This is a genomic window from Ruminococcus sp. MCC718 (genome assembly GCF_018783905.1).
Taxonomy (GTDB): domain Bacteria; phylum Bacillota; class Clostridia; order Lachnospirales; family Lachnospiraceae; genus Hominisplanchenecus; species Hominisplanchenecus faecis.
In genome coordinates this window covers 84510-130933 of the sequence record NZ_WQNP01000164.1, presented here as the reverse complement: position 1 = coordinate 130933, position 46424 = coordinate 84510, and the positions used below count along the sequence as shown (strand labels likewise).

Sequence of the window (46424 nt, the reverse complement as noted above, 5' to 3'; positions counted from 1 at the left end):
AAGTAGCTGCATAGCCGAAAGGCAAGCAGTATTGGTGTCATGGACGCACCCTGAAAAAAGACGGTATCCCGCCAGATTTCGGATGCTCTGGTAACTCAGTTACCGAGTAGTTCACATTAAGAATGAAGTATGTAAAGTGTCGCAATAACGCCAGAAATGCAATTATAATAAAGGCAAACGAATATCAAACGTTCATCGATGTGATATTAAGACACACGGAGATTGTTTGCTTTACCGTTTGTCCATATCTGGATCATGTAGATGAATTGAGAGAAGATATTCGATACAAACAGATCATGGGTTCTTATATAGATTCGGAATTTACAGAATCTATACATACAGAAAATTGTAAAGAGAGTCTGGTTTATTTTAAAGCGGACTACTATGTCAGAGAATTTCTGAAAGAGAAAAAGGATCTGTTTGATTTTGGGGATGAGAATGCATCTGTTAATCTTGAAGATGTTGTGTTTATTGGGAAAAAGGGCATCATCTGTGATACGATAACGCATGAAAAGTATTGTGCGGTTTCAGATGAGCTGTTGCACGAGATAAAGAAAAATAGAAAATACTGATTTATTTTAGTCTGAGAAAACGTCCATTTCTATGAAAAGTGGTGAGCAGCAAATTTGTACTGGTGGGGGATCTTAGGCAGATTGCAGAAGTGCACACTATATATTACGCAATATATAGTGTGCACCTCGCAGCAAAATGCCGGAGATATCCTTGAATATCAGATTTCTCAGATTTCCCAGCGTCCGGATGCTCCGCAAGGCAGCACCAGTCCATTGCCGGAAACAGGAAGTCCGACTTCCTGGGAATCTACATGTCCGTGAAAAGCGGCAAGTTCAGTTGCCAGCATGTAGGTGAGGACGGCAGGAGCCAGTCCGGTGGTATAGGAATTTACAAGAAAGAAAAGCGGTTTGTCGCTTAAAAGCTTTGCACAGAGCTTGATGAGCGGATGAATCGCTTCTTCTATTTTCCAGATTTCTCCTTTTGGTCCGCGACCGTAAGAAGGCGGGTCCATGATGATGGCGTCGTAATGATTGCCGCGGCGGATTTCACGCTCTACGAATTTTACACAGTCATCGACGATCCAGCGGATCGGTGCATCTCCAAGTCCGGAAGAACGTGCATTTTCTTTTGCCCAGGTAACCATTCCTTTGGAGGCATCTACGTGTGTAACGCTTGCTCCGGCAGCGGCAGCGGCCAGGGTAGCTCCACCGGTGTAGGCAAAGAGGTTCAGAACCTTGATCGGGCGTCCGGCTTTTTTGATCTTTTCAGAGAACCAGTCCCAGTTAGTAGCCTGTTCCGGGAACAGACCGGTATGTTTGAAACTGAAAGGTTTTAACTGAAAGGTCAGCCCCAGTTTCTGATAGTGAATACTCCACTGTTCCGGGAGATCAAAAAATTCCCACTCACCGCCGCCGCGTTTGCTGCGATGATAGTGTGCATTCGGGCGTTTCCAGCCTCTCAGTGTTTTCGGAGTATCCCAGATAACCTGCGGGTCCGGACGAACCAGAGTATAATCTCCCCAGCGTTCCAGTTTTTCTCCTTTGGAAGTGTCAAGCACTTCGTAATCTTTCCAGTTTTCAGCAATCCACATAATAATGTCCTTTCGTGTGTTTGTTTATTTTTTGATTCTTCTTCAGACCTCTTTGGAACGGAACCAGTAAGTATAAAAATCCTCAAATCCAAGGGATGTATACAGATTTTTAGCGGCAGTATTTCCTTTCACAACCTGAAGGTAAGCGTGTGTCGCACCTTTTTTCTGAGCCTCGGTCAGGATCGAACTGCAGATCGCACGTGCGAAATGCTTTCTGCGGCAGCTTGCATCGACATAGATCGCATACAGTCCGATGTGTCCGCGGTCGAGAATACCAAGACCTGAGGCAACCATGCGGCCTTCGATTTCAATACAGGCGACGATCGTCTCTTTCGGGATCGCTTTGAACATCGATGGTACAATGCGGCGAAGCGTCGGTCTGGTCGTGCCATTCAGACGAAACAGCGACTCAATCCACTCGTCCGTGATCCGGTCGCGGAGCTGGACAGCGATATGTCCCGGATAAAAAACAGAAGAAGGTAGATTTGAATTCCTTCCATAATATTCATATTCTACGGATTCTGCCGGATAAGGATGAAAATTTGTCATCGGCATCGTCATAACCTCTGTGGTATGGCGGATCTCATAACCTTTTTCTTCCAGAAGCTTATCAAAAGACGGATCCAGAAGCGGATTGATCTTAAAATTAGAAGGTGTGTGGTAATTGCGGTACTGAGCTTCGCAGTAAGCGATTTTCTCCTCGATCGGGATCAGAGAATCACCAACCTGTTCCACACTGTTGGTACGGTAAGTATAATTATGAGAAAACCGGATCAGCCAGCCGTCATAAAGCTCAATCTTGTGGGACGGCCAGGCGTTCAGTGAGATTTCCTCGATCAGTTTCATATAAGCAGCGTCTTTTTGCATAAAAATTGCTCCTTTGTAAATTAGGTAACGGGTATCGATAAACCCGGCATTCTTAGTATAGCGACTCAAGATGAGAAAATCAAGCAAGTTCTGCTTTAAGTCGAACACAGGTGAGGCTTGACCATGGTACTTTGATTTGCTAAAGTATATATGTGATGTCAGAAACGGAAAAATCTGTCTCTGGCATGATAGCTGAGATTACTTTATCTAACAAAGTAACTTGTACAATTTGGCATTATCAGAAACAGAAGTTCTGGATTTACAGGAGGCGAAAAGCGATGAAACTTGGATTTATCGGCTGCGGAAATATGGCGAAAGCCATGCTTGGCGGCATTTTAAAAAATGAGATCTGTGCAAAAGAAGATGTGATCGCGACGGCAAAGAGTGAGGCGAGCAGAGGAAATGCCAGAAATACTTATGGAATTCAGGTAACAGCAGATAATATAGAAGCAGCGAAAAGTGCGGATGTGCTGGTGCTGGCAGTAAAACCGATTTTTTATGAAGAAGTGATCCGTGAGATTAAAGATGCAGTGGATGAAAAGAAAATTATCATTTCCATTGCACCGGGAAAAACACTGGCATGGCTGGAAGAGCAGTTTGGCAAAAAAGTAAAGCTGGTAAGATGCATGCCGAATACACCGGCCCTGGTCGGGGAAGGCATGACCGGCGTGTGCTGCAACGAAGAAGTGTCAGACGCAGAGATGCAGGATGTGCTGAAAATCCTTGAGAGCTGTGGAAAAGCAGAAATGCTTCCGGAGCGTCTGATCGATGTGGTTGTTTCCGTCAGCGGAAGTTCACCGGCATATGTATTTATGTTTATTGAAGCGATGGCAGATGCGGCCGTTGCGGATGGTATGCCGCGTGCACAGGCATATCGTTTCGCAGCACAGGCAGTCCTTGGCAGTGCAAAGATGGTGCTGGAGACAGGCAAACATCCCGGTGAACTTAAAGACATGGTATGCTCACCGGGCGGCACAACGATTGAGGCAGTGCGTGTTCTGGAAGAAAAGGGCATGCGAAGTGCTGTGATCGAAGCAATGAAAGCCTGCGTCAAAAAAGGACGGGAAATGTAGGAGGTAAAATCAATGAATGAGAAAACAGTCTGGGAATCTTATACGGAAGAAGACAAAAAGAAAGTATATGATTTCTGTGAAGAATACAGAACATTTCTCTCAAAATGCAAGACAGAGAGAGAATGTGTAAAAGAGATTTTAAAAGAAGCAGAAGCAAAAGGTTACAGGAGTCTGAAAGAAGTTCGCAGATCCGGTGAAAAACTGCAGGCCGGCGATAAAGTTTATGTTTCCATCATGGGAAAAACACTGGCACTGTTCCATATCGGAAAAGAAGCTATGGAAAAGGGCATGAATATTTTAGGAGCTCATATTGATTCTCCGAGACTGGACCTGAAGCAGAATCCGCTTTATGAGAGCGATGGTCTGGCGATGCTGGAAACACACTACTACGGCGGAATCAAAAAATATCAGTGGGTTGCGATGCCGCTGGCATTGCACGGTGTTGTGGCAAAAAAAGACGGAACAAGCGTGGAGATTGCACTGGGTGAAGATCCATCCGATCCGGTTATCGGCATTTCCGATCTGCTTCCGCATCTTGGCAAAAAACAGATGGAAAAACGTGGCAATGAAGTGGTAGAAGGCGAAGACCTCAATATCTTAGTCGGCAGTATACCGCTTTCAGGCGAAGAAAAAGAGCCGGTCAAAAAGCAGATTCTTCAGCTGTTAAAAGAGAAATATAATATAGAAGAAACCGATTTTATTTCTGCAGAACTGGAAGCTGTTCCGGCCGGAAATGCAAGAAATTATGGACTGGATGAGAGTATGATCATGGGCTATGGCCAGGATGACAGAGTGTGTGCCTACCCATCTTACCGGGCAATGTTTGAGCTTGACAAACCGCAGTACACCTGCGTATGCCTGCTGGTAGATAAAGAAGAGATCGGCAGCGTCGGTGCGACCGGTATGCATTCCAGATTTTTTGAAAATGCAGTGGCAGAGATTATGGATGCAGCCGGAGATTACAGCGAACTGAAAGTACGCAGAGCACTTCAGAGTTCCAGAATGTTATCTTCCGATGTCAGTGCAGCTTACGATCCAAATTATCCGGCCGTCATGGAAAAGAAAAACAGTGCCTTTTTCGGCAAAGGACTGACCTTCAATAAATTTACCGGTTCCAGAGGAAAATCCGGTTCCAACGATGCAAATGCAGAATACATCGCAAGAATCCGCAAGATCCTTGATGAAAATGAGGCGGCTTTCCAGACAGCCGAGCTTGGAAAAGTTGATGAGGGCGGAGGCGGAACGATCGCTTATATCCTGGCAAACTACGGAATGGAAGTCATTGACTGCGGCGTGGCAGTGCAGAACATGCACGCACCGTTCGAAGTGACAAGCAAAGCAGATATCTATGAAGCATTTAAAGGCTATCTGGCATTTCTGGAAGAAATGGGCGAGCGAGAATTTTAAACCGTAATTTTTTAAAAAAAAGAGCAGCAGAGGAGATAAAAACCTCTGCTGTTTTTGATTAATCTGACTCTATATTCTGATACATAATAAAAATTTACAAGAAAAACGTATAATTTTACATGGAAAATCAAAAGAAAATTGTGTAAAATTTATAATCATAGAGCAAAACGTATAAACGGGCAAAAGGAGGAGCAAAGAATGAAAAAACGTAACAGAAAAATCAGAAGTGCCATGGCAGCGGCACTGGCAGTGAGTATGGTCGCAGCACCGTGTTCTTCTGCATTGGCAGCCAGTACAAGTGATGAGATCACACAGCGGGAGATTGACAATGCGGCACTGGCAAGAGAGGCAGCCGGACAGGGTATGGTTCTGCTGGAAAATGAAAACCATACACTTCCTTTGAAGACAAAAAAACTGGCACTGTTCGGAAGCGGTGCGGTTCGTACCATCAAAGGCGGATTTGGTTCCGGTGACCCGTTCAACGGAGGACTTTCCGGAGGTGGTTCCTGGGATGTAGATCTGAATGAACGTTATAATATCCACATTTATAATACCTTTAAAAAAGCTGGCTATGATATCGTAAACTCTGATATGCTCGATGCATACGCAGATGCTTATGATGCACAGCACAAAATTGAAGGAAACAGTACGATGAACTGCTTCAAATTCCCTGAGATGGAGATCAGTGATGAAGAGCTGGCAGATGCTTCCGCAGATTCCGATACGGCAATCTATGTCATCAGCCGAAATGCCGGTGAAGGTACCGACCGTACACTGGCAGGGACGAAGGGAACTTACAACGGAGAATCTTATGATATTGGTGATTATTATCTGACGGATCTCGAACGTGAAAATCTGAAGCGTGTGGCAGCGTCCTTTAAAAAGACCATCGTTGTTCTGAATGTCGGCGGTATTATGGATACAAAATTCTATAACGAGATTAACGGACTGGATGCAATGCTTCTGATGGGACAGGCAGGTCAGGAAGGCGGCAACGCACTTCTGGATGTTCTGACCGGAGCCGTGACCCCATCCGGAAAACTGGCAGATACCTGGGCAGAAAACTACAGTGACTATCCGGCATCAGATACCTTTGCAAATGCAGACAAAAACATCAAGAAAGAAGTTTATAACGAAGGTATTTATGTCGGCTACCGCTATTTTGATACCTTTAATATCACACCGAAATACGAGTTTGGTTATGGACTTTCCTACACAGATTTCAAAATTGAGACACAGTCTGTGACAGCAGATGCCAATAAAGTTACCGTAAAAGTAAAAGTTACCAATACCGGCAGCACTTACAGCGGAAAAGAAATCGTACAGGTTTATTATTCCGCACCGGATTCTGCAGAGGCAGAGAAAGAATATCAGGAACTTGGCGGATTTGCAAAAACGGATGAACTTGCACCGGGCGAATCGCAGATTCTGACGATTTCTTATGATACAAAAGACATGGCATATTATAATGAAGACCAGGCAGCTTATATTCTGGATAAAGGAAAATACTATGTGCGTGTCGGTGATTCTTCCAGAAATACCAGTGTTGAGGCAACCATTGAAGTGGATGACACCGCACGGACTGAACAGCTTTCCAACCAGATGGAAGTTCCGGACGGCGAAGATCTGGTAGAATGGAGCAAACCGGAAGAGGGCTACAGTTATCCAACAGAGGAAGCAGAAAAAGAAGCAGCTCCGGTTATCAAAGTTGATGCTTCTGAAATCAAGACAGAAGACCATGCATCTGCATATGAAAATGAAGAAGTAACCACTTACACAACAGATGCTGCTTATGAAGCAACACAGCCGTACGAAAAAGTAGAAGTGGTAGAAAAGAAAGATTCTACTTTAAAAGATGTCATTGAAGGAAAAGCTACGATGGGCGAATTTGTCGCACAGATGAGTGTAGAAGAACTGGCGGCTCTGAACTGCGGAAGCGGATGGGGCGTTGCCAATGAAAATTCTCCGATCGTTGGAAGCAACTCTTCTACGGTAAAAGGTGCAGCAGGTGAGACAACCGTTTACGATCAGTATGGCATTCCGGGCATCGTTCTTGCAGACGGTCCTGGCGGTGTACGAGTAGCACAGAAATTTGATGCGACCATTGAAGGAAGCGATGAAAAACAGACACTGTACCAGTATTGTACCGCATGGCCGGTAAGTTATGTACAGGCTCAGACCTGGGATACCGACCTTGTAAAACGTATCGGTGTTGCATTTGGTAAAGAAGTTGATGAAATGAACATCACACTTCTGCTCGGACCTTCTCAGAATATTCACCGTGATCCGCTCTGCGGAAGAAACTTTGAGTACTATTCAGAAGATCCGGTTGTATCCGGTGTTATGGCAGCAGCCTGCACACTGGGCGTTCAGGAAACACCGGGCGTTGGTGCATGCCTGAAACATTTCGCAGCAAATAACCAGGAAAGTAACCGTAATGCAGTTGACACGATCGTAAGCGAACGTACTCTGCGTGAAATTTACCTGAAAGGTTTTGAAATTGCAGTAAAAGAATCTCGTCCGATGTCTATTATGACATCCTACAACCTGATCAACGGCGTACCGACTGCAGATTCTTACGATCTGTGTACCAACATCGCCCGCGGTGAATGGGGATTTGACGGTCTGATCATGACTGACTGGAACGGCGGTTCCTCTACTCCGATGAAGTCTATGCATGCAGGAAATGATATGATCATGCCGGGCGGAGCAGAGAGAGCACAGAATATTGTAAACGGTATGCAGGATGCAGAACCGAATTTCGATGAAAGAGGACAGGTGGCAGTCGATGTTCAGCTGATGTACGGATTTGTTAAAGTATATTCTGCAAAATGGAATGAATTTACACCGTCCGCAGAAGGAACAAAGACCGTAAGCACAAACCTTGGTGAAGGCTATACAGCAACCGTTGCAGATGACGGAAGAATCCTTGTAAACGGTGAAGAAATCTATCTGAACTATCGTCAGGGATGGTTCAATCCTGGAACATTCAGCGTACCGGCAACAACCGATGTTGTAACCGTAAGCAACGATGGCAAGACTCTGACTTACAAAGGTGAATATGTAGACAACAACATCATCTGCCTCGGCGATGTACAGAAGAGTGCGATCAACAACCTGAACATCATCATGAACTCCAACATGATGCAGAGACGTTATGGTGTAGAAGTAAAAGACTACAGCACAGCACTTGGCAACCTGAAAGCATATCAGACCGTAACAAAAGACAGCGTACAGAAAGCTTCTGCAAACGTTGAATCCTTAAACAAAGTGATCGCTATGGTAGAAGAACTGAATGCTTCTGATTATACAAAAGCAAGCTGGGCAGCAGTAGAAGAAGCTCTGAATGCAGCAAAAGCAGTAGCAGCAAAAGCAGATGCAACCGTTATTGAGACAACAAACGCAATGACAGACCTTCTGGCAGCAATGAACAGCCTGGAACAGGGTGTTGAGAAAACACATCTGGAAATCTCCATAAAAGAAGCTGAAAAAGTGCTGGTACGTGCAGACAAATACAGCAGCCTTGGAAATCTGGAAGAAGCAGTAGCAAACGGTAAAGCCGTTCTTGCAAACGAAGATGCAGATCAGGAAACCGTAGATGCAGCAGCAACTGCAATCCTGAACGAGCTGAGCAAAGCAGTGAAAAATGCAGATCTTTCCTCACTGGAAAGCCTGATCAAATCTGCAAAGAAACTTCAGGATGGAAATTACACAAGCAATTCTCTTGCAAAACTGGATGAAGTAATCAAAGCAGCAGAAGCTGTTGTAGCAAACAAAAACAGAACCGCTGAAGAAGTAAACAAAGCTTACAGCGATCTGATCGATGCAGTGATCTCTTTGGAAAAGAAAGGCAACAAAGCGGCCCTGAAAGCAATGCTTGAAAAAGCAGCAGCTGTTCTGGAAGATAGCGATGCTTATGTAGCAGCAACCATCGAAGGACTTGCAGATGTAAAAGCAGATGCACAGGCAGTTTATGATAACGATGATGCAGTTCAGAATGAAGTAAACGCAGCAGTTCGTACACTGACACTGAAACTTGCAGAAGCAAGACTGTTAGGTGACGTAGACAACGATGGTGCAGTGACAACAGCCGACAGTACCGCACTTCTGGCAGCAAGTGCAGAACTGACAGAACTGGATGCAGATGCAGCGGCAGCAGCAGATGTAAACGGTGACGGTGTTGCAGACACAGGCGATGCAGCTCTGATCCTTGAGTATGCAGCAGAGAAAGTTGCAGGATTCTAAAAAATTCTGTATACAAGAAGAATAAAGAATAAAGGCGGCAGAGGAAGTAATTCCTCTGTCGTTTTTTGCTGTCAGGGAGTCCTGAAATATACAAAAAATCAATACAGGATGATTCATCGGAAGCCTGTTTGTGTAAAAAACCAGGCATTTCAGTAGAAAATGTGGATATCATAAAAAAATGCAAGCAAAACGTATAATATTACATGGAAACCCACAAAAAACTTGTATAAAATATATAATTACAAGGGCATGTTAACAGAAAGGCAGATTTGACACTGTCTGAAGCACAGCATAACAGAAGGAAGGAGGATCACGTTATCCTGTGTATGTCAAAAGTCCCCAACTATGATGCCTACGGATTGTTCCGTGCGTTGCACTCCCACAATCCTCCCCAGTATTCGCATATCGTGGGATTATCATCCCACTTTTATGCTCATATCGGGGCGGGTCCCAAGGTCTTTCATCCACCTATGAGCAAGCTCATGTGGATTTAGACCTTTTGACCCTGGCATCATGAAATAAGTGAATATAAAAAGGAGGCACGGCATATATGAAGAGAACTTCAAAACGCGTGATGGCAGTCGCAGTGTCGCTTGCAATGGTACTTACCGGCAGCACAAGTGCACTGGCAGCAACAACGAACCCGGAAATCAGTGACCGAGAGATCGAACATAAAACAGCGGCGAAAAACATTGCAGCACAGGGTATGGTCCTTCTGGAAAACAAGAACAATTCCCTGCCGATCTCCAAAGAAAAAGGAACCAAGATCGCACTTTTTGGTCAGGGCGTATACAATACCATCAAAGGCGGTACCGGTTCCGGTGCAGTAAACCAGCGTGATAACGTTACCGTACAGCAGGGCTTTGAAAATGCAGGCTATGATATCGTTGATATTGACTTTGTAAATCAGATGCATGAAAGATGGACGGCAAATGGCGGCGGAACAAGCCAGGGCTGGAGCTACAAATGGGTAAATGAACCGATTTATGAGCAGACCGAAGGTGCCGTAGATCAGATCAAAGCAGCAGCAGAAAAAACAGACACCGCTATTTACGTGATCGCACGTAACTCCGGTGAAGGTTCTGACCGTTCCGCAGGAAAAGGTGATTACCTCTTATCCGACGATGAAGAGGCGAACTTAAAGCTGCTGGGACAGAACTTTGAAAATGTTGTTGTTGTCCTGAACGTAGGCGGAATCATTGATACAAAGTTTTTTGATAAGATTGATGGTCTGGATTCCATGCTTCTGATGTCTCAGGCCGGTATGACAGGCGGAGATGCGTTGGTAGAAGTATTGAACGGAACCGTAAATCCATCCGGTAAACTGACCGACACCTGGCCGGTGAATTTCGATGACAACCCATCGAGTGAAGGATTTGCAAACCAGGACGGCAACACCGCTCAGGAATTATATAACGATGATATTTTCGTAGGATATCGTTATTATGATACGTTTGGTGTGGATGTCTCTTATCCGTTTGGTTACGGTGGATCTTACACAAGTTTTGCGATGTCAACAAAATCGGTAAAAGCAGACAAAGATAAAGTAACCGTACAGGTTAAGGTAAAAAATACTGGTACCGTATCCGGTAAAGAAGTAGCAGAAGTTTATTTCTCAGCTCCGGACGGTGAACTGGACAAGCCATATCAGGAACTGGCCGGCTACGCCAAGACAGACGAACTGGCACCGGGCGAGTCTCAGATCCTTACGATCAGTTTTGATACGAAAGAAATGGGATCTTACGATACCGACAAAGCAGCTTACGTGATGGAAGATGGCGATTACATTATCCGTGTCGGTAATTCTTCCAGAAATACACACGTAGCAGCGAAACTCAATGTCGCAGAAGACACGATCACCGAGCAGTACAGCAACCTGATGGTTCCGGTAACAGAAAACGACAACATCGAAAACAGTGATAAATATCCGACCCTGGAGCCGATGACAACCGAAGGTGCAACATCGATCACATACGATGGCGAAGCAAATGAGATCGCGGCAGCAAAGACGATTGAAGTGGATTTTACAGGCTACAAAGCACCGGAGATCATCAAAGAGAACGAAGACGTAACGGTTTACACTTCCGATACAACCGAAGAAAAATATCTGTTTGCCAAGAATGAAGACGGAGCAACAGGAACTGTTTCCCGTGTAGAAAAAGCAAACGCAAACAACACCGACTACAGCGTAACTTATCAGGAGCACGTTAAGAAATTTGACGGTGACTACAGCAAGAATACACTGAAAGATGTTTACGACGGTAAGATCAGTCTTGAGCAGTTCGTATCCGGTTTAAGCCTCTATGAGTTGGCAAACCTGGTAAACGGACATTCCAGTGACAAGACCGTACAGGGCGTTGCAGGAGCAACCTGGAAAAACGATGAAAAAGGGTTTGTACCTGTAAACCTGTCTGACGGACCTGCAGGTCTTCGTATTACACAGCACTATAAACAGGATGATACCGACTATTATCAGTATGCAACTGCATGGCCGATGGCGATTATGACCTCCTACAACCAGAATAACGGAAGACCGGCAGCGGATGACTATGATCTTTGTACCGCATTTGCAAGAGACGAATGGGGATTCAAAGGCATGATCATGACAGACTGGGGCGGCGGACAGTCTGTACCGATGTACGAAATGCACGCAGGCAACGACCTTGTTTGCCCGGGCAAAGGCTACTCTCAGATCATGAAAGGCTTTATCAATGAGCCGGCATGGACAAGCGATGGTTATGTAGAACTGGAAGAGAGAAGCATTCAGGATGTTGATGCAAGCGGAAATCCGATCACAGTTTCTAAGATGGTTCCGAACTTTGGCGGATACAAACTGGATCTGAACGGCAATCTGGAAATCTCCACAACCGTAGCAAAAGGCGTAGAACTGAACGAAAAAGTTGCAGAACTGAAAGAACAGGGTTATATCACATCTGTTACAACAAACAGCCGTGGTGTGACAACTGTTACTTATAAAGTGAGCATGGATGACGGCGTAGAATCTACACAGGTTATCTCTCTTGGTGACCTTCAGAAAGCAGCCATCAACATCTGTAACTTTATTATGAATTCCATCGAATTTGCAAACGCAAACGACCTGGAAGCAAAATCACTGAACGAACTGTATGCAGACGCACTGCAGACGATCACTTCCTATGAAAAAGATGACGTTGTTCCGTCCACAACATACTCCACGATCACCGAAGGTTATGACTGGGGTCCGGCAATCTCCAAGGTTGTTGTAAATGTCGGCAAAGCAATGAGCGGAAATATTGACGCATCTGCATTTGAAGTAAACGTAACAAGAAAAGCACTCAGCGGATTCCTTCTTGGACCATCCAGAGGAACACGTAACGTAACCGCAGCTTATGTATCCGATGCAAACGGAAACAAAGCAGCAACGGGCAATTACATTACTCTGGAACTGGAAGTAGGACCGGATCTGTCCATCGGATCTCCGTTCAACTACAACTTCTTCGGAAGCGGCCACAATGAGTATGTAGACACTGCATATGAAGTAACCTTAAATAAAGAACTCAAAGCAGCAGACGGCAGCAGCGTAAATTTTGCAGCAAATAAATTTGCAGCAGACACCACACGGATCTGTGATGACTTTGATCTTGACGGTAAATTCAGCTACAACGATGAAAAATTTGGTCAGATCGCTCTGACATACGCTTCCTATACACCGGAAGCAGCTAAGAATGACGGCAAGAAAAATGCTCTGATCATCTGGCTGCATGGGGCAGGCGAAGGCGGAACAGATCCACGTGTAGCACTGTTAGGAAACAAAGTAGTCAACCTGGCAACCGATACTGTACAGCAGTACTTTGACGGCGGAGCATACGTTCTGGCAGCACAGTGCCCGACGATGTGGATGGATGATGGTTCCGGACAGTATACAAGCGATGGAACCTCCAAATACACAGCAGCTCTGATGGAACTGATCAAAGCTTATGTAAACAGCAACTCTGATATCGATGCAAGCCGCGTATACATCGGCGGATGCTCAAACGGCGGATTTATGACCATGAACATGATCGTACATTATCCGAAATACTTTGCAGCAGCATATCCGGTATGCGAAGCTTACACAAACGATGCACTGACAGACGAAATGGTAGAATCTATCAAAGATATGCCGATCTGGTTCACACATGCAAAGAATGACCCGACCGTAAAAATCGGTACCATTGATGAAGACGGCAATTTCGTATCCAACGGTAACTACTCACCGAAGGCTTACGAGAGACTGACAGAAGCAGGCGGAAGCGATATCCACTTCTCACTGTTTGACGATGTACACGACACCACAGGTCTCTACAAGAGAGCAGACGGCACACCGTATCAGTACAACGGACACTGGTCATGGCTCTACACTCTGAACAACGAGTGTAAAGAAAACATCGACGGCGAAGAAGTAACTATCTGGCAGTGGATCTCCACAAAATCAAAAACAAACAGAGGACTTGAAAAAGTCATCGCAAAAGTAAACGCACTGAACGCAGAAGACTACACAGCAGACAGCTGGGCAGCAGTACAGAGTGCACTGGCAGCAGCCAAAGCAGTAGCAGCAGATCAGAATGCAACACGCACACAGATCAACGCAGCAATGGAAGAGCTGGTAGCAGCATACTCCAAATTAGAGTATGGCGTACAGAAACTTCATCTGGAAGTTGCAGTAGAAGAAGCAGAAAAGATCCTGGCACATCCGGAAAATTATGAAGACATTGCAGCTCTGAAAGCAGCACTGGAAAGCGGAAAAGCAGTTCTGGAAGATAAAGATGCAGATCAGACAGCAGTAGATGCAGCAGCAGAAGCAATCCTTGCAGAACTGAACAAAGTAGCAGACAAAGCAGATGTGAAATCTCTGGTTAATCTGATTGAATCCGCAAAGAAACTTCTGGACGGCAATTACACAAGCGATTCCCTGAAAGACCTCAAAGCAGCGATCAAGAAAGCAGAAGATGTTATAGCAAATCCGAACAGAACAGAAGCAGAGATCGGAACCGCATATGCAGATCTGATCAATGCAATCCTGAATCTGCAGATGAAAGCTAACAAAGCAGCTCTGAAAGCAATCCTTGACAAAGCAAATGAAGTACTTGGAAACGCAGACGCTTATGTAGCAGCAACCATCGACGGACTGGATGCAGCGGCAGCAGAAGCACAGACAGTATACGACAACACAGACGCTCTTCAGGATGATGTAGACGCAGCAGTTCGTGCACTGACACGCAAAGTGGCAGATGCAAGACTTCTGGGCGACGTAGACAACGATGGTGAAGTAACAACAGCCGACAGTGTAGCACTTCTGGCAGCAAGTGCAGAAATTACAAGCCTCGATGCAGATGCAGCAGCAGCCGCAGATGTAAACGGAGACGACGTGGCGGATACAAACGATGCAGTTCTGATCCTTCAGTATGCAGCAGAAAAAGTTGCATCCTTCTAAGCGGATGAAGAACCTGCAAAAATGAATTACAAAAAGAGATGCCACAGATCACAGATTCTGACATTTCGATAAAAACGGAGCGGTGTAGCATTAAGTTACACCGCTCCGATTGCGTTTCATGACTTTGATCAAATGTAAAATAGCTGAAATTTCATCTTCCGTCAGTCCGGAGAAATCAACATTCTGTTTTTGTTCTACGCCAAGCAGATAATCTGTTGAGACGTTAAAAATTTTGGAAATGTGAATCAGAACATCATAAGAAGGCAGACGTAATCCTGTTTCATAAGCACTGATGACGGATTTTGTCAGCCCAAGCTTCTGTGACAGCTGTGCCTGGGTCATGTTTTTCTGCAGACGCAGTGACTTCAAAGTGTTGCCAAAGTCCACCATATCAATCCCCCTTTTGTGTTCATAATACTATAGGCGTAGTATTTAATTGGTGTTAAAAGTATTGGAATAGTTGACAAATTCGACAGGATTTTACATAATAAGACATGGAGATTTACATTGAAAGAAAAACAGACAGAATGGGAGAAAGTTATGAGTATATTTTCACAATTGTTATCCGAATATATGAAACAGAAAAAAATACAGACCTATCGCCTTGCCCAGTATTGCGGCTATGACCGGGGAAATATGTATAAAATCATCAACGGCAAACGCAATCCGCCGGGCAAAGAATTTGTCGAAAAAGTGGCCGGATATATGCATCTGACACCCCTGGAGAAAACAAAACTTTACGAAGCCTATCAGATCAGTATTGTCGGTTACGATATCTACTATCGTCGAAAAGCGGTTCTGGAATTTTTGACAGAAGTCGATGCCGGACGAGAACTCGATTTTGCTCTGCAGCCGATCCGTGCAGAACAGGGATTTGAAATGGAAGACAAAACCTTTATGCTGTTAGAAGGACGTCACGCCGTCCGTTCTGCCCTGATGTATATGACTGCGGATGAGACACACCAGTCTGAAGGACATATCCGCATGCTGCTCCAGCCGGAGACAGACTTCCTGGCGAGTATCCTTGCCATGTGCAGCAACAGCGGCATACAGACACGGGTGGATCATATATTCTGCCTGGATGACACAAACAAAGCCACAGGAAAAGATAAAAATTACAACCTGACCTGCCTGAAAAATATTCTGCCGCTCTATCATTATAATTACGAATACCAGACCTGGTACTATTACGGTTATATACCGGGGCAGAATCAGATGTTTGCACTGTTTCCATATATGGTACTGACCTCCGGGTATGCCTGTATACTGACCGCAGATCTAAAAAAAGGATACCTCACCAAAGAGCCGGAAATGCTGAAGATGCTCTCTGAAATTTTCGAAAACTGCCACAGTCATGCCAGCCGTTTTGCCAGCCTTGCAGATTCTGCCAATCATGCCGCAGAACAGATGGCATTTCTAAGTGCCACCTTCTCCGAACGCTCCACAGGATACAGCCTGCAGATGGAACCATGCTTTATGCCGGTTCTGACAAAAGAAATCCTTCAGAAATACGTCCGCAAGGACCTGCCGGGCAGAGAGATCTTCCTCGTCCAACTCCAGGATTATACAAGACAGCTGGCAAAACAGAAAATGATCTATATATGCAGCATGGAAGGTATCCTCAGATTCCTCCAAAACGGCAGAATCCCGGAAATCCCGGATGGACTCTACGAAATCCCGTCCGCTTCGGACCGTATCCAGATCGTCAAAGCCCTGCTCGCCCCGGAGCGTGCGACCAGACTTCGCATCCTGAAAAACAGCATCGGCAACACCGAAACGCCCGTTTATCTCTACATCACACCAAAAACAGGCACCCTGCGGCTGCCGCTTGCAACCGACCAGATGGTCAACCTCCAGATCCAGGAAACCGGAATGCTGGAGGCATTTTATGACTTCTGCGAGAACCTCGATGAAGAAATGTTCTATAGCTTCGAGGAGGCAGAAAATATCGTGGAAGAAGAGATGAATAATCAGGGGTGGAAAGCAGAATGACGGAAAGAAGAATAAAAGAAAAAATGCCCGGCGAGAGCCGGGTTTTTTATTGCAATATTTAAGAAAAAAGTTGACTACAAAAGTTGACACATATTGAGAGGATATTTGAAAAAACGATAAAATAAAACTCAGAAAGTCAAAATAAAGAAAATAATGGAGGTGATTAGTCTGCTAACAGTTAATACGATTGGCTTTTGTGTGTTAGGAATACCAGCGTATTTTTTCTGTGCCATTATAGGATTTGTCTTGACAACTTGTGTTTATATGACACTTATATTATCTAAAAATTATGATATTACACAGAGCGTAAAAATATTGTTTATTTCTATTTGCGGTATGGCTATAGGGGCAAAATTGTTTGGCTTTATGACTGGCATATATAGAAGCATTGGAATGAATCAAAACATAACATTAAAAAGCATTTTTGATACGGGAATTGTGTTTTATGGAGGATTATGCGGACTGCTTGTTACCTATACCATATGCTTGAAATCCAAATATTGTAATTTGGATATGCAAGCATTAAATATATTAGCAGTTTGTGTTCCATTATTTCATTCCATTGCACGAATGGGTTGTTTTTTGTCAGGATGTTGTTATGGAAGGATTTATAAGGGGATAATGGCTGTCAGATACATCACGACGATTGAAAATAGTAGAGATGTAAATTTACGTTTTCCAGTCCAGATTGTTGAGGCGGCTGTTGAAGTTTTGATATTCATATATTTATTGACTTTATTAAAAAATAATGAATGGAAAAACAAAAAAATATTGTTCAGATATTTAGCTTTATATAGTTTGGCCAGATTTTTTCTTGAATTTTTGAGAGGGGATTTCAGAAGAGGAATTATATGTGGTGTTTCATTTAGCCAAAGTATATCCGTGTTAATTTGGGTAGCTTTAATCATAAAATTATTACTTGAGAAAAAAAGATTTCAAAGGAAAAAGAAGGAGGATTGTAATGACTAAAACGATAATATATACACTAAAAGGAGCAGCAGCAGGAGCAGCAGGAGCAGTATGTTTGTTTGTGATAGGTTTTATAATTGAATTTTTCAATTTTGGATGGGCTATTTTGACTTGCGATTGTGACAAAGAGATGGTTTTTGATTGGTCAGGAACGTTAGGTCTGTTTCTGATTTGTGTTGTCGGTGGAGCAGTGTTAGGTCTGTTTTATGGGATGTATAAAGCAAAGCAAGAGAGAGATATCGAGGCAGCCAGAATTAAAGCAGCCAATTCAGAAGAAGCTCGTATACAGAGAGTAAAATGGGCAGGTGAAATAAAACAAAAAGCTTTGAGTGTGAATAATATCTGCACGAGTAAACGAGCAGCAATTCAACCATTGGTGTCAACAAAGTATCAGTTAGAAAATCAGGCAACAGAGATTATGAATGAATTAACAAAAGTTGCTGAAAAGCAAGGACAAGTCAATATTATAGTAGAAGAGATATCGGAAGAAATGCAGAATGGTGGTGGTTTGGCATGAAAATTGTAAAATGTTCTAAATGTGGAAAATATCTTTGTAAATCAAAGGTGTGTTTTCATTGTGGAAATAGTACAGAATTCAGTGAAATTAAAAAGATAGAGATTCATGAAAATGTTATTCAGGAATATGCGAAAGTGGAAGATCTTATCGAAGATAAAAAGTTTGATGAAGCATTTTCAATTTCAAATATAGTTGTTGAATGGATGCCGAAACAGTCAGGGATTTTTTTTCTTAGACTCCTGGCTAAAAAACATTGTACGTCAGAACTGGAATTAATGAAAAAAGGTTTTGATTGTGAAAATGATCCGGATATGTGTAATGCATTGGCTTTCTCAGAAGGAGCAGAGTATAGTATGTATCTTGATATTCAGAATACGATAATAGCGATGAAGAAACTATTTAAAATGGAAATTTTAAATCATAAAAACAGATGTAAATTAAAAACAGATATTTTGCAGATAAAAGAGACTATGCAAAACCAAATAGAGACAAGAAAAAAGAAATTGTTTTCGATGTATAAAAAACTTGAAGAGGAAGAAGACTCCCTTTATGTTTTAGAAACAGACTGCCGTTTACTTCTGGAAGAGCATAAAAAAACGCTTGAACAGTCTGCATATACATCTGGTTCTATAAAAGAAGAAGTGTACAGGCTTGAGGAATGTACGGAAGAAGATTTTTCTAAGTATCAGATTAAAATAGGAAGTGTTTTATGGCAGGCGGAACAGGCAGAAGTTGCTCTGGCAACTATAAAGAAACAGCATCCGTGGATTAAAGCGTTTCAGAATCTTGTAAATGAGCGTAATGGTCAGATACAGTTAATAAAAGAAGAACTTACTTCATTGAAATACTATGAAGATCAAGTTCAGCAGACAATAGATGAAATTACCGAGATTGAAGAAAGACATGAAAAGGTTATTTGTTCGGTTGAAGAATATGATTTTTCCGATGCTTTTGGTCTTTTGGGAGAAGCGTGTTGTAATAAAATTTTAAAAAAAGTTGGAATAGAAAGAGCTATGAGCGTTCGGGAGTGGAAAGATAGTACAGAATTAGATAATCTGTGAGATATTTATTAACAGGAGGTGTAACAATGGAATATACTTCACAATTATTTGTTAAGTTTTTAAAAGATTTAAATATTTTTGATAATAATAATCGTTCTGCAATGCATGCAACTTCTTGTCTTATTGAGGAACGTGAAGAAAATGAAAAAGTGGAATGGGAGCAGGTTCGTGCTTTAGCAGAAAAACAGGTGAAAAATTATTCGTCAAACACACAGTTTTTGGTGTCAGATTTTCAAAATAGAATAAGCAAAGTACTGGATAACGATGTCAGAGAAAAAGATGGGTTGTTTCGTAGATTACAAGAGTGTAAAGAAGCTTTGGCATTAATTTCCAGTTCTGAAAGAAGTATTGAAAATAAAGAGCTTTATGTAGCTAATCGGGAAAGCTCAAAACAACAGGTGCAGATGAATGTTGATGATATTCTTCAAGGAAAAGTTGATTTTACAGGTATGTTATATAATCTGAATATAACATTGAAAGGATCGAGAAAAAAAGAGATTGCAAATGAGTGTGCTTCTTTTTTTAATACCTGTCGCACAGCAGAATTAATGTTAAGTGAAGAAATCAATGCTTTGCGAGGTCATCTAATTCAAAATAGCGAGGTGTTACATACAAGATATAGAGAGATTACTCAGGATGTTCAAAAAACAAACTATGCAGAATGGACATCTCAGATGGAATTTTTAGACAACTTAGTAAGTAAATATGTAGAACAAAATCAGACAAGTAGTGCAGAAACGGATAAAGAAAAAAAATACAGACTTGATGGAATGAAACAACGTCTCAGAGAGCTTGCCAATGCATTTTTTGAGGAATATCCACCGCAAAAATTTGCAGAAGAATATAATCGTTTGTATTCAATGGAACCTTCATTTGCAAATTATAAATGTTATAAGGAAATGCCTAAAAATATACATATCAGTACTTTAGAGTATGATATTTCTCCGCTTGGATTAAGTGATTATACCAAAGATTTCCTGGACAGATATTATTTCTTTTTGCATCGAGATAATAAACTGTGTATTCCTTATTGCGTTTCTTTTGGACCTGAGTTTAATTATCTATTTAAGTTTGAGGCAGAAAAACGCGAAGATGCTGTAAAAAATGCATGTGATTTGGGAATGCGTTTATTTATGATGTTACCACCGGGGAAAGTCAATTTTACTTTTGCTGATCCGGTTGCACTGGGAGCAAGTTTTGCTATGTTTACTCGTTTGGTAGATGTAAATGACAGGACAAGTGAAGTGATCAATGGAAAGATTTGGTCAACACCGGCAGATATTGAGCAAAAATTAAAAATAATGACAGATCATATTTCTAATGTTACGCAAAGATGTTTACAGGGAAAATATGAGAATATATATGAATATAATATTGAAGCGGAACAGAATGCAGAAGCATATCAGGTTTTAATGATTATGGATTTTCCGGCAGGTATGACAGATCAATCGTTAAAATTACTTAAGCAAATTATCACATCTGGACCGAAATGCGGTGTCTTTACAATTATATATTGGAATGAAAGTCAATATCAGAAATTCTCGGAGCGTTCCTATCCTTTAATTGCTAATATTGAAACAGATGTTCAGGAATTTAATTTTGATAAAGAAGGCAAACAGATTTTTTATGCAGGAGAAAAAGTAAAAGGCAAACCATTGCTTTGGGAGAGTCTTCGCTTACCAAGTACAGATCAGATGAATCAGATTATTGATATTTTAAAGAAAAGTATCAAAAATGCAGATAAAGTAGTTATAGGAATTGATAAAGTAATTGATGAAGTGAGTCAGGAGGAAATTACGCACACAACAAAAGATGGAATCAACATACCGATAGGTGTACGTGGTGCTAAAGAGATACAATATTTAACCTTGGGTGTGGGAGGAAGTCATCATGCTCTGATTGCAGGTGTTGCCGGTTCAGGTAAGTCAAGCTTATTGCACACAATTATTCTTGGAGCGTTGCAGCAATATTCACCGGACGAACTTTCTTTGTATCTTGTAGATTTTAAAAGGGGTGTTGAGTTTAAAATTTACGCTGATTTTGAACTTCCGTCGTTCAAAGTTATAGCTATCGAGAGTGAACGTGAATTTGGCTATAATATTTTATGTGCATTGGAACGTGAACAGAAAATACGTGCAGACTTGTTTAAGAAGAATCACGTAGACAGGATAGAAGAATATCGTAGTTTAAAAGAATATCCTAAGTTAAAAAAAATGCCCCGCATATTGGTTATTATGGATGAATTTCATGAGCTTTTTTCCAGTGCTAATGATGAATTTGCGAAGAAGTCAGCAGTTATTTTGGAAAGAATTGTTCGACAGGGCCGAGCATTTGGCATTCATTTGATTTTAGCTTCACAAAGTTATTCTAATATTACTGGTGTTAATAGAGCTGTATTTGATCAAATGGCAGTTCGTATTGTACTTAAGTGTTCCAAAACAGATGCTAATTTATTGTTAGACAATGGAAGTACTGAAATTGACCAGATTTCAATCGATGATCCGGGACGTGCAGTTTATAATTCAGAAGCTGGTAATAAAGAGTATAACAGTCATTTTAGAGTTGCATATATTGCCCCTGAAAAACACAGAGGTATGCTTCAGAAAATCAGTAAAGATACAGCTGCTTATGCGGATCCGGAGCAACCTACACGTATTTTGCTGTCTAATATTGAAGATAACAAATATAGTATTTTCAACCAGTTCACTGAGTATAAAGCAAATAAGTGTCCAGTTCTTGGACGACTTTATATCGGCGAATCTCTTAGCGTAACTCAAAATATGATGAGTATGGAACTGGGACGAAATGAGAATGCAAACTTATTGATGCTGGGGAATAATACGGAGAAAGCAAGAAATATGTTTGCCTTTGCTATTTTGAGTATTTGCATTAATTATTGGGTTAAAAATAAAAAAGCACCGGATAAACCATTTATTTATTTACTGAACAGCAAACCACTTGAAGATGGGTATTTTAAGGATATACCGAAAATAATTGCAAAAGAACTGCTTCCGGAATATGTCCGCTATATCCATTGTGGTGAAGAAAAAGCAGTACAGGAAGTTTTGTCAGGACTGTATGATGATTTAAATAATAAAGCTAATGTTGCTGATGAAACAGAAAAATTTTTCTTTGTTTTTGGATATCAACGTGCAGAAGAATTAAAATCAGAAATAAAACTTTCTCAGAGTGATGATATTGACAGCTTGTTTAACATTATGTCCAATAGATCGGATCAGCCGAGACTTTCACCAAAAGAAATGTTCCATAATCTTGTAAAGAATGGTGCACAGCAGGGTATTCATGTAATACTTTGGCAGGATAGTTTCAGTTTGCTTGAACGTGATGATAATAATATTATGTCATATTTCAATTTAAAAATAGCTTTTGACATGACAAACGAAGAGTATTCAAGATCAGTTTATGCCAATGACACTGCTTTGATGAATGAAAATAGTGCAATTTATTATAACAAAGCAAGAGATAACCAGAAGTTCAGACCGTATCAGGAACCAGATGAAACATGGTTAGAGGACATCAGTGAGAAACTGAAGGACAATAAGATGGGAAATAGAGAAATATTGTGACAATAGATAACAGGAGGATATCAGAATGGGATCTGTAAAGTTAGAACAAACAAGTAAAATTGAGGAAAATGAGGGAAAAGGAAACGAAACAAAAGAAATCGCAAGACAGAAATTAGAAGAAGCAGAAACATCTGAAAATGCAATATCAATAGAAGGTGTTGATGATGATGACAGAGAAGCTATTGATGAAGCGAGAGATGAAATGGCAGGGATTGCTGAGCAGCAGGCTGAAAGTGAAGCAAGAGAACCAGCACGCGAAATTGGAGAGTCCTTAAAAGAAGTGACTGAGCAGTCAAATGAATTTGCGGAAACGGAAGAGCAGGATGCAGAAACGGCTTCAGGAGCAGAAGGAGATTATTCAGAAGTTGGAGATAAGTTATCCGGTGATTTACAGAGAAGTGGACAGGAATTTCGTGAAATTGCTGAGAGAAGTGATCAGGTAAAGGATGAATTGCAGTCAGAGGTAGACCAGATTGCGGATGCCTTGGAGGGGGTCTTCTAAATGGAGCAGTTGTATTATTTATGTTTTTCTATAAATAAATTACCAGACCTGACTTTGACAAAATACAGTGTTTTTGACGGTTCAAGTGTTGAAAATATTATGGACAAGCATGCTGTGTTTTTGCGACAGCTGCATAGGCTGGGATATACTTCACATGTATATTTTCATTTATTGTATTATTATAATCCAAATGAAAACATTCCCAAAGGGCATCATCTGTCTGTTATTTTCTATGCGACTGCAAAGGATAAAAAGGATTTAAACGGAATTAGAGAATTTTTGACAACGTCTGTTTTGAGCACTTACTATGATTTTTATTGTTATGAAATTGCCAGGGATTTTAAAATTGAAGAAAAGGTCTTATCTGATGGTAATACAACTACTATTCTAAAATTAAAAAATATCTCTGGTGATATGAAAGAATATGCTTTGGGAAAAACCGGTGTCGAAAACATCAATAATGCAAGAAAAGAGATTTCAGAAGGCAGACGTTCTCATGTAGTATGTGAAATAGCTTCTGATGCAGATGTTATATTAAGTTTTAATAAAATGCCGATTGATGAACAAGGGAAGATCGAACTGGAAAAGAAGTTTACCTATGGTGCATTTTTGACAAAAAAAGATTACTCACTTCCGGCACAAAATCGTTTGAATACAGATGAGGCTGGAGAAGTCAATCTCTATTCTATTATGGAATGGGAACCGTGTGAAAATGGCAGGCTTTATAATGTACTGAAATTAATGGAAGGATATAATAAAAGTGCAGTGCTTCGAATTGATATTTTTCCGGTTGAACATACTCAGGCAATACGTCAAAGACTTCCTTATACAGAAACGCGACGCAGAATATCTGACCGAGTACAGGGCAAAGATGATAATAGCGAAAATATTATAAGATCTTGGGATAAATATCTTAATAATTTGATGAAGTTTCCACAATTTTTAACAAATGTGGTTGCGTTTGCTGATTCAAATGACGTTGCAGTTATGCTTGCAGATAGTGTGGCAGCAGAAGCGGTAGAATCAGGAACTTATCTGATAGAAACAATGTGTTCTGAAAATGGTTTCAGTATGTATGAAGGTGATGCAGAGATTTTGCATGCACAGAAAGAGAATGGAAATTATGTTGCCCCATTTCTTTCATTATATACGCTTGAAGAGATACGACCAATGTTTTCTTTTCCGATTCTGTATCCTGGAGAATCCATAGAATGTCAAAAAGAAACAGATCCTACGCAATTTTCTGGAGAATTGGAGATAGACGAAAAAACGGGTGAAGTACATGAAGCCATTTCACTTGGTGTCAGTTCAATGGGGTATGATGTTGTTTTTCCGATAAAACTTTTTAAAAAGCATGCATTTATTGCAGGTGTACCAGGTTCAGGAAAAACAAACACGATGGAATATTTGGTTACTACACTGTGGCGAGATACATATCAGAAAATTCCATTTCTTGTGCTGGAACCAGCGAAGCAGGAATATCGAGCATTGGCTATGATCAGTGGTATGGAAGAACTCTGTGTTTTTTCTCCGGGTGCAGATACTTATTTCCCATTACATATCAATCCTTTTCAGTTCCCAGTAGGATTAACGCTTGCGGAGCATATTGCAAATTTAAATGCAGTTTTTGCGGGTGCCTTTGAATTGATACCGCCATCACCTTTTTTGATTGATGCTTGTATTGAAAAAGTTTATCTTGACAAAGGATGGAATATAAACGAAAGAAATAGTGGAAGAAAAGAATATCCAACTATGCAGGAGCTGTATGATTCATTAAAAGTTGCTGTGGAAGAATCAGGATACGAGGGAGAATCGAAAGCTAATATCCGTTCTGTTATGGAAGTGAGAATAGGAAGCCTTTTACGTCGTGAAATTGGTAATGTATATAATGTTCGGGAATCAAGTCTGAAACCGGAAGATTGGCTCAATTGTCCGGCGATTATAGAGCTTGAAGCACTTGGTGAAGGACCAGCAAACTTTATGTCTCTCTTGATTTCGACTTTGATCCGTGAAGTTTTGAAAATCAAGAAAACAAGTGCGGAAGCCAGAGTTTTGGAAAAGGAGCGAGATAAACATCTGAGAGCCAGCATACCAGCAGAAAAGTTAAAAAATATTTCAGAGGACACAGTGCTAAAACCAGAAATAGAACACATCATTTTTTATGAAGAAGCACATAATCTGGTTGGACCAACGACAGAAAGTCCGGTAGGAGGCTCGGTAGATCCTAAAATTTCAGCAACCAAGTATCTGGTAAAAATGCTGGCAGAAGTTCGTGCCTTAAATGAAGGTATTGTAATAGCTGATCAGTTACCTACGGCAATGGCACCGGAAGTTTTAAAAAATACAGGTCTCAAATTAGGTCACAGAATTACAGCACAGGATGACAGAGGGTTGTTGGGAAGCACTATGTCTGCTTCAGCAGATCAGTTAGAAGAACAAGGGATTTTTGCGACAGGGCAGGCTCTTATCTTTTATGAAAATCTTTTGAAACCTTACAAAATGAGAGTTTCTGAATGGGAGAAAAAACTCAGTTCAGAAGCAAAAAAGGCACCAACAAACGATGAGCTGTTTGAACATTTGAAGGATAATGCAACGTATAGAGTTCTGCTAAAAAGAAGTGCTGAAATTATGGAAGAAAAAATCAAAATAGAGTTTGATTTGCTTGGAAATCAGGCGAAAATATTAAAAAACAAAATCAGCAGAAAAAATGCAGCACTCATTAATGAAGTAAATAATTTGGAAATTTTGAAAAGCAAATTAGAAGGTCTTTCTGAAAAAGAAGATATTGCAAAAACGAAAAAGCATATTGCGGAGATTAAGTTTGCTTATGAAGAAATAAAAAAAGAGTTCAGAGGTGTACTTAGCAGAGAACTAAAAAAGTTGTGCTGGGAATTTGATAATCAATATTATGCATATATGACATTATCCGGTAAATATTATATTTATTCGAACGACATGTATATGCATACAATAAGACACTTTTTATCACTCTTTGACATAATAGGTTATCTGAATGATATCCCACAGCTGAAATCTATTTTATTAGAAGAAACAAAGGATGTTATTGATGATATAGAATATTATGTTGATATAAAAATGCAGGGGAATCCGGCATTGTTAGAAAATCATCCGGACTATGATAAAACACTTGTGGAAGCAGGAAACTATATTTGCAATCAAATAAGTGCACAAAAAGACATATATTGTAAAAAAATAAGAAAAATTCTTGAAAATAAAGATGAAATAGAAGAAAATATCAAAAAAGTGTGCGAAGAATTTGTGGCAGATTTTTGGCGATATAATCAGATGGCAAAAAAATATACTGTGATATATAAGGCATTAGCAGATTACATTTTAGGAATTTTTAGAAGCTTTAGTGGAATTCACGGCATGGAACGTTCTACTTTTCTGAAAGCAACCAAAGATATGTTGGTTGAGTTCAGGAAAATAGTTGATTATCGCAACAGGGACGCAGAAGCAATATTGTCTTCGGATCGTCATTATGATGAGATATGGTGTAACTGTAATATCATTGTCATGCTGGAATTAAGTGGGCAATTTGATTATTTTCATCGACTGAGAATCCAAAAGCTGGGAAATGTAAATGAATCTAATATTGATATGGAATTTTTTACAGAGCTATGCAAAAATTATAATTTATTATTTAGAAAATATTATTCTATGGGTATAAATTCTTATAAATTTCAGTATATATTAGTTCAACATTATAGTCGATTTTTGGAAGATGTTATTAATATTGGAAAAATTGTACTTCCGGTATTGTTTAAATATTCAAAAAATAATTGGGTTTATTGTAATGCTATAATGAATAGTCTGGTATCCGATAAGAGGACACCAGAAACAACAAAGGAAGAGTGGAGCAAACTTGCTAAGAGAATGCTGCAATTGTTTAAAATTTGTGAGAAATAGATGCAAACAGATTAAAAATAAATGTGTACAGTTTCGCATAGAAAGGGGTTAATATGGCAGTTAGATCAAGAGAATTCGTTGGAATAGCAGAAGGAATACGAAGTCACGAATTATCTACTAAAGGCCTGATTGAAAACCTTAATATAGAAATTTCAGAGTTATCGGATGAAGTAAGTTCCGTGAGTCATGAAATTTCTCATTTAGAAGCTGAAATTGCTGCTGCTTATGAAGATACGGATGAAGACGGAGAACCGAATTATGGGCTTATTGCAGCCTTAGAAGGAAAAAAAGAGTTAAAAGAAGCCAGACTGATGAGGAAAGAGCAGGAACTACATTCTACAGAAAAAGAATTGGATGCTAAAAAAGCTGAACTGAAAGCAGTTGAGGAAGAAAAAGCACAGACATTATTTGAGATTCAAGAGCGTGCAAGAAAAACGTCGGCTAATATCGGTTCTGTTAGCAATGCCTATGGAGCCTATGCTGCCGCAGCAGCCAGATTACAGAGCTCATTGCAAAGTAGCTTTTCATCACTGTCACAGGCAGCAGGAATACTGGGAGGTTCGGTCAGTGGAGGGGGATCTGGAACTGCTTCTGGAGGCGGTTATTCAGCTCCGAGAAAAGCTGGAGGTGTTTCCGGAAGTATAAATACAGAATCGGGATCTTTAGCGGCATTTACCAGTGGGTATTCGGATGGAAGATCATTCTCTTCATCAGCGAGCAGATTTAGCACAAATCAAAGCCAGTTGGTTACGCCGGCTGCCATAGGTGGCTATCGTTCAGGAAAGGGAACATTTCAGGCAAAAACAATCCAAAATTTTGTTTCTGGACAAAATGCGAATGAATATACCAGCGGTTCTTTTATGGATCATGTTTCAGCAAAAACATCTCCTCAAAATGTTAATACATATAACAGCAGTCAGGAATCACTGACTATGGAAAAGAATTTTGGTGTGTCTGAAGTGCCGGAAGAAACAATACATTCTGAAGGAAATCGAAAGCATACTTTTGCAGATTGGATTAACCCGGAAAATTATCAGAATGGTCAATATATAGGTGCCGGGCAAGAATGGGGATATAAACCTTATGGTAAAGATTCTGTGGAATATGAATCTGGAATCCTGACTCCGGAACAACAAAAATTGAATCGTTATATGCAGGAACATAACTATGAGAAAAGTGATTTTTCCGTATACTCTAAAGATCGAGAATGGCAGGCACTTTATAAGGCAGCATATCCGGACATTTCTGAGAATAAGAGTAGTCGTATTGTCTCTGAAAAGAGGATGAAGGTGATTGCTTCAAGAATAAGAAATCGTGCACATAAGTTTTTTGAATATTTTATCAGAAATATTAAAGATAATTTAACAGAAAAATCTGAAACAGCGAAATCAGTAAATCAAATTATTGCGGATGTCTATAATGATGCTGCTACTGATAACACTGCTTCTAGGCAAGAGCAATTTGAAAATTTTGATTTGGAACCTATAAAGAATGGATCAGACTTTTTTGTAAAAGGAACTAATTACGATCAATTCATTGATGATTATTATAATTCGGAGAAGTCGATATATGAAAGTCTAGGAAAGAACGAAATTATTAAGACAGTTTCACCTGACAATATCGAGGGAATTCATTTAGGAAAGACAGAAGTGGCGAATAGCTCGATTTTTTGGAGTCAGCATGAATCTGGAGGAAGCAGAGAATCATTTTTGGAAATTGCATCGCATATTCCAGAAGTTGAAAATTTATTACAAACGGGCTTATCATTGGATGAGATAAGAGAAAATCATTCTCTTGAAAAGTGCGTAAATATATATTTTGAACCATCAAATATTCCTAAGGTTATTCAAAGCCATGGATATTATGAATTTGAGACTAATGGACGACATAGAATACTTGCAGCTCGTGAAGCTGGATATAATATACCGGTAAAAATAGTGGGAATACGAAGATGGAATTGAAGAAATAATTGGATGCGTTTCTTCAAACATAAATATTTATCAAAAGAAAAAATATTTGCTAATGAATGATGGGAAGAGTTATTTATGGAAGAATTATTTTGTGAAATGATTGAAAAAATAGCATACGATGTTTTAGAAAATGATTATAACGAATATCATGAGAGGTATGTAAAGCGGTTGCAATTTTTATATACATTGATTCTTGAAGAAGTAAAAGAATCTGCCTCAAATGATGAGTTGGAAATATTGCTTGAAGAAATTACAGATTATGAGAAGAGCCAGAAATATATGGTAATAACATCATTAGACAGATATGAAACAATTTCAGCGGAAGTTGCTTTGAAGATTTATTCGTCTACAGGTTTTGGACTTGCAATTGAATCTGTTAAAGGTAAGGATTACCAGATGATTGCGGGATTTTTAAGAGAAACTTTTTATGCACTTATTGAAGATACAGACATCATAGGAGAAAAACTTCGTTCAACTTATCGAATACTTATTTCAGAAACTTTATTGGATTTTAATTATGCAAGCGGTGAATTTGAGATAACGAGTCTTCGCTTAAAAAAGCAAATTGATTTTATGAAATAAAGGAGGGCGGGAAATGGATGCTTTTGATAAATATCTTTATGAAGAGTTAGTAACGTTATATGAAAGACAAGATCTTTCGGATGATGATTATGAAGAATTATATCAGCGTTTTTGTGGCATAGATTACCTGGAAGAGGTATATCCATATTTATTAACCATGCGTTTCTGGGGATTGGGTACTGAATCGGAAAAAGAAAATGTGCTTTCTGAACTAAAAGAACATATGGATGAAAATAATTATATACTAAATGGATTGTATTATGATTTACTGTTATCGCAGAATAGTAATAATGAAGATGCATTAAAGAATCTTGAAAAAATGACAGAGAATGGTTATACAGATCGATTTACAAAAGAAAAATCTCACATAAAAGATGTAATGACTGCATCAGACTTGCATAGCATAGAAAAAATCAGCAATTTGTCGGATACATCATCTTTGTATACAGACGAAGAGGTTATTGTAGATCATATTGTTTTTATATCTGGAAATTATGAAGGATTAAAGTTTACTGCTGGAGACGTGGATTATCTTCGGGCAAAGGTATTTATCAGACCTGTTCATGGAAAAAAACATATAAAAGTTCGATCACAGATTTTTAAGGGTGATACTTATGTTTCAGAAATTATGAACAATGAATATGAAATTGATTCTGCTACTACCTGGTTTTTAACAGGTGGCTGGGGAAATAACAGATATACATGTTATTCTGATTCTGTTTATAAATGGGTTGTAGAAATTGATGGAAAGATTGCTTTTAATCAGAACTTTCGCATGTATGAAGGTAAGTTGGATCAAATAGGACCTAGAATAAATGATATAAAATTGGTTTCATCAAAATGGTCTGGGATGCTTGAGAAAGATAAGAATAATTACCAAATGGTATTTGATGCAAAAACACTTGAAGCTGTTTATTTTGTTTTTTTGCTTGAGCCTCTGAACAGAAAAATGAATATTCGAGTATGCTTAACTATTGTTTACTTAGAAGATAATACAATTAGCGTGGATGATCACTTTTTGGAAATATTGGAAGAGGATACAGTAAGTTTTTGGGAATGGGTTGGTTTTTCGACTCCTGGAAAATGGAAAAAAGGTCTGTACAAATATTATATTATTGTCGGAAGTACGCAAAAATATGAAGGAACATTTACAGTATACTAAAATTTTATAAATGTGAGGTGATAAAAATGAGATGTCCCGTTTGCGGAACAGAGCTGGAAAGCAAAGAGATCTTTTGTCCAAAGTGTGGTCAGCCAATTACTCAGTCTGATAAAAATACAGAATTGTTTAATGATTATTGGGAGGAAAATAATGCGGCTTCACAAGAATTTAATGCGGAACAAGATCAGAAAATCAGAAAAAGTATCAAAGAGACACAAAAAAAACGGATTAAGTCGATAATAGGAGTAATGGTATTTGGTATTGTCTGTTGTGTAGCATTATTGTTTGCATTAGATAGAAATAAAAAGAATGAACAACTTTTAATCAATGTACAGAAAAATATGATTGGGCATACTTATGAAAGTGTGGATAAGTCGGCATTTGTGGTAGGAGATTCATGTGATCGCATGATTATAAAAGTAGTTGATGAAAATACGATAGAATATACAGAAGGTAATTATCAGTCGTATATGACGGAATCAAAAAGTTTAAAATGGAGAGAAAACGAAATTTATGAGAAAGGTACTTGTGATTATAGTTTAACAATTTCACTTCTGGGTAGAGTGAAAATTTATATGTTAGGAGGTGAAAGTGAGGTTATTATGGACGAGGACGGTTCTGTAAGAACAATCAGGTATTACGATGATTAGATGTAGAAAATGAAAGATTTAACTGTATGTTTATGTTGATAATCAGAAAAATCCTTTACGAGACAGAATGAAAAATCTGTTTCGTAGAGGATTTTTTTATACAGAGAAAACATTGACTTAAAATCTGACACATCTTGAGATAAGAACCAAAGAAAAAGTAAAATGGATACAGGCGATGTTTCAGAAAAAAAGAAAACATAAAATGAAAGTGTAACATTTTTAGTAATATATGTAATAGTATATACAGGCATAAGGAACTAAGCTAAAATAGGAAAAGAAAAAGCTTTGCTTATGGATATTTACAGAAAGGAATTCATAGAAAGATGAATAGTGTAACGGAAAAATATAAACAAAGGGATCGATATGGAATTGATTTTATAGAATTATTGATGGCTTTGAGAGAAAGAGCAGGGAGAATCCTGATTGTGACTGTTTTGACGGCAGCATTTGGGTGGGGAGCATCAAGCTTTCTGATGACACCGAAATATGATGCTTCGATCAATATGATTGTAAATACACAGACAGGTGCACTGAGAAGTGTTACAAATGACAGCATATCCTCCGCAAAAAATCTTGTAGATACCTATGCCATTATTATAAAGAGTAACACAGTACTGAATAAAGTGATTGATAATCTAAAATTAGATATGACATATGGGGAATTATACCGTCAGGTTTCGGTAAATGCAGTGAACAGCACCCAGGTTATGAAAATATCAGTGCGAAACAGTGACAGAACATTGGCTATGAAGATTGTTGAGGATATTTCCGCAACTGCACCGGATATTATCACAGATGCAGTAGAAGCAGGCTCCTGCAAAGTCATAAGCCAGGTTGAAGCAAATGAGAAACCGGTATCACCGGATATTGTACAGAATACAGTTGTGAGCGGAATGTTGGGATTACTGATTTATACAGGCATTGTTGTGGTGAGAGTCTTTTTGAATGACTATATCATCGATGATATTGATATAGAGGAAAAACTGGGAATGCCTGTTCTTGGAATCGTTCCTGATGCGGAGGAAAAATAGAATGTACAGCATGAAAAAAAGAGAAAAAAGACAAGACAGTTTGCATTTTAAAGGTAAACAAAAATTTAAATCGATCACATCAAGGGAGGCACCGTTTACTTATGTGGAAGCATTTAAAATATTACGTACGAATCTGGAATTTGCATCTTCAACAAATAATGCAAAAAGTATACTGGTTACCAGTGCATTGCCGGATGAAAATAAAAGTACGGTAGCAATTAATCTGGCACTGTCCTTGGCAGAAAACAGACATTCTGTCATTTTAGTGGAATGTGATCTTCGTATGCCAACTTTTTGTGATTATTTGCAGTTAGATAAAAATACCAAAGGTTTGTCGGACATATTGACATCCGGAATGGCACTGAATGAATGTGTGATTGGATTAGAAGATTTGGGAATCAGTGTTATCCACGCAGGAACATTACCGCCAAATCCATCAGAATTGTTGAATCAGGGACGGATGAAAGAAATCATTGAAGTGTTAAAAAGACATTATGACTATGTGATTTTAGACACGCCTCCGGTTGCAGTGGTGACCGATGCAGCAGTGGTTGGGAGAATGGCAGATGGTGCTTTGCTCGTCGTACGCTCCAGATTCACACCGGGAAGAACGATCAGAATGGCAAAGCAGCATCTTGAAGCGGTAGATGTCAAAGTATTAGGTGCAGTACTGACAAGATATGATGGAAAAACAGCAGGACTTCGCTCAGCTTACCATTATAAAGGATATCAAAATACATATGGACAGAAACGAGGATGGAAGAAGTATTGACAGTGGGAAGACAGCAGTAAATCAGGAAATTCAGGAAGTCATAGCAGAGGAGAAAAGAAATGAAATTCAGCGTAGTGATACCACTGTACAACAAAGAACATTATATAGAAAATACTTTAAAAAGTGTACTGAGACAATCCTTTCAGGATTTTGAAGTGATTGTTGTGGATGATGGATCTTCCGACCGGTCTCTTGAAGCAGCGAAAAGAGTTCAATCAAATAAAATTAAGATTATTACTCAGCCGAATCTTGGAGTTTCTGTTGCGAGAAACACAGGAATTCATCACGCTTCAGGGACTTATATAGCCTTTTTGGATGCGGATGATATATGGAGAGAAAATTATCTGGAAACGATAAGAACACTGATAGAAAAATATCCGCAAAGTGATATTTTTGTTACAGCTTATGCTGTTCATATGAAAAATGGAAAAATTAATTATTCATTACGATTAGTGCCGAAAACAGGATGTCTGGAAAGTTACTGGACGATGTTGGGAAAGGGTTATGATTTTGTATGGACTTCTGCAACGGTTATTATGCGAGAAGCCCTGATAAAAGCGGGGTGTTTTAAACCACAGGAAAAGATCGGGCAGGATCTGGACATGTGGGCGAGAGTTGCACGAAATAACCCACGGGTAGCGTATTCAGCTGATATTTGTGTGGATTATAACCGAGCTGCAGAATCTAATGCCCGCACGCGTGTAAAAATTGCCTGGGCTGGAGCATTTATTCAGGATCTGGAAGAAGAACTCATAAATCCGGCACGTACAGTAACAGAAATCGAGGCAATTCAGAGAAAATATGATAAGAAAATGACAGCTTATATTTTTACAAGTATTCTTGCCGGTGAAAAAAAGATGGCGAGAAAGGCACTACAGAACTGGAAAGGAGAAAAAAATCTGCGTAATCAGATGTTACAGGCAGGGCTGTGGGCTGCACAGTTGGTGCCCAAACCGATAAATGCCTGGATTTATAAAATTCGTTTAAAAGTATTTTAGGATAAAAGGGGAAAGAAATGCTTTCAATTATTTTGATGACGGCAGCTTGTATGGTAAGTATGTTCTGTTACAGAGGAAATCAGATCAGGCAGATAACTTGTTACAGTTGTATTTATCTGCTGGCATTAACGGCAATGCAGAATATGGATTTTTCATTTACGATCTATTTCTTTTTTGTGATGTTATCCTTTATGCCAATAAAAAGAGTTTTGCTGTTTACTGTACTGTATGCTTTGTATATGGGATTTTATTCTGTGACAGGGCTTATGTATCAGGAGTTCTGGACAACGGCAAGTGTGTTGCTGACACGTTATGGCTTCTTATTTTTCGGACTGTTGTTTGTGACAAAGCAGAATGAGAACGGCTATTTTTTCATAACAGAAGGCATGTTTATTGTAAAATGTATTACATTTACAGAAGTACTTCTGGCAGTTTACTTGCTGCTTTATGGGGATATGGAAAACAGGCTTGCAATCAATAATCAGGCAATTGGCGGATCGCTTTCGGTAGGGTTGATACCATTATTGTGCAGTCTGTATTTTGAAAATCCCAAATGGTGGAGCAAAAACAGGATCTATTTCTATTTAGCAGTCAATCTGATCGTTATCATTTTATCCGGAACAAGAGGATACATGGTAATGGCGGCATTAACGCTTATTCCAATTGGTTTTGCCTGGATGCAGAAAAGGAAAAATAAAGGGATATTGATACTTGGAATTTTATTTGCAGTCATTTTATTTGTATGTTCAAGTGATATAAGAAATGAGTTTATAAGTCTGCTTCGTTTAAAAGAGTCCGTTGGATATCGTGTTTATGAAAATCGATTTATTAAAGAAATTTTTGCAATATCGCCATGGTTTTTCAGAATATTCGGATTTGGGCTTGGTGGAAGAGCGGAGCATCTGGAAGGATATTATGCGGTACTGACAGAAGCGGCATCTGGAAAAGACTGGATGGTACATAAACTTATGACAGAATCTACCGTACATAATTATTGGTATATGATTTTGTTTAAACAGGGTATTCTGGGTGTGATCTTATGCGGAATAGCATTTTTGATTTTGCTGAGTCAGATTTTAAAGACTTGCCAGACATCAAAATGGACAGGGTGGACATTGATTCTTATGTTTATAGGAGTATTGATTTCTCTGACTTTTCGAATTTCAGCAACTTGTGGAGTATGGGAAACCATGATGATGTTGTGGATTTCTGACAAAAGAGGTATGACAGATGAACTATATATTTCTGATTAGTATAGTGCTCAAAGGCATTGGGGCAGTACTGGAAGTGTTATTGCAGATATTGATCACAAGGAAGCTCGGAGTGGCAGAATATGGTTTATATTCGACTTGGATCAATGCGGCAGATCTGATTTTCTGGATCTTTTTTTCAGGATTGGTGAAATGCAATACCTTCTATATTTCTGACAAGAATACATCTATAAAAAAATTCAGATGGAAATATTATCTTCGATATGTTTTTCCAGTCATTGTTTTAACATCTGCTATTTCCATTATTTTTGGAGGAAGGTTTTATATTTTAGTTCCATGTATTACCGTTTTAGAATTACTTGTGATGGATAATAGCAGTGAGATGATCGCACGTGGGCAGGCAACAAATGCCATCATAGGAGAATATGTTCTTGGAAGATTGTTTCTTCTAATCGGAGCTGCGGTTTTGATGCATACAGGACACTTAAATTTTTATGCCCTGATTGTTCTATACCTGGTTCAGTATATTTGTATCCTTTTCTTTTTTGCAGTAAGAAAAGAAGATTTATATGATGTATCAGAACAAATTTCGATAAAGAAGTGGGGGATTTACCAGAAAGCAGATATTCTCCAGGCAATGATCGGACAAATGCCGATAGTATTGCAGTACTTTTTCGGAGGAGCATTTGAAGCAGGCGTTGTAAGTATCGTAATGCTTGTGAAAAAACTGGTTAATTTTATATCCGGGCCGACTGCTAAAATTTTTCTTCCGGAATTTTCAAAATTTTATCACGAAGGAAAAAAAGAAAAAATACGTGACAGTTTTGAGTCTATTATGAGGATGCAGATGTTGTTTGTCAGTCCTATGGCAGTTGTACTGATAGGTTTTCCAGACGTCATTTTAGGTATTCTGGCAAAAGAGCTGCTGGTATATAAAAATCTGTTTGTGCTTTGTTCGGTTGTATTTCTTGTGGCAGCAACACTTGGACCTTGCGGCGGACTCATGCAGATGACGGATAACGAGAAAAAGGATAATGATTATCGTGAAATAGCCATGGTAATCATGTTACTGGTAATGGTGCTTTTTTCAAAAGATTCTTTGTTTGTTTTATATGGTTTATGTATACAGACAGTGATTGAAGCAGGAGGAAAATATTTCTTTGTATGCAGGTGGATGGAACAGGCACCGGTTACCATGAAACAATACATCAAATGGTGGTGTCTGCCGCTTGCAGCGATTGCTTTGGCTAAGATATTAGCTCTGGAAAAATCAGTGACGGCAATGATTTTTCTTTCGGGAATGATTTTTGCAGTTGTTTTTATACAGGAATGGAAAAATGAAAAAAGTGCGGTTCGAATGATTGCGGATCGCAAGAAGGAGTGATCATGCACATAAAAAGTTATGCCATTCGGTGGATTGGTCGATTGGGAATTGCAGGGGCAAATCGGTGTCTGGCAGCAATTATTGGAGTGGAGAGAGCAAAGGTTTTAAATGCAAAAATATATCAAAAACGAAATCTTGATCTGAAACATCCAAGGAAATTGAATGAAAAACTTTTATATCATTATTATCGATCGGATCTGAAGCAAATGGCGAGATTGACAGATAAATATGAAGTCAGAAATTATATACGTCAAAGAGGACAGCAGGAAATTTTAGTTCCATTGTATGGGATTTTTAATCGTTTTGATGAAATTAATTTTGAAACTTTGCCGAAAAAGTTTGTGCTGAAAGCTACGCATGGCTGTGATATGAATGAAATTTGCAAAGATAAGTCCAAGTTGAACGAGAAAGCTCTGAGAAAAAAAGTGAATTTCTGGATGCATTGCAATATGGCATATGTATCGCTAGAGTTACACTATCAGAAAATCAGACCAAGGATTCTGTGTGAAAAGTATCTGGAAACAAAAGATGAAATTATAGATTACAAGTTTCATTGCTGCAATGGGAAAGTGATGTTTGTGCTCATTTGTACAGAGCGTTCCGAAGGTGCGTATCTGGATGTTTATATGCCGGACTGGACACACAGACCGGAAGTTATCATTGATGCAGAAAATAATCCAAAGGGCATAAAGAAACCAGAGCAATTTGAAAAGATGATTGAGATTGCAGAAACACTGGCAAAAGAACTGGCGTTTGTAAGAGTAGATCTTTATGAAGTAGACAGAAAAGTGTATTTTGGCGAGCTGACATTCACTCCGGCAACAGGAGTATTGAAAAATTTCAGTGATAAATTTCAACTGGAAGTAGGTGATAAGTGGAACATATAGAAGTGTTTGCAAAGGCGATGACGGAAAGGAGCATGGATGATGAAAAAAAGAAGAAAAAAACTCCTGGCTTTATTGGTATGTGCGACATTAGGTCTTGGAAACATATCAACAGGAATGTGGGTGAATGCACAGGAAAATGTGCAGGAAACAGAAGAGTGTGAGTATGAAAGTTTAGAAGAACAGAGCGAAAGTGATGTTAAAGATGATATTGACAATGTGGAAAACAATACGGAAGAAACAAGTATTGAGGCTGAAGGTATAGCGGAGGAGGACATAGAAGAAGAGAGTGCGGAAGAAGATAATATAGCGGTGCAGGATGAGACTGTCACGGAGGATGAAATCAGCTATAGTTACGATGAGACTACAAAAGTGCTGACCGTCAGTGGAAAAGGTGCAATAAGAGACTTTGAGTATAAACAATCGCTCGGTATTGCGATGACGCCATGGAGAGTTGAAGCACGAGAGGCAGTTAAAATCGTAGTAGAAGATGGAATAACAAGTATCGGTAAGTATGCTTTCTATAAATGTGAATCTGTGCAAGAAATCGTAATAGGAAATGATGTGACATTTATTGAAGACCATGCGTTTGAATGGTGTAATAACCTGAAAAAAGTAACCATGGGAAAAAATGTGAAGCATATTAAAGATGCTTTTATTGGTCCAAGCCCATATGCAGATTTTCAGGCGGTTTATATATCGGATTTGGAGGCATGGTGCAAAATTCAATTTGATGGAGTGTATTCAACTCCATTTAATATAAATGGAAATGCGAATTTATATTTAAATGGAGAAAAGATTACAGAAGTTATCGTTCCAGAAAGTATTACTGATATAAAGGATTGGACTTTCTGTGGTGTAACAAATCTGGAGAAAGTAGTTCTGCACAAGGAAATCAACAGTATAGGTGCTCATGCATTTGGCGGTACGTCATTAACGGATATTCACATTCCATCAAGTGTGATCAGCATCGGTGAAGGAGCATTTGCCGGATGTGAGAAATTAACATATTTTGCGATTCCAGATAGCATTACAGAGATAAAAAATGATACTTTTTACGGATGCACAGGAATAATGGGAATAGATATATCAGATAGCATCACGACAATAGAAAGTAATGCTTTTAGTGGATGCACGGGAATTACAGAAATTAATATCCCAGATAGTGTTACAGCAATAAGCGATAATGTTTTTTTGGGATGCAGCAATTTGTCTCAAATCAAACTTTCTGAAAGTTTGACAAAAATTGGAAATAATATGTTTGGTTACTGTACTTCTTTAGAGAATATTACAATTCCAGACAGTGTAACTACAATGGGGGCGAATATATTTAAAGAATGCAGCAATCTGAAAAAAGTTACAATAGGAAAAAATGTGAAAACAATAGGAGGTGGAGCATTTGAAAATGCAGGAAAACTAAGTCAGGTGATATTACCGGAAGGAGTAGAGACAATTGGGGCATATGCATTTCGAAACTGCGTCGGCTTAACGGAAATACATGTTCCAGACTCAGTGAAAGAGATAGGAGACTCTGCGTTTTCTGGGTGTATCGGTCTTTCTGATCTGGCATTTGGAGGAGAATTACAGACAATAGGAGATTCTGTATTTAGTGGTTGCACGAATCTTTCTAATATTACGTTCAAATCTGTGCAGACAATTGGTGAAAAGGCATTTAATGGATGTATTGGCTTATCAGAGCTTACGTTTCCTAAAACATTGACAGCAATAAAGAATCAGGCATTTGAAGCTTGCCAAAATCTGAAAAAAGTTACTTTTGAAGGAAGTGCCCCGGCGATTGCGAGCAATGCTTTTCATACAATTACAGCAACTTGTTGGTATACCCCGGATGAGACTTGGACTAAGAAAATCTTGTCGGAAGATTATGGCGGAAATTTAATCTGGACTTATGAAGGCGAAGAAATCGGCAACGATTTTTACAAATGCGGAGAGAATATCACCTGGGAGCTTCAGGAGGATGGAACTTTAGTACTTACAGGAACAGGTGATATGTATGATTATTCTGTGAAAGATTCCAATTATGCTCCGTGGTATGAAAATAGAACATCCATTAAATCCATCAAGATAGGTGATGGAATCACACACATTGGAGAAGCAACTTTTTATGGATGCAGTAAAACAACGTCTGTTGTATTTCCAAAAACTTTGGAATCGATAGGAAGTCGGGCGTTTTATCAGCTGGGAACAAGAGAATTGACTTTGCCGGAAAAAGTAACAAAATTAGGAACAGCTGTTTTTGAAGACAGTCAGTTAAGAACAGTAGTTTTGCCGGAACAACTGGATATTCTTCCAGATAAGACATTCTGTGGTTCAAATCATTTGCGTAAAGTAACATTTCCAAGTAAATTGAAAACCATCGGAGATTATGTATTTGCAAGTTGCTATGAGTTAGAGAGTGTGGTTCTTCCGGAGGGATTGGAAACGTTGGGAGAAGGAGCATTTTCTTCATGTGGAGACTATGCAAGATTTGGAGAGTATTACAGTGCTCGCAGTTTTAATTCGGTTAAATTACCAAGTACTTTAAAATCAATTGGAGATGTGGCATTTTTATGGTGTGGAAGCCTTGAAAGTATTGACATACCAGATGGAGTTACGAATATCGGTGACAGAACTTTTGCTTATTGTTATCATTTATCAGAAGTATCTATATCAGCAAACATGAAAACGATAGCAAAAGATGCATTTCTGCAATGTAAAGGTTTGAAAAATGTAACGTTTCGATGGAGTGCACCGGCTATTAATGCAAATGCATGGGATATTAAGGCAACATGCTATTATCCGTCCAATAATCCAGCATGGACAGCAGATATGCTGCAGAATTATGGCGGAAAAATAACATGGATAGCAAAAGAGATGGAAAAACCTTCTGAAGGAACCGGCGGCGGAAGCGGAGGAGAACCTGGAAAAGATGAAGGAACAGATTCCGGATCTTCCGGCGGCGAATCCGGAAGCGGTAATGAAAGTGAGAGCGGATCACAGGGAGGCGAAAGCGGCAGTACTGGTGGAAACGAAAGTGGAAATGGTGGTTCTGAGAGCGGTGGAAACTCCGGAAGTGGATCAGAAAGTGGCAGTGGTTCCGGTGGAAGCGGATCTGGAACGGGCGGTTCCGGCAGTGGCAGTGGATCAGGCGGAACAGGAAGCTATACTTTCCAAATCATACTCCAGCCATCGGATCAGGAAGTATCCCAGGGTGAGGAAGCAGTCTTTTCTGTAAAAGCAGTCGGAGATGGACTGACTTATCAGTGGCAGTACAGCAATAATGCCGGAAAAACATGGGGTAATTCAGCACTGGAAGGAAATGCAGCAGACACGCAGAAAGTAACTGGATATCGTTACCGTGATGGTCAGTTCTATCGCTGCATCATAAAGGACGAGCATGGAAATGAAATCGTTTCCAATACTGCAAAACTTACGGTATTAAGTGCGGTAGAGATCACAGAACAGCCGCAGGATCAGAGTGTATCTGCTGGAGAAAAGGTTATCTTTTCTGTAAAAGCAAGCGGAGAAGGATTGACTTACCAGTGGCAGTACAGCAAAGACGGAAAGAGCTGGCACAATTCAGCACTGGATGGCTATGATACCGCAAAACAGACGGTAGAGGCGTATACATATCGAAACGGTCAGATGTACCGCTGTGTGATCACGGACAGCAAAGGCAACCAGATGATTACAGAAAAAGCAGTACTTACAATTGGAGAAACAGAGAAGATCCAGATCATCACGCAGCCAGTTGATACAACTGTTTCGGTTGGAAAAGATGCCGTATTTACCGTGCAGGCACAGGGAAGCGGACTGAAATATCAGTGGCAGTACAGCAGCAATGGAACAAAATGGTACAATTCTGGTTTGGAAGGATATAACACGGCGGAGCAGACCGTAAAGGGATATACATATCGAAACAATCAGATGTATCGATGCGTAATTACAGATGCCGATGGCAACCAGGTGATCACAGAAAAAGCAAAGCTGATCATAGGAACAACAGAAAGCATTGTAATTGAGGCACAGCCATCCAATCAGAATGTCATAGCGGGAGAAGATGCCGTTTTTGAAGTACAGGCAACCGGAGAAGGTCTGACTTATCAATGGCAGTACAGTTCAAACGGAACAAAATGGTACAATTCAACACTTTCTGGCTTTGATACTAATAAACAGACCGTAAGAGGATATGCTTATCGAAATGGACAGAAATATCGCTGCGTAATTACCGATAAAGATGGGAATCAGGTAACTACAGACGGTGCGGAATTAACAGTCAAATAATTAAAAGACAAAAGAAGAGATTATATATTTTCCCAAAACAGAAAATAAAAAGCTTATGAAACAAAAAGTTTCCGAAATGGGAAAGAATGTTTTATGAGAAAAGAATGAAAAACTATGTCAGGTATTTTAATGAATTTTCCACAGTTTCCATATTCACATGACAAAGAAAGGAGCGTAGTGTTTATAGAAGAATTGATCGAACAATATGGAAATGGTGAAGAATAAATGATAACAAGGAAAAGGAGAGCGAAAGATATGAAGAAAATCAGAAAAATCAGGATGACGTTAATGATGTTTGCATTTATGTTTGGCTTAATGAATGTAGGAGCATTAAGAGCACAGGCGGCAAGTCCATCTGTTGATAAGAGCGTAACTTACAATATATATAAAGATGGACCTAACTCGCCTAGAAAACTTGTATTGGTTCGTAATGCTGTTCAAAATGCAAAAATAACAAATTTGAAAAGTTCCAATTCGAAAGTTGCCAAAGTTACATTGAATAAATGGCCGAATGGCTATTGTTCTATAAGCCTTGATATTCGAAAAGTAGGTGTTACAAATATTTCATTTCAGTATAACGGAAAAACTTTAAAACAAAAAGTTACCGTCGTACAATATGAAAATCCGTGTCGGTCATTTAAAATCGGAAAGAAAGATTATAAAAAGTATTTTCAAAAGTCAGGAAATTATCAGTTTTGCAGTCAAAAGAAGGATCTTACCGGAACAATCAGCATCAAACCGAAAAAAGGCTGGAAATTAAAAAAATTAGAACTGTGGCATGTATCTGCCAGCAGCATGGGACGCGGCGTGACCAGTACGAAAAAAATAAAGAATAATTCCAAAGTAACAGTGACGATTAAAGATTTAGGAACGACCGTGTATGCAGAGTTTAAGAATGTAAAAACAAAGGCTACGCAGAAAGTAGAATTTGGATATTATCCTGGAAAGGGACCGACTGGAAACTGGTATGAATAACACTTGGCTATGATCGGAGAGTACAACGACAGAGCGTACATAATTAATAAAATAAAAACAGTTGACAAAATAGCTTTTTCTCGGTAACGTGGAGAAAAGGCTATTTTTTTTCTCAGCAACATTATTTAATAGGAAGGAAAGGTGAAATCTATGAAAAAAGCAACCTCAAAGTTACTGTTGTTTTTCGTTTGCATGAGTTTTTTGATGGTGATTCCTAAGAAAGCAAATGCAGCAGAAATCATTCCGGTCAACATCTCAATAAAGTATGGTCAGACAGAAGCTCGGAAGATCTTTAACATGATCAATGCGATGAGGACGAGCAGTACCGATGCATGGTACTGGAATGAGGATGATACCACAAAAACTACGTGCAGTGCTCTGAGTGAGCTTGCATACGACTATGATCTGGAACGGCTTGCAATGAAGCGGGCAGCGGAAATTGCATTATCCTACAGCCATACCAGACCGAACGGTGGAAGAAGCTTCAGCGTTTATTCAGAAGAAGGCATTACGAACTGGCGTGCATTAGGAGAAAATATTGCAGCAGGATATCTTTCAGCAGAAGCGGTAAATATGGGATGGCGTGAAGATAACGAGAACTATGCCGGACAGGGACACCGCAGAAATATGTTGAGTGCTGATTTTAACTGTGTTGGAATCGGTCATGTTTATTACAATGGATATCACTATTGGGTAGAAGAGTTTGCGTACAGAACTTCTGTTAATACAACAGGAACAGTAGCAAATGACAGTGAGCAGCCGGCAGCTCTTTCTGTAGACAGCAGCAAGATTACAGGTTTTAAGGCAACATTTGATAAAACTTCGTACACTCTTCGTGCAGGTGAATCAACAGAAGCTAATCTTACAAAAACTATGATTACAGTTTCAGGTCAGTGGCCTGCTGGAGTGGACAGAATTGTAACGGATACGCCGACCATTTCGGTGGCGAATGCTTCCATTGCTTCCTATAATAATGGAAAAATTTCCGGACTTGCAGAAGGCACAACGACATTAACGGCATCCCTGTATGGGTTGACAGCAGCAAATATGCCGACAGTCAGTGTGCATGAATCGGGAGATAAAGACAATACAGACAAAGATCAGAAGGAAACGGAAACAAAAGATTCGGACAAAGATCAAAAAGAAACGGAAGTAAAAGATCAGGACAAGAATCAACAGCAGACAGAAACTCCGAATACAAAACCGAATCAGGATCAGAATCAGAAACCTCAGACAGTTAAGAAGACAACCAAAAAGATCAAACTGAACCGTAAAAAGCTGATCTTGAAGAAGGGTAAGACCTTTAAACTGAAAGTTACCTTAACACCGAAAGACAGCAAGGATAAGATTGTTTACAGGACTTCCAATAGAAAAATTGCGACAGTCAGCAAAACAGGAAAGATTAAGGCAAAGAAGAAAGGAAAAGTCAAGATTACGGTGATTTCCGGTAAGAAGAAAGCAGTTTGCACGGTAAAAGTGAAATAGGAAAGGAAGCAACAGAATGAAAAAATGGAAAAAACGAATCCTACTGACGTTGCTCATAGCATTTGCTTTGAATTTTAGCAATGCAGCGACAATTACAACACAGGCAGCATCAAAGAATGTGACAGCACAATATAAAAAACCAGTTTCAAAAATGCTCAAGAAATTTGATCTGTATTTTGGCTACAGCTTTGGAAAGGGCATGAAATTTAAGTATGACATCTATACGCGAACTACAATGGTATATTATAATAATTTGTTATCCATTCATGGAAAATCTCTTGATTATGCCAAAAACAAATGTGCTGCAGATATGAAACTTTATTTCGGAAACAAAAAAGTGAAACTGAAAAAATTCTCAGGTTATACGTGGAAACAGCCTTCCGATTTGATTGTAAACAAAGATAATGCGATTTGTTATGTGGGTGGAAATTGGGGAACAGGACTTCCGACAGGGAAGATTGTTAAGATTCTCAAAAACGGTAAGAAATACAGTGTTAGTTATGATGTGAATATGAAAGATACGTTGACAAATACTTATTATCGCTATATGGGAAGACTGAAAATAACTCTGAAGAAAGCGAAAAACAAAAACGGTTTTGTGATTACAGATATCAAAAGAGTGAGAACGGAGAATGTTAATATTTAAACAGATAGTTAATCGTGGTTTTGTTTGTTTGGTCACTTTCATTATACAACATTATCGAAATTAAGGTGCCTTTCTTTTATGCAAAATCACGAACTTGCTCATTTATAGTAATAAAATAAAAACAGTTGACAAAATAGCTTTTTCTCGGTAACGTGGAGAAAAGGCTATTTTTTTTCAACAACATTATTTATAGGAAGGACAGGTGAATCTATGAAAAAAGCGACCTCAAAGTTATTGTTATTTTTCTTTTGCATGAGTTTTCTTATGGTGATTCCAAAGAAGGTAAATGCAGCAGAAATCATTCCGGTCAATATCTCGGTAAAATATGGTCAGACAGAAGGCCGAAAGATCTTTGACATGATCAATGAGATGAGAACAGACAGCTTCGATGCATGGTGTTGGAATGAGGATAATGAAACAAAAACCAGATATGATAACCTGAACGAGCTTGCTTACGATTATGATCTGGAGAGAATTGCAACGAAGCGTGCAGCAGAACTTGCATTATTGTTCGATCATGGAAGACCAAACGGTGAAAGCTTTTTCAGTATTTATGAGGAAGAAGGTATCACTTATCGTGCAGCCGGAGAGAACATTGCAATGGGATATCGTACAGCAGAAGCAGTAAATGCGGCATGGCGTGAAGATGGCGAGCCGTATAACGGACAGGGACATCGAAGGAATATGCTGAATCCTAAGTTTAATTGTGTTGGAATTGGGCATGTTTACCTGGATGGCTGTCATTACTGGGTAGAAGAATTTGCATACAGAACTTCTGTTAATACCACGGAAACAACAGCAAATGACAGTGAGCAAACCATGAGCCTTTCGGTGCCGAAAAGCAAGGTTACGGGTCTTAAAGTAGCGTTTGACAAAACTTCCTATAGCCTCCGAACCGGAGAATCAACAGAAGTAAAGCTTACGGCTAAGCTTACTGTTTTTGGAAGCGATACGATCGTGACAGATCTGCCGGTTATTTCAGTAAATGATCCTTCCATTGCCACCTATAGCAATGGAAAAATTACAGGAGTAGCAGAAGGAAGCACGACATTGACGGCATCTTTGTACGGACTGACAGCAGCAGATATGCCAACGATAAATGTGTATAGGTGTGAACATCATTGGGATCAGGGAGAGATCATAACAGAAGCAACCTGCACAGAAGAAGGCGAAAAAAAATTCACCTGT

General features: G+C 39.4%; 31 protein-coding genes. 28 read left to right on the top strand and 3 right to left on the bottom strand.

Going from position 1 to position 46424, the window contains the following annotated elements; all coding sequences use genetic code 11:
• Positions 1–200: 200 nt before the first annotated feature.
• A complete protein-coding gene (locus GPK60_RS13550; protein ID WP_215660709.1) occupies positions 201–572 on the top strand; it encodes a hypothetical protein in 372 nt (123 codons plus the stop codon).
• A 167-nt stretch (positions 573–739) separates the two neighbouring features.
• Here GPK60_RS13550 and GPK60_RS13545 read toward each other — a convergent pair whose 3' ends face one another.
• A complete protein-coding gene (locus GPK60_RS13545) occupies positions 740–1603 on the bottom strand; it encodes a class I SAM-dependent methyltransferase (protein ID WP_022118715.1) in 864 nt (287 codons plus the stop codon).
• A 42-nt stretch (positions 1604–1645) separates the two neighbouring features.
• Complete coding sequence (locus tag GPK60_RS13540; protein ID WP_215660707.1) at positions 1646–2470, bottom strand: GNAT family N-acetyltransferase; 825 nt, start codon at positions 2468–2470, stop codon at positions 1646–1648.
• 278 nt (positions 2471–2748) lie between these two features.
• Between GPK60_RS13540 and proC the strand changes: the two genes are divergently transcribed.
• The 4 genes from proC (at position 2749) to GPK60_RS13520 (ending at position 14647) form a co-directional block, all read left to right on the top strand.
• Positions 2749–3543, top strand: a complete 795-nt coding sequence (gene proC / locus GPK60_RS13535) for a pyrroline-5-carboxylate reductase (protein ID WP_215660704.1) — start codon at positions 2749–2751, stop codon at positions 3541–3543.
• Between the two features lie 12 nt (positions 3544–3555).
• Positions 3556–4950: an aminopeptidase gene (locus GPK60_RS13530; protein ID WP_215660701.1), complete on the top strand. Its 1395-nt coding sequence runs from the start codon at positions 3556–3558 to the stop codon at positions 4948–4950.
• A gap of 198 nt (positions 4951–5148) precedes the next feature.
• Positions 5149–9195: a glycoside hydrolase family 3 C-terminal domain-containing protein gene (locus GPK60_RS13525; RefSeq protein ID WP_173897700.1), complete on the top strand. Its 4047-nt coding sequence runs from the start codon at positions 5149–5151 to the stop codon at positions 9193–9195.
• Between the two features lie 550 nt (positions 9196–9745).
• Entirely contained in the window at positions 9746–14647 is a 4902-nt protein-coding gene (locus GPK60_RS13520) for a glycoside hydrolase family 3 C-terminal domain-containing protein (protein WP_215660699.1), read from the top strand.
• A 90-nt stretch (positions 14648–14737) separates the two neighbouring features.
• Here the strand turns inward: GPK60_RS13520 and GPK60_RS13515 are convergent, their stop codons facing one another.
• Positions 14738–15037, bottom strand: coding sequence for a helix-turn-helix transcriptional regulator (locus GPK60_RS13515; protein ID WP_173866334.1), 300 nt, complete (start codon positions 15035–15037; stop codon positions 14738–14740).
• A gap of 150 nt (positions 15038–15187) precedes the next feature.
• Between GPK60_RS13515 and GPK60_RS13510 the strand changes: the two genes are divergently transcribed.
• The 23 genes from GPK60_RS13510 to GPK60_RS13405 form a co-directional block, all read left to right on the top strand.
• The gene (locus GPK60_RS13510) at positions 15188–16639 is read left to right on the top strand and encodes a helix-turn-helix domain-containing protein (protein WP_215660696.1); all 1452 of its coding nucleotides are present in this window, start codon (positions 15188–15190) and stop codon (positions 16637–16639) included.
• 153 nt (positions 16640–16792) lie between these two features.
• Positions 16793–17608, top strand: coding sequence for a prolipoprotein diacylglyceryl transferase family protein (locus GPK60_RS13505; protein ID WP_215660694.1), 816 nt, complete (start codon positions 16793–16795; stop codon positions 17606–17608).
• Complete coding sequence (locus tag GPK60_RS13500; RefSeq protein ID WP_215660692.1) at positions 17601–18125, top strand: hypothetical protein; 525 nt, start codon at positions 17601–17603, stop codon at positions 18123–18125. The genes GPK60_RS13505 and GPK60_RS13500 overlap by 8 nt, the downstream gene beginning before the upstream one ends.
• On the top strand, positions 18122–19186 hold the full coding sequence (locus tag GPK60_RS13495) for a hypothetical protein (RefSeq protein WP_215660689.1): 1065 nt from the start codon (positions 18122–18124) through the stop codon (positions 19184–19186). The genes GPK60_RS13500 and GPK60_RS13495 overlap by 4 nt, the downstream gene beginning before the upstream one ends.
• A gap of 26 nt (positions 19187–19212) precedes the next feature.
• Positions 19213–22773 (top strand): FtsK/SpoIIIE domain-containing protein, encoded by a 3561-nt coding sequence (locus tag GPK60_RS13490; RefSeq protein WP_215660688.1) that lies wholly within the window; start codon positions 19213–19215, stop codon positions 22771–22773.
• Positions 22774–22798: 25 nt separating this feature from the next.
• Positions 22799–23275 (top strand): hypothetical protein, encoded by a 477-nt coding sequence (locus GPK60_RS13485; RefSeq protein WP_215660685.1) that lies wholly within the window; start codon positions 22799–22801, stop codon positions 23273–23275.
• Positions 23276–27205, top strand: a complete 3930-nt coding sequence (locus GPK60_RS13480) for a hypothetical protein (protein ID WP_215660683.1) — start codon at positions 23276–23278, stop codon at positions 27203–27205.
• 53 nt (positions 27206–27258) lie between these two features.
• The gene (locus GPK60_RS13475; protein WP_215660680.1) at positions 27259–29166 is read left to right on the top strand and encodes a hypothetical protein; all 1908 of its coding nucleotides are present in this window, start codon (positions 27259–27261) and stop codon (positions 29164–29166) included.
• Between the two features lie 84 nt (positions 29167–29250).
• Positions 29251–29757: a hypothetical protein gene (locus tag GPK60_RS13470; protein ID WP_215660677.1), complete on the top strand. Its 507-nt coding sequence runs from the start codon at positions 29251–29253 to the stop codon at positions 29755–29757.
• 13 nt (positions 29758–29770) lie between these two features.
• Entirely contained in the window at positions 29771–30919 is a 1149-nt protein-coding gene (locus GPK60_RS13465) for a hypothetical protein (protein ID WP_215660675.1), read from the top strand.
• Positions 30920–30945: 26 nt separating this feature from the next.
• Positions 30946–31569, top strand: a complete 624-nt coding sequence (locus tag GPK60_RS13460; RefSeq protein WP_346727792.1) for a zinc-ribbon domain-containing protein — start codon at positions 30946–30948, stop codon at positions 31567–31569.
• A 323-nt stretch (positions 31570–31892) separates the two neighbouring features.
• Positions 31893–32600 carry a Wzz/FepE/Etk N-terminal domain-containing protein gene (locus GPK60_RS13455; protein ID WP_215660669.1) on the top strand — a complete coding sequence of 236 codons (708 nt, stop codon included), beginning with the start codon at positions 31893–31895 and terminating at the stop codon, positions 32598–32600.
• A gap of 10 nt (positions 32601–32610) precedes the next feature.
• On the top strand, positions 32611–33372 hold the full coding sequence (locus GPK60_RS13450) for a CpsD/CapB family tyrosine-protein kinase (RefSeq protein ID WP_215660666.1): 762 nt from the start codon (positions 32611–32613) through the stop codon (positions 33370–33372).
• Complete coding sequence (locus GPK60_RS15465) at positions 33341–33526, top strand: hypothetical protein (RefSeq protein WP_252191411.1); 186 nt, start codon at positions 33341–33343, stop codon at positions 33524–33526. Before GPK60_RS13450 ends, GPK60_RS15465 begins: the two co-directional genes overlap by 32 nt.
• Positions 33447–34370 carry a glycosyltransferase gene (locus GPK60_RS13445; RefSeq protein ID WP_346727791.1) on the top strand — a complete coding sequence of 308 codons (924 nt, stop codon included), beginning with the start codon at positions 33447–33449 and terminating at the stop codon, positions 34368–34370. The genes GPK60_RS15465 and GPK60_RS13445 overlap by 80 nt, the downstream gene beginning before the upstream one ends.
• Before the next feature lie 17 nt (positions 34371–34387).
• On the top strand, positions 34388–35623 hold the full coding sequence (locus tag GPK60_RS13440) for an O-antigen ligase family protein (RefSeq protein WP_215660661.1): 1236 nt from the start codon (positions 34388–34390) through the stop codon (positions 35621–35623).
• Positions 35601–36965, top strand: coding sequence for a hypothetical protein (locus GPK60_RS13435; RefSeq protein ID WP_215660658.1), 1365 nt, complete (start codon positions 35601–35603; stop codon positions 36963–36965). Before GPK60_RS13440 ends, GPK60_RS13435 begins: the two co-directional genes overlap by 23 nt.
• A gap of 158 nt (positions 36966–37123) precedes the next feature.
• Positions 37124–37852 carry an ATP-grasp fold amidoligase family protein gene (locus GPK60_RS13430; protein WP_215660655.1) on the top strand — a complete coding sequence of 243 codons (729 nt, stop codon included), beginning with the start codon at positions 37124–37126 and terminating at the stop codon, positions 37850–37852.
• Positions 37853–37891: 39 nt separating this feature from the next.
• Entirely contained in the window at positions 37892–42130 is a 4239-nt protein-coding gene (locus GPK60_RS13425) for a leucine-rich repeat domain-containing protein (RefSeq protein WP_215660653.1), read from the top strand.
• A gap of 255 nt (positions 42131–42385) precedes the next feature.
• Positions 42386–43105: a hypothetical protein gene (locus GPK60_RS13420; protein WP_215660650.1), complete on the top strand. Its 720-nt coding sequence runs from the start codon at positions 42386–42388 to the stop codon at positions 43103–43105.
• A gap of 192 nt (positions 43106–43297) precedes the next feature.
• Positions 43298–44590 carry a CAP domain-containing protein gene (locus GPK60_RS13415; RefSeq protein WP_215660648.1) on the top strand — a complete coding sequence of 431 codons (1293 nt, stop codon included), beginning with the start codon at positions 43298–43300 and terminating at the stop codon, positions 44588–44590.
• A gap of 16 nt (positions 44591–44606) precedes the next feature.
• Positions 44607–45236 (top strand): hypothetical protein, encoded by a 630-nt coding sequence (locus GPK60_RS13410; RefSeq protein WP_215660646.1) that lies wholly within the window; start codon positions 44607–44609, stop codon positions 45234–45236.
• Between the two features lie 252 nt (positions 45237–45488).
• The coding region (locus GPK60_RS13405; RefSeq protein WP_252191407.1) for a CAP domain-containing protein at positions 45489–46424 on the top strand (936 nt) is incomplete at its 3' end.

Coding starts and splice junctions, on each gene's coding strand:
- GPK60_RS13545 (WP_022118715.1), bottom strand. CDS start 1,603: ATGTGGATTGCTGAAAACTGGAAAGATTACGAAGTGCTTGACACTTCC.
- GPK60_RS13540 (WP_215660707.1), bottom strand. CDS start 2,470: ATGCAAAAAGACGCTGCTTATATGAAACTGATCGAGGAAATCTCACTG.
- proC (WP_215660704.1), top strand. CDS start 2,749: ATGAAACTTGGATTTATCGGCTGCGGAAATATGGCGAAAGCCATGCTT.
- GPK60_RS13530 (WP_215660701.1), top strand. CDS start 3,556: ATGAATGAGAAAACAGTCTGGGAATCTTATACGGAAGAAGACAAAAAG.
- GPK60_RS13525 (WP_173897700.1), top strand. CDS start 5,149: ATGAAAAAACGTAACAGAAAAATCAGAAGTGCCATGGCAGCGGCACTG.
- GPK60_RS13520 (WP_215660699.1), top strand. CDS start 9,746: ATGAAGAGAACTTCAAAACGCGTGATGGCAGTCGCAGTGTCGCTTGCA.
- GPK60_RS13515 (WP_173866334.1), bottom strand. CDS start 15,037: ATGGTGGACTTTGGCAACACTTTGAAGTCACTGCGTCTGCAGAAAAAC.
- GPK60_RS13510 (WP_215660696.1), top strand. CDS start 15,188: ATGAGTATATTTTCACAATTGTTATCCGAATATATGAAACAGAAAAAA.
- GPK60_RS13505 (WP_215660694.1), top strand. CDS start 16,793: ATGGAGGTGATTAGTCTGCTAACAGTTAATACGATTGGCTTTTGTGTG.
- GPK60_RS13500 (WP_215660692.1), top strand. CDS start 17,601: ATGACTAAAACGATAATATATACACTAAAAGGAGCAGCAGCAGGAGCA.
- GPK60_RS13495 (WP_215660689.1), top strand. CDS start 18,122: ATGAAAATTGTAAAATGTTCTAAATGTGGAAAATATCTTTGTAAATCA.
- GPK60_RS13490 (WP_215660688.1), top strand. CDS start 19,213: ATGGAATATACTTCACAATTATTTGTTAAGTTTTTAAAAGATTTAAAT.
- GPK60_RS13485 (WP_215660685.1), top strand. CDS start 22,799: ATGGGATCTGTAAAGTTAGAACAAACAAGTAAAATTGAGGAAAATGAG.
- GPK60_RS13480 (WP_215660683.1), top strand. CDS start 23,276: ATGGAGCAGTTGTATTATTTATGTTTTTCTATAAATAAATTACCAGAC.
- GPK60_RS13475 (WP_215660680.1), top strand. CDS start 27,259: ATGGCAGTTAGATCAAGAGAATTCGTTGGAATAGCAGAAGGAATACGA.
- GPK60_RS13470 (WP_215660677.1), top strand. CDS start 29,251: ATGGAAGAATTATTTTGTGAAATGATTGAAAAAATAGCATACGATGTT.
- GPK60_RS13465 (WP_215660675.1), top strand. CDS start 29,771: ATGGATGCTTTTGATAAATATCTTTATGAAGAGTTAGTAACGTTATAT.
- GPK60_RS13460 (WP_346727792.1), top strand. CDS start 30,946: ATGAGATGTCCCGTTTGCGGAACAGAGCTGGAAAGCAAAGAGATCTTT.
- GPK60_RS13455 (WP_215660669.1), top strand. CDS start 31,893: ATGAATAGTGTAACGGAAAAATATAAACAAAGGGATCGATATGGAATT.
- GPK60_RS13450 (WP_215660666.1), top strand. CDS start 32,611: ATGAAAAAAAGAGAAAAAAGACAAGACAGTTTGCATTTTAAAGGTAAA.
- GPK60_RS15465 (WP_252191411.1), top strand. CDS start 33,341: ATGGACAGAAACGAGGATGGAAGAAGTATTGACAGTGGGAAGACAGCA.
- GPK60_RS13440 (WP_215660661.1), top strand. CDS start 34,388: ATGCTTTCAATTATTTTGATGACGGCAGCTTGTATGGTAAGTATGTTC.
- GPK60_RS13435 (WP_215660658.1), top strand. CDS start 35,601: ATGAACTATATATTTCTGATTAGTATAGTGCTCAAAGGCATTGGGGCA.
- GPK60_RS13425 (WP_215660653.1), top strand. CDS start 37,892: ATGAAAAAAAGAAGAAAAAAACTCCTGGCTTTATTGGTATGTGCGACA.
- GPK60_RS13420 (WP_215660650.1), top strand. CDS start 42,386: ATGAAGAAAATCAGAAAAATCAGGATGACGTTAATGATGTTTGCATTT.
- GPK60_RS13415 (WP_215660648.1), top strand. CDS start 43,298: ATGAGTTTTTTGATGGTGATTCCTAAGAAAGCAAATGCAGCAGAAATC.
- GPK60_RS13410 (WP_215660646.1), top strand. CDS start 44,607: ATGAAAAAATGGAAAAAACGAATCCTACTGACGTTGCTCATAGCATTT.